This is a genomic window from bacterium (genome assembly GCA_030697795.1).
Lineage (GTDB): Bacteria > Patescibacteriota > Minisyncoccia > JACQLN01 > JACQLN01 > JACQLN01.
Window position 1 is genome coordinate 112,029 of sequence record JAUYOV010000007.1, and the last position, 42,157, is coordinate 154,185.

The 42,157-nt window shown below is 38.0% G+C and carries 42 protein-coding genes (1 of these 42 running past the window's edge); 32 read left to right on the forward strand and 10 right to left on the reverse strand.

From position 1 onward, the window contains the following. From Q8Q95_03790 to Q8Q95_03845, 12 genes are all read left to right on the forward strand, one after another. Positions 1–289: the end of a hypothetical protein gene (locus tag Q8Q95_03790; GenBank protein MDP3764713.1), read on the forward strand. It extends 497 nt beyond the left edge of the window; only the last 289 of its 786 coding nucleotides appear in the window; its start codon lies off the left edge, out of view; its stop codon occupies positions 287–289. A 3-nt stretch (positions 290–292) separates the two neighbouring features. After that, entirely contained in the window at positions 293–2,905 is a 2,613-nt protein-coding gene (locus Q8Q95_03795) for a hypothetical protein (protein ID MDP3764714.1), read from the forward strand. Continuing rightward, positions 2,905–5,172 carry a hypothetical protein gene (locus tag Q8Q95_03800; GenBank protein MDP3764715.1) on the forward strand — a complete coding sequence of 756 codons (2,268 nt, stop codon included), beginning with the start codon at positions 2,905–2,907 and terminating at the stop codon, positions 5,170–5,172. The genes Q8Q95_03795 and Q8Q95_03800 overlap by 1 nt, the downstream gene beginning before the upstream one ends. A 9-nt stretch (positions 5,173–5,181) precedes the next feature. Continuing rightward, positions 5,182–5,868, forward strand: coding sequence for a hypothetical protein (locus Q8Q95_03805; protein MDP3764716.1), 687 nt, complete (start codon positions 5,182–5,184; stop codon positions 5,866–5,868). Between the two features lie 72 nt (positions 5,869–5,940). Beyond that, entirely contained in the window at positions 5,941–6,300 is a 360-nt protein-coding gene (locus Q8Q95_03810; GenBank protein MDP3764717.1) for a four helix bundle protein, read from the forward strand. 72 nt (positions 6,301–6,372) lie between these two features. Then, entirely contained in the window at positions 6,373–6,651 is a 279-nt protein-coding gene (locus tag Q8Q95_03815) for a PrgI family protein (protein ID MDP3764718.1), read from the forward strand. Positions 6,652–6,772: 121 nt separating this feature from the next. Beyond that, positions 6,773–7,441 (forward strand): TraC family protein, encoded by a 669-nt coding sequence (locus Q8Q95_03820; GenBank protein ID MDP3764719.1) that lies wholly within the window; start codon positions 6,773–6,775, stop codon positions 7,439–7,441. A gap of 5 nt (positions 7,442–7,446) precedes the next feature. Next, on the forward strand, positions 7,447–9,207 hold the full coding sequence (locus tag Q8Q95_03825) for an ATP-binding protein (protein ID MDP3764720.1): 1,761 nt from the start codon (positions 7,447–7,449) through the stop codon (positions 9,205–9,207). Between the two features lie 113 nt (positions 9,208–9,320). Continuing rightward, positions 9,321–9,722: a hypothetical protein gene (locus Q8Q95_03830; GenBank protein ID MDP3764721.1), complete on the forward strand. Its 402-nt coding sequence runs from the start codon at positions 9,321–9,323 to the stop codon at positions 9,720–9,722. Between the two features lie 3 nt (positions 9,723–9,725). Beyond that, a complete protein-coding gene (locus tag Q8Q95_03835; protein ID MDP3764722.1) occupies positions 9,726–10,562 on the forward strand; it encodes a hypothetical protein in 837 nt (278 codons plus the stop codon). Continuing rightward, positions 10,559–11,503, forward strand: coding sequence for a pilin (locus tag Q8Q95_03840; protein ID MDP3764723.1), 945 nt, complete (start codon positions 10,559–10,561; stop codon positions 11,501–11,503). Before Q8Q95_03835 ends, Q8Q95_03840 begins: the two co-directional genes overlap by 4 nt. Beyond that, positions 11,504–12,640, forward strand: a complete 1,137-nt coding sequence (locus Q8Q95_03845) for a hypothetical protein (protein ID MDP3764724.1) — start codon at positions 11,504–11,506, stop codon at positions 12,638–12,640. A 131-nt stretch (positions 12,641–12,771) separates the two neighbouring features. Here Q8Q95_03845 and Q8Q95_03850 read toward each other — a convergent pair whose 3' ends face one another. The 5 genes from Q8Q95_03850 to rpmH form a co-directional block, all read right to left on the reverse strand. Next, positions 12,772–13,227, reverse strand: a complete 456-nt coding sequence (locus Q8Q95_03850) for a R3H domain-containing nucleic acid-binding protein (protein MDP3764725.1) — start codon at positions 13,225–13,227, stop codon at positions 12,772–12,774. A gap of 95 nt (positions 13,228–13,322) precedes the next feature. Beyond that, positions 13,323–14,030, reverse strand: a complete 708-nt coding sequence (locus Q8Q95_03855; GenBank protein MDP3764726.1) for a YidC/Oxa1 family membrane protein insertase — start codon at positions 14,028–14,030, stop codon at positions 13,323–13,325. Positions 14,031–14,136: 106 nt separating this feature from the next. Then, positions 14,137–14,367: a membrane protein insertion efficiency factor YidD gene (yidD, locus tag Q8Q95_03860; protein MDP3764727.1), complete on the reverse strand. Its 231-nt coding sequence runs from the start codon at positions 14,365–14,367 to the stop codon at positions 14,137–14,139. A 1-nt stretch (position 14,368) separates the two neighbouring features. Further along, complete coding sequence (gene rnpA / locus Q8Q95_03865) at positions 14,369–14,635, reverse strand: ribonuclease P protein component (protein MDP3764728.1); 267 nt, start codon at positions 14,633–14,635, stop codon at positions 14,369–14,371. A 12-nt stretch (positions 14,636–14,647) separates the two neighbouring features. Beyond that, a complete protein-coding gene (gene rpmH / locus Q8Q95_03870) occupies positions 14,648–14,791 on the reverse strand; it encodes a 50S ribosomal protein L34 (protein ID MDP3764729.1) in 144 nt (47 codons plus the stop codon). Between the two features lie 331 nt (positions 14,792–15,122). Between rpmH and dnaA the strand changes: the two genes are divergently transcribed. The 5 genes from dnaA (at position 15,123) to Q8Q95_03895 (ending at position 19,412) form a co-directional block, all read left to right on the forward strand. Beyond that, complete coding sequence (gene dnaA, locus Q8Q95_03875) at positions 15,123–16,496, forward strand: chromosomal replication initiator protein DnaA (protein ID MDP3764730.1); 1,374 nt, start codon at positions 15,123–15,125, stop codon at positions 16,494–16,496. Between the two features lie 254 nt (positions 16,497–16,750). Beyond that, the gene (gene dnaN, locus Q8Q95_03880) at positions 16,751–17,866 is read left to right on the forward strand and encodes a DNA polymerase III subunit beta (protein ID MDP3764731.1); all 1,116 of its coding nucleotides are present in this window, start codon (positions 16,751–16,753) and stop codon (positions 17,864–17,866) included. 111 nt (positions 17,867–17,977) lie between these two features. Continuing rightward, positions 17,978–18,526, forward strand: coding sequence for a YebC/PmpR family DNA-binding transcriptional regulator (locus Q8Q95_03885; protein ID MDP3764732.1), 549 nt, complete (start codon positions 17,978–17,980; stop codon positions 18,524–18,526). 113 nt (positions 18,527–18,639) lie between these two features. Continuing rightward, a complete protein-coding gene (ruvC, locus tag Q8Q95_03890; protein ID MDP3764733.1) occupies positions 18,640–19,113 on the forward strand; it encodes a crossover junction endodeoxyribonuclease RuvC in 474 nt (157 codons plus the stop codon). A 134-nt stretch (positions 19,114–19,247) separates the two neighbouring features. Further along, a complete protein-coding gene (locus Q8Q95_03895; GenBank protein ID MDP3764734.1) occupies positions 19,248–19,412 on the forward strand; it encodes a hypothetical protein in 165 nt (54 codons plus the stop codon). A gap of 35 nt (positions 19,413–19,447) precedes the next feature. On the opposite strand, the gene tyrS is transcribed toward Q8Q95_03895, so the two are convergent. Continuing rightward, positions 19,448–20,659 (reverse strand): tyrosine--tRNA ligase, encoded by a 1,212-nt coding sequence (tyrS, locus tag Q8Q95_03900; protein ID MDP3764735.1) that lies wholly within the window; start codon positions 20,657–20,659, stop codon positions 19,448–19,450. Positions 20,660–20,688: 29 nt separating this feature from the next. On the opposite strand from tyrS, the gene Q8Q95_03905 reads away from it, so the two are divergent. Together Q8Q95_03905 and Q8Q95_03910 are read left to right on the forward strand one after the other, a co-directional pair. Then, positions 20,689–22,869: a PBP1A family penicillin-binding protein gene (locus tag Q8Q95_03905; protein ID MDP3764736.1), complete on the forward strand. Its 2,181-nt coding sequence runs from the start codon at positions 20,689–20,691 to the stop codon at positions 22,867–22,869. Between the two features lie 148 nt (positions 22,870–23,017). After that, positions 23,018–25,678 carry a choice-of-anchor D domain-containing protein gene (locus tag Q8Q95_03910; GenBank protein MDP3764737.1) on the forward strand — a complete coding sequence of 887 codons (2,661 nt, stop codon included), beginning with the start codon at positions 23,018–23,020 and terminating at the stop codon, positions 25,676–25,678. 133 nt (positions 25,679–25,811) lie between these two features. Here the strand turns inward: Q8Q95_03910 and ruvB are convergent, their stop codons facing one another. Then, positions 25,812–26,819, reverse strand: coding sequence for a Holliday junction branch migration DNA helicase RuvB (gene ruvB, locus Q8Q95_03915; GenBank protein MDP3764738.1), 1,008 nt, complete (start codon positions 26,817–26,819; stop codon positions 25,812–25,814). Between the two features lie 384 nt (positions 26,820–27,203). After that, positions 27,204–28,868: a GspE/PulE family protein gene (locus tag Q8Q95_03920; GenBank protein MDP3764739.1), complete on the reverse strand. Its 1,665-nt coding sequence runs from the start codon at positions 28,866–28,868 to the stop codon at positions 27,204–27,206. A gap of 191 nt (positions 28,869–29,059) precedes the next feature. Here Q8Q95_03920 and Q8Q95_03925 point away from each other — a divergent pair, with 191 nt between their 5' ends. The 8 genes from Q8Q95_03925 to Q8Q95_03960 all read left to right on the forward strand — a co-directional run bounded on the left by Q8Q95_03925 (position 29,060) and on the right by Q8Q95_03960 (position 36,222). Beyond that, positions 29,060–29,695, forward strand: a complete 636-nt coding sequence (locus tag Q8Q95_03925) for a hypothetical protein (GenBank protein ID MDP3764740.1) — start codon at positions 29,060–29,062, stop codon at positions 29,693–29,695. A gap of 19 nt (positions 29,696–29,714) precedes the next feature. Then, positions 29,715–29,906 (forward strand): hypothetical protein, encoded by a 192-nt coding sequence (locus Q8Q95_03930; protein ID MDP3764741.1) that lies wholly within the window; start codon positions 29,715–29,717, stop codon positions 29,904–29,906. Positions 29,907–30,093: 187 nt separating this feature from the next. Next, the gene (tsaE, locus tag Q8Q95_03935) at positions 30,094–30,609 is read left to right on the forward strand and encodes a tRNA (adenosine(37)-N6)-threonylcarbamoyltransferase complex ATPase subunit type 1 TsaE (GenBank protein MDP3764742.1); all 516 of its coding nucleotides are present in this window, start codon (positions 30,094–30,096) and stop codon (positions 30,607–30,609) included. Positions 30,610–30,709: 100 nt separating this feature from the next. Next, entirely contained in the window at positions 30,710–32,926 is a 2,217-nt protein-coding gene (locus Q8Q95_03940; GenBank protein MDP3764743.1) for a DNA polymerase, read from the forward strand. Positions 32,927–32,951: 25 nt separating this feature from the next. Then, positions 32,952–33,287, forward strand: a complete 336-nt coding sequence (locus Q8Q95_03945) for a nucleoside triphosphate pyrophosphohydrolase family protein (GenBank protein ID MDP3764744.1) — start codon at positions 32,952–32,954, stop codon at positions 33,285–33,287. A 1-nt stretch (position 33,288) separates the two neighbouring features. Next, positions 33,289–34,119 carry a DNA-formamidopyrimidine glycosylase gene (gene mutM / locus Q8Q95_03950; protein ID MDP3764745.1) on the forward strand — a complete coding sequence of 277 codons (831 nt, stop codon included), beginning with the start codon at positions 33,289–33,291 and terminating at the stop codon, positions 34,117–34,119. Beyond that, positions 34,116–35,102, forward strand: coding sequence for a DNA polymerase III subunit delta (gene holA, locus Q8Q95_03955; protein MDP3764746.1), 987 nt, complete (start codon positions 34,116–34,118; stop codon positions 35,100–35,102). Before mutM ends, holA begins: the two co-directional genes overlap by 4 nt. A 112-nt stretch (positions 35,103–35,214) precedes the next feature. Further along, positions 35,215–36,222, forward strand: a complete 1,008-nt coding sequence (locus Q8Q95_03960) for a hypothetical protein (protein ID MDP3764747.1) — start codon at positions 35,215–35,217, stop codon at positions 36,220–36,222. Between the two features lie 56 nt (positions 36,223–36,278). On the opposite strand, the gene rpsT is transcribed toward Q8Q95_03960, so the two are convergent. Then, positions 36,279–36,542, reverse strand: coding sequence for a 30S ribosomal protein S20 (gene rpsT / locus Q8Q95_03965; GenBank protein ID MDP3764748.1), 264 nt, complete (start codon positions 36,540–36,542; stop codon positions 36,279–36,281). 99 nt (positions 36,543–36,641) lie between these two features. Here rpsT and Q8Q95_03970 point away from each other — a divergent pair, with 99 nt between their 5' ends. Beyond that, positions 36,642–36,902, forward strand: a complete 261-nt coding sequence (locus Q8Q95_03970; protein ID MDP3764749.1) for a hypothetical protein — start codon at positions 36,642–36,644, stop codon at positions 36,900–36,902. A gap of 119 nt (positions 36,903–37,021) precedes the next feature. Here Q8Q95_03970 and uvrB read toward each other — a convergent pair whose 3' ends face one another. Then, positions 37,022–38,938: an excinuclease ABC subunit UvrB gene (gene uvrB / locus Q8Q95_03975; protein MDP3764750.1), complete on the reverse strand. Its 1,917-nt coding sequence runs from the start codon at positions 38,936–38,938 to the stop codon at positions 37,022–37,024. Between the two features lie 88 nt (positions 38,939–39,026). Here uvrB and ruvA point away from each other — a divergent pair, with 88 nt between their 5' ends. From ruvA to Q8Q95_03995, 4 genes are read left to right on the forward strand one after another with little or no spacing between them, the layout of a single operon-like run. After that, positions 39,027–39,611, forward strand: coding sequence for a Holliday junction branch migration protein RuvA (gene ruvA, locus Q8Q95_03980; GenBank protein MDP3764751.1), 585 nt, complete (start codon positions 39,027–39,029; stop codon positions 39,609–39,611). Between the two features lie 4 nt (positions 39,612–39,615). Then, entirely contained in the window at positions 39,616–40,473 is an 858-nt protein-coding gene (gene dinD / locus Q8Q95_03985) for a DNA damage-inducible protein D (GenBank protein ID MDP3764752.1), read from the forward strand. Between the two features lie 2 nt (positions 40,474–40,475). After that, entirely contained in the window at positions 40,476–41,801 is a 1,326-nt protein-coding gene (locus tag Q8Q95_03990; GenBank protein MDP3764753.1) for a UDP-N-acetylmuramoyl-L-alanyl-D-glutamate--2,6-diaminopimelate ligase, read from the forward strand. A 17-nt stretch (positions 41,802–41,818) separates the two neighbouring features. Further along, positions 41,819–42,001 (forward strand): type II toxin-antitoxin system HicB family antitoxin, encoded by a 183-nt coding sequence (locus Q8Q95_03995; GenBank protein ID MDP3764754.1) that lies wholly within the window; start codon positions 41,819–41,821, stop codon positions 41,999–42,001. Positions 42,002–42,157: the final 156 nt, after the last annotated feature.

Sequence of the window (42,157 nt, forward strand, 5' to 3'; positions counted from 1 at the left end):
TTTAGAGAACATATCCGAAACGAAAGTTATAAATAATCTTACAACTTACTCCGAAACCTTAAGCATATCGTTTGGAAAACTTTCAGAAGTAAGTGTTCCTAAAAAATATACCGAACTTCACAAAAATATTTTGTTAAGTGCCATCTCTGCAAAAAAAATTGCGGAAGCAATGATTAACCGAGAAGAAGACCCTTTAAAAACCTTGATTGTTCTAAACCAATTCGACGAAGTTGTTTTGTTTTGGACAAAAACTTTTGGCGATTATCAAAAATATTTTTTGTTAAAGTAACTAATGGAAAATAATAAAAAACACAAAAAAATAATATTAGTTACTTTAATATTGTTTATGTTTTTTTCTCTATTAATACCTAAAAAAGTAGATGCTTTTGCTCCTTTTGGCGTTACCATAACTCTAAAAGACGTAGAAAGAAAAGCAGACGCATTTAAAAAAAAGCTTGGAAAATTTGGTGAAATTGCCTTTCAAGCTCTAAGAAAAAGAATGTTGATCCAGATCCAAAATGATTTGGTTAATTGGGCGCAAGGCAACGGAGATCCAAGATTTATAACAAATCCTGGAAAATTTATTAAAGAAAACGCTACGTTTGCAGCAGTATCAACTATAGATAAATTTTTTAGACAACACGGAACCGACATCTGTTCTCCATTTAAAGCTAACGTACAATTTTTAGTAAACAAAACCCAATTTTTAAGGGAAGAACAGCTACGTTGCAGCTGGACGGACGTTAAAGAAAATATGGAAAAGTTTGCTAATAATTTTGAGGATGGCGGCTGGACATCTTGGTTAAAACTTCACGAAACCAGAAACACATTACCCGGAGTCTACTTGGCCTCTACACAGCTTATAGGCCAGGAAGTTGCTCTTGCCGGAAATACAGCCCAAGCCAAGCTTTCAGCTGGCAAAGGTTTTTTGGATCAGAAAAAGTGCGCGGTATATACAATTCGTGCCGAATATACAATAAGTGGCGATGCCATAGACTCGGAAGGAAATTTAATAAGTCCAGACTCTCCACAATTTCAAGGTTTTACTGGTGTGGGGATATCGGATCCTGTAAAACCCCTAAAACCAATAGATATGGATAAACTACCGCCAAACGCAACATGTATCCAAGAAGAAACTGTAACACCAGGAAGTGTTGTTGGGGATTTTGTTACACAAGGATTATTAAAGGGAAGTTTAGACAGTATAGTAAATGCTACTGAACTTAGTCAAATAGTTAATGCTGTTTTAGATGCTTATATAAATAAAGTTGCCCGTGATGGTTTATCTAACGTAAAAACTGGCAATGGATCATGGACATCGGCAAGTAAAGCTAATGGTGGAACATATAGTAGTTTGGATACTATAAAAACAAGCCAATTAGGCTTTGAAAGTCCCGAGGTAATTTCTTTATTAAATAGACTGATAGGATTTCAAAATACAGCGGGCCAACTAATAAACCAAATAAATTCTTTGGTAAGAAGCGAAGAACAAGCTGAAAATTTTAAAGAGAAGCTGAAAAATGACATTACAGCAATCAAACTTTCTACTGTGGGTGTAAATTTGGGTGGCGAAACTGACGAAACAGATGATGTTATTGATAGGCTTTACCACAGAAAAAATTACAACGATGAACCAAAGAACCCTGGCCCATATGTGGCTAATCAAGTTTTTTATAATGTAATTGGTGGCTTATGGGAACAAATAGAAACTAAGCTAGAAGACATAGAAAATAAAAGCTGTTCAATTGCCAGTATCCCAGATATTCGAATCTACGCATCGCCTAAAAAAGAAGCACTGCCATTCACGGATGGTAATGGTAAAGTTTTTATTTGGCTCCCAGAAACCCTTACTTCTCCTACTGGAGCTCGTGCACCTTTTACATATCTTACATATGATGGAACGTTTACCCAAAATGTTGAAGATGTAGAACCAACAAAAATGACATCTTTTGATGCTTGGAAAAGCAGCTACTTAACGACTAACGGACTAATAGTGGCTGGGTCGGCAAAAAGTATAAATAAAACAACGGCTCAAGCATATGCAGAATCTATATCAAATTCAAAAAAGATTGCAGAAACCTTTCAAGAGGACTTAAAGGAGGTGTCGGAAGTAGTTGATGGCACAAGCAGGCTTACTTCTTTGCTTACAGATTACGACAAAGCGCTAAGAGAAACTAACACTATAAAAGCAATGCAAGACTACTTATCTGCCTTAGAATCTAGTGATGAAAACCAACTCAAAACCAAGCGATCTGTTCTATTAGAAAAACAGCTTGAAGCCAGAAATAAATGGCGTTTAGACCAAGAAACAATATTAAAAGACTCAAACATCTCTATAACAGAAAAAGATAAAGTTGCCGCTAAAATTAGAATAATAGAAATAGCTATAGACGCTATAGAAAGCTCTTTAAGAGGTTTGGCATCACTTGCCCCAGATTTAACGTCAAATTATATTTCTCTTAATACCGAAAATTTTTCGGAACTCTCAAAAGATGAAGTTATAGAACTGGAAGAAAACACCAGAATTTATATTCGTTCTAGGATACCTACACCAGAACTAATTAAAATAATAGCTGTTTTAGATTCAGTAGATTTTATTAAAAACGGAGAAAGCGTTTCTGATGCTGTAGCTAACGCTTTGAGTATAAATATTCCACAAATAGAAAAAATGCTGGAAGAAAAAGAAAGCAGAGCTAGTTCATATTCTACAGATGTAACTAATACAGTTGGTAATTTCCTAACAAAAGAAGACGAAAACGAGGTGGGTAACATAGCAGAAAAAAGAAAGGAATTGGGAGTTACTGGTGGAGAAAGCGAGTGGGAAAAATATTATAAAAATAGATTTCAGTTGGCTTATGCGGTCTTAATTGATGACTATTTTACAAATAAATTTCCCTGCAAATAATGCCTAAGCTAATAAATTTAATTACGAAAAATTATTTTAAACTCCTAACTTTTGTTGGCTTGTTTTTGTTTGTACCAAAAATGGCTTTTGCGCAGTGGACTTTAATGGGTCTGGCCATGGATTCATTTTGGGACATTGTGCTGGGTATAGTTTCCCTGGTTATAGATTTTTTTGGAATGTTATTAATAACCGCGGCGGGGTCTATAGTAAATTATGTTTTTAGTTTTCAATCTTTCGCCACTGTACCCGTGGTTCAAATCGGCTGGACCATCAGCCGAGACTTAGCCAATATGTTTTTTATATTAATAATGTTGCTTATAGCTTTTGGCACGGTTTTGCGTATGGAAACTTATAGCTGGAAAAAACTTATACCCAAACTGGTTATTGCCGCTTTAACCATTAACTTTAGCTTGATAATCTGCGCCGCCGTAATTGATTTTGGCAATTCTGTTTCTAAATTTTTTATTTCTGGCGGTAATACTAGCGAAGAACTGGACGTGAGCGCCTCTATTTTAAGTTCTTTGCGCGCCGGCACCATCGCCCAGTTAAGAAACAACGTCAGCGGCAATTCGCCTGTAACATCTTTAATAATGGCCTCCATCGGCCAGCTTATAATGTACGTGGTTATTGCTCTTATATTACTGGCTTACGCGGGAGTTATGATATCTAGGTTAATAAAATTGTGGATTTTAATTATAATCTCGCCTTTGGCTTGGGTAAGCTCGGCCTTGCCGGGAATTAAAGGCGTGCCGGGGCTTAGCAACCGCTTTAGCGAATGGTGGGGCAAATTTTTTAACCTGGCTGTATTTTTTCCTGTTTCTATAAGCTTTTTTTTGATGCTGGGCTTGATAGCTGGGTCTACATTTAATTCGCTGGAACAAAGCACTATAAATGATATTAGCGGTAGCAATTTTGACAGCCTAAGAGACGCCGGCGGATTTTGGGAAGTACTTTTTCCATCTACGGGTTTTTCGGTAATAATGCAGTTTATTCTGGTGATTGGCATTTTATGGTACGGCTTAGAGCAGGCCAAAGCCTCGGGCACTTACGGCGGTAAATTGGTGGTGGGCTGGGCCGAACAAGGCAGAAAATGGGCGGAAGGTAAGTTAAAAACCAGCCCACGATTGGTTGGCGGAACCGCCTTGAGAATGGCTGATCGGCTTGCGGGAACAGGAGCGGCCACCAGAGGTATAGCTAGAGGCTTAGAATATTTAGAAAAAAAGCCACTAATAGGCCGAGCTATTGGCGGAGCCGGCACAAGGTTTGCGGCTCAACAAAAGGCGCTTAATGATGCTGCGGGCAAAACTGCTAAGCTCCGTCCTAACGATATAGAAGTTAAATTAAAACAAGCAGCTTTTACGCCCGAAGGTTTAGCTGAACGCGCTGGTTTAATAAAGAATTTAATAGACAAGGGGCAATTTACTTTGGACCAAAAACCTGAATTTGAGAAGGAATGGCTTAGTATGCTTCAGACGTTTCAAAACTTTGGCGGAAGTGTAGTTGATCTTATAAAAAAACGTCCAGACTTAGCTTTAAACGAAAATGTTCAAAAAATGATTGGGCGCGATGTTAATGCTCCACCACCCGTACAGGCTAAATGGAACAAAATTTCAACCCTCGCAACACCAGAAGCTAAAGAAGCCGATATTCATAAAATACTTAATGAGGATATATTTAAAACATCTGCTGATATTGCAGGTATTCAAAAAGAAGCCTTTGATACAAAAGGAAAATTGGATCCAGTACAACTTACACAATACGATAGGATTGGTGGTGATATGAAAACAAGAAAAGAAACACATGAAACAGACATCGAAAGCAATAATAGAGAAATTAAAGAACTGGAAATTCAACTTGCAGCCGCAAGAAACCAAAATAACGCCGCTGACATTACCCGTCTTGAACATATAATAGAAGGACTAGCTTCGGCCGAAGAAAACCTAATGAGAAATTACACGGTAGAAATGAAAGATCTTATGACTCAACAAATCCAAGTATCTGGCCGAACGGGGCAAAAAATGTTGCTTGATTTTTTGGCTAAGGAGTCTGAAAAAGCGGGCACTATGACCCAGGGCAACTTAAATTCTTTAGCTTCCAAAAATAAGGCTGCTCATTTGGAACTTATGAAATATCTTAGCCTTGTGGCTCCTGGCATGAAAGGTAAATGGAAAGACAGTATTTATAAACAAGTCATAACCAACGAAACATTAAATACTATGCCTGATCCCTTAGCGGCAGCTCCACCACCACCTCCAGCAGGTCCATAAAATAAAAATATGAACAGCCAACAACTAACATTAGACCAAATAGAACAACTAAACCAAGTTTCGGACCCAGTGGCCCGAAGACGCTTTTCTGTTCTGTTTCAGTTGCCCCAAGACTTGCAAACTGCTTTTGAAAGCGAGCAAACCGAAAATAGCGTTTGGGATATTGCTAAGGTAAAATATGATTTAGTCGATAGCGACGTCAGCAAAGTTTCACGAATAATCGGCTTAATATTTTTGGGTGAACTGCCCATTAAAAACTTTATTGCCGAATTAAAAAATAAATTAAATGTAGATATTCAAAAAGCCCAAGCCATTGCTCAAGATATTAACCAAGCCATCTTCCAGCCGGTCAGAACAAGTTTGATGCAAGTGCATGGGATAACCTCTACCGAAAATCCGAAATCCTCCTCCTTCGCTAAAGCTACGAAGGACAAGCAAATACCCCTACTCCGCCCACCCTTCGCCAGAGGCTACGGCGTGGCACAGCAACCTGTTAAACTTACACCACCGGCCTATCAACCTAGTTACGATAATGCCCAAAAAAGAAGAGATGAGGTGTTAAGTAAAATTAGACAGCAACCCCCTCCAGCTAAGCCCGCCTCGTTTTATTTTTCTCGCAATATAAGACCAAATAACCTGAAGAAAAGTAAAATGACGAAGAGAGTTAATAATAAGTACGATGGATTTTTTAGTTAACACACTAATATATAAATGACAAATGAATCCAAAAACCCTAAATCATAAATCCGAAACTCTAAACAAACACTAATGAACCAAATTACAAACAAGAATAATTACGACCTAGAAGAAAGGACGTTAAAATTTGCCCAAAGAGTAAATGAATATGTCCGTAAGTTATCAAGGACAATAACTAACATAGAGAATGGCAAACAATTAGTGAGATCAGGTGGATCAGTAGGAGCAAACTATATAGAAGCTAACGAATCCCTTGGTAGAAAAGACTTTATGATGAGAATTAAGATATCCAAAAAAGAAACAAAAGAAAGTAGATACTGGCTAATACTAACAGAGCCGAATAAAGACAACCTACTTGAAAAAGAAAGTTTGATTAAGGAATCTACGGAGCTTATGAAAATATTTGGTTCAATCCTAGAAAAATCAAAATAGGTTATTGGTAAATTGTGATTTATAATTTGTTTAGGATTTAGATATTAGAATTTAGTATTTCACACACATATTATGCAATTTCAGGTTCCACAATTTATAGAAATGGAAGATAAAATAATCGGCCCGTTAACCCTAAAGCAGTTTGGCTTTGTGGCGGTGGCCGGTGTACTTTGTTTTATATTTTTTAGCACTCTTACCACCACTTTTGCGTTTATTCTTTCTTTCCCTGTGGCTTTAGCGGCTCTGGTTTTGGCTTTTGGCAAAATTAAGGGCCTACCAGCCTTAAAATATTTATCGTCGTTTATTAAATTTTCCTTAAAGCCACAATTATACTTGTGGAAGAAGAAATGATAAACAATCAAATTATAAATACTAAATCCGAAACTCTAAACAAACTCCAAATGCCAATTTACCAAATTAGAATTTGTGATTTAAATATTGTTTAGGATTTAGATATTAGAATTTAGAGATTATGGCAAATACTTCTTCAACCCACCAACTTATAGAAACCAAAGAAATTAAAGATGGTCTTGTTGTTTTAAAAAATGGGGGATTAAGAGCTATTTTGATGGTATCTTCCATAAACTTTGCTTTAAAATCCAGCGAAGAACAAGAAGCCATAATCGACCGCTTTCAGGGTTTTATAAATTCCATAGATTTTCCTGTTCAAATTTTGGTTCAATCCAGAAAACTGGATATTTCTGAATATTTAAAATTTCTAAACGAAAGAATCGGCATACAAACCAACGAGCTCTTAAAAATACAGACTTCTGAATATATTAATTTTATACAAGAATTAATTAAGCTAACCAATGTTATGTCTAAGTTCTTTTATGTGATAATTCCCCTAAGTACGGTGGCCGTTCTAGCAACAGGGTTTTTTTCTAAGTTTTTTTCTAAAAACAAAAAAGGCGTTCAAGATCAAAAAGACTTAAACTTTGAAACACAAAAAAATACAATTCAACAAAGAGTAGACCAAGTTACCAGTTTGTTAAGTTCTATGGGTTTAAAAGCGATACCCTTAGAAAAAGAAGCTTTAATCGAGCTTTTGTATACATCGTATAACCCCGGCAGCGAAGTTAAGCAAAAGAATATGGAGGCCTTAATTGCCACAGGGGATGAAGCTAAAAAATCAGGATAAAATATATGGAACCGAAAAACCAACAAATCGCCTCGGCCGGCACCCTAGAAGATCTTTTAGCCCCGCCGGCTTTACAGGTCAATCCTTCTAATTTGCAGATAGGCGAGAAATTTTCTAGAACAATATTTGTGGCTAATTACCCTAGATTTTTGAGCGTGGGCTGGTTTTCGCCTATTATTAACTTAGATAAAATTTTTGATGTTTCTTTATTTATTCAACCCTCCGAAACTGGTCCTGTTTTAAAAAAACTAACCAAAAAAACAGCGCAGATCGGCGCGCAGATGTCGGAAAAAGAAGAGGGGGGTTTTATACGCGATCCCATGCTAGAAACAGCTTACCAAGATTTAGAATCTTTGCGCGATAAACTGCAACAAGGCACTGAAAGGTTTTTTCGGGCCGGCTTATATCTTACTTTTTATGCTAGTTCCGTAAAAGAACTGGATGATGTTGAAAGCAGAGTAAATACGATATTAGAATCAAAATTAATATATTCTAAAGTTGCGGTGTTCCAGCAACAAGAAGGCTATACCTCTACCCTGCCTTTAAATTTAGATAAGCTTCAGGTTTATAATAGCTTAAACACTGGCCCGCTTTCTTCTTTCTTTCCTTTTGTTTCAGCCGATCTTACCTCCAACAAAGGTGTGCTTTATGGCATAAACAGGCACAATAACAGCCTTATACTTTTTGATAGATTCTCTTTAGAAAACGCCAACACGGTTGTTTTTGCTAAATCCGGTTCGGGCAAAAGCTATACTGTTAAATTAGAGGTTTTACGTTCCTTAATGCTAGGCACCGATGTAATAATTATAGACCCAGAAAGCGAGTATAAATACTTAAACGATGTAGTGGGCGGAACTTTTGTAAATATTTCTTTAACTTCTGCTAACCATATAAATCCGTTTGATTTAACTATACCCAGCGAAGATGAAAGCCCAGCCGAAGTTTTAAAAGCTAATATTATAGAGCTGACCGGCTTATTAAAAGTAATGTTGGGCCAGTTAACGCCCGAAGAAGATTCAATTATAGACAAAGCCTTAACCGAAACCTATGCTTCGCGCGATATCAGCATAAATTCGGATTGGCGGGGCAAACAGGTACCTTTAATGGGCGACCTGCATACCGTATTAAAAAACATGCAGGGCGCGGAAAAATTAGCCATTCGCATAGAAAAATATGTGACAGGCACATTCTCTGGCTTTTTAAATCAACCCACCAATGTGGCCTTAAACAATAACTTAGTTGTTTTTTCTATAAGAGATCTGGAACCAGAACTTCGCCCAGTGGCTATGTATATTTTATTGCACTATGTTTGGAACTTAATAAGAGCGCAAAGAAAGAAAAGAATAATGGTGGTGGACGAGGCCTGGTGGATGATGCAACATCAAGAAGCCGGCGCGTTTTTATTTAGCATTGCCAAAAGATGCCGTAAATATTATTTGGGGCTTACCACTATAACCCAAGACGTGGAAGATTTTATGAAATCGCAATACGGCAAGCCCATTGTAACCAATTCCGCCCTGCAAATATTGCTAAAGCAATCGCCGGCGGCCATAGACACGGTGGCTCAAACATTTAATTTAACCGATGAAGAAAAGTTTTTACTTTTAGAGTCCAGCGTGGGCGAAGGCATATTTTTAGCCGGTTTAAAGCGCGCGGCTATAAAAGTGGTGGCTTCTTATACCGAAGATCAAGTTATTACATCCGACCCAGCGCAATTATTGGAAATAGAAGCGGCTAAGAAAGAACTAGCCGAAGCACAGAAATGACAAATTCCTAATTTCTAATCAATTTCTAATGCTTAAATGCCTAATTTCAGAACTTAGCCATTAGACATTTTGGTTTGATTAGATATTAGAAATTAGATATTAGACATTTTAAAATGGATGAACAAAACGAATTAGAAGCCGAGGGCTTAACAGAAGAAGAAATTGAGGGCGTTAAAAACGGCGATATTAAAGAACCAGTGTTTCCAACTATGATTTTTGCCGCCGCTTTAACTAAAGATACTTTAGATATAATAGAGGCGTTGTGGGTTGTTACTTTTGGTATAATAGGCACAATAACAAATACATTTATGGTGCCTCTAGTTTATACTTATGTGAATACTAACTTAAACCTATCCAGAAGATATATTTATAAAAGACTCATCGGCAAAGCTATAGCGGAATTTGTGCCATATTTATCGGCTGTCTCGTTTTGGTCGTTGTTTGTTTGGAAAGCTCATCAAAGAGAAAAAAAGAAAATGGAAAAGGTGCTAAGCATTATGAATAAATCATCTTAGATAATGAAATTAAAACATACAAAACTATTTACGATTCTAGTTATAACTATTTCTATAATAACAGTGCCTATTTTTTCTTTGGCTCAAGAAAATCTAGATCAAGTTAGCGATACAGATATTGAGCAGGTAGAAAATTTAATAAACTCTACAATAGAAACAGCTCTTAAGGAAGAGCGAGCAGAAGGCAACGACTTTAATTTAGATATAGTTTGGAAAGCCAATACTTTATTGCCTTACGATTATAAAGGTAAAGCCTGGCCCAGCTCTTTATCGTCTATCGTTTTTTACGCTATGGCCGACGTGCCCAACCCCGATAGTTTAGTTTATACCTGGTTAATAGACGATATTTCTTCTAACAAAGAGGGTCCCGAACTTCAAGGCCGGGGTAAAAGCACCTTTAACTGGTTTACATTCCAAACTCCAGAGTTTACACACGAGTTAAGGGTTTTTGCCCAAGACAACGATGGGCGCAAGGGTAGTGCTTCTTTAAATATTAAAACAGTAAGCCCAGAAATTAATTTTAGTATAATCAACAACAATATTTTTAATAATTCAATTTTTGGTTCATTAAAACTCCAACCGGGTAGCAGTACTAATATATTGGTTCGCCCCTTTTACTTTAATTTATTTAATCTGGATGGTTTAGATTTTATATGGAAGTTAAACGGCAAAGCCGATAAAAATTCTGGCCCCAGAAAAGATATTCTGCCTTTGAACATTTCCTCTTCAGCCCTACCGGGCGCTTATTCTAATTTACGCCTAGAATTAAAAAATAATAAGCAAAAAAATAATATTTTTGACAGTGCTAATGCCACAATCAATATAAATATAATTAAATGATAAATAAATCCGAAGCACGAAATCCGAAGCACGAAACAAATCTCAAATTCAAAATTTTAAATTACAAATTTTGGGTATTAAGATTTGGATATTGGAATTTGTTTGTAATTTGTTGCTTGGGATTTGTAATTTTGTCGTCTTCGTCTTCGGCGCTGGAGGTTTCTTTTCCCACAGTTCAAGGCGCGGAAGTGGGCGACTCTATGGGGCCGGCTGAATGGATAAAATATATTTTTCTTTTGGCCCAAGCTCTGGTGGGCCTCGCCATAATATACGCCTTTGTTAGAGCGGGCTTATTATGGATGACGGGCGGCGACAATCAAACCAGAATAGGCGAGGCTAAAAAGTGGATCACCGGCGCTATAACAGGACTCGTTATACTTTTAGGCTCTTATTTATTTTTAAAAACTATAAACCCGCAACTGGTTAACATTAAAAACCCGGGCGTAAACTTTGGCACCGACGCACCCAGTGGTATATTAGATTTTTGGAATAAATTGTTTTTTAAAAAACATGGCGTGGGAGAATCTTGTGGGTCTAGTTTTGATTGCCAAGGCCTTCTTGAGTGCGTGAGAGACCCTAAAAACCCCAGAGCATCTAGTGGTGTATGCACCAACACAAGCGAGTTATTTTTAGGATATGAAGCTGGTCATGCATGCGGAAAAGATTCTGAATGTGGTGATGATTTAACTTGTGACGACGAAAAAAAAGTTTGTGTCGCTGGAACAAAAACAGCTGGGGGATCAATATGCGGACCAGGAAATCAGTGTTCTAGTGAACAAAGATGTTTTAAAACATCTTCTGGCGAATTAGCTGAAAACATACCTGGCGAGTGTAGTTCTTACAAAGCGCTAGGCGAAGATTGTAGAACAGATATCGCCAATGAATGCCGTGGTATTGGAACAGAATGCGACCTAACAACTAAAAAGTGTATAAAAAAATAAATGAGTCAAAAAGGTAAAAAACTTCTAATTATTTTATCGGTAATTTTAGGCTTAACTTTAATAAGTTTGGGTATATATTATTTTTTCTTTAAAAAAACCGTTGAAGCACCGGCAACTGTAACAGATGAAGAATTACTAGGCGGAGAAGTAACTCCGAGTGCCAAAGAAAGGTTAATTCCCATAACCGAAGAGGCTGTTTTAGGCGCGGGCTTAAACATAATCGACCAAGAAGCTGGGGTAAGTAAAATTGTTTACGCGGCTTGGGACGGCAGTATTAACCAAATAGATTTAAACGGCGCGGGTAAGAACAAAATTGGCCTAGTGGCTGTAGACAGAATCGGTGAGGTTAATGTTTCAGAATCCGGAGAGCTTTTGTCTTTTAAATATAGTTTAGCTTCGGGCGCCAATAGATTTATAATTTATAATGTAACCGACAAAACCCTAAAAACCCTGTCTCAAGAAACAGAGGATGTTTCTTTAAGTAATAGCAATAAAGAAGCAGTTATTGTTTATTCCGATAGAAATGGCAAAAAAATAGCTATAAGTTATGACGATTTTTCAAAAAATAGGGATATTATTCCAACCAAAATACCCGATATTAAAATAGATTGGTTTAACAGCGATAACATTGCCCTAACCACAAGACCGTCCGGCGTGGCCCAAGGCATTTTTTATGTGTTAAATATTAAAACTAAAAAAAACACCCGTGTATTGGGCGGGGAATACGGTTTAACTACTAATTTTTCACCCAGTGGTAAAAAAGTTTTAGTTTCCAGAACAAATTCCGATGGGCGCAATTTAAAACTTTCTAGTATTAACCTAGACAAAAAAACAGAAAGAAATATCAGCCTGTTTACACTGCCCGAAAAATGTTCGTGGGGCCAAGATGAAAGAATTCTATTTTGTTCTGTTTTTAAAGTTAACGACCCAGATATTTTTGTAATGCCCGACGATTATTACAAAAGACGCGTGCGCTCCAACGGCGAAGAAATTGTGAGAATAAACACCGAAACCGGCCAAATCCAAAAAGTTATAGACGGGTCTTTTGATGCTTCAAATTTGTTTTTAGTGCCAGACGAGAGCTACCTTTTCTTTATAAATAAGATAGATGGACGTCTATATCGTTTGACGCTCTAAAGAAAATTCAAAGCACGAAATACGAAATTCGAAACAAATTCCAATGTTCAAAATCCCAAATCCAAAACCGTTTAGAATTTATAATTTGGTATTTAGATATTGTTTCGGATTTCGATATTGGGATTTCGTATTTAAGCAGGTTTGATTACTACTCTCCTTTCCTCTCCTTCGCCCACACTTTCACTCTTAACCCCGTCAATCTGTTCTACTGTTAAGTGTATTATCTTTCTTTCCATGGCCGACATAATTCCCAGTTCTACAGCTTGGCCGGTTTCTAAAACTTTATGGGCGCTATTTTTGGCTAAAGCCACCAAATAATCTTCTTTTTCTTTTTGGTAGTTATTAATATCAAAAACAAAACTGGAGAATATAGAAAAATCTCCAGTTTTTTTAGCCACCAGTAAAGATATTATATACTGAAAAGATTTTAGATTCTCTCCGTCTCGGCCAATTAAAAACCCTGCTTCAGTAATAGAAACATTGGCTCTTATCCGTCCATTATTATTTTCTATAGTTAGCTCCGGTTCAATATTTAAAAAGCTAAATATTTTTAAAATAGTTTCCCGAATTATTTCTGCATTTTCCATGAGTTTTCGCCAATATGACTAATCTAAACTAATATACCAATAGATTTAATTAGCTATATTCGCGTCAATTCGTATATTAGCTTTTATTGGCTATATTAGCGATTACGCATAATAACATACTGCTGAAGTAGGGTAAACAAAGTTGTAACTACCCAATAAAGAGCAAGCCCCGAAGGCAGTTTCCAAGAAATTAATACAGTAAACACTGGCAAAAAGTATAGAGTTTGCTTGGTTATGGCTTGAGTTATGTATTCATCGGAGGCTTTGGGTGCGTTAGGCAATTTACTGTTTTTGGGCATCGTCATTTTAGCCTGAAAAAACTGGCTCACGCCGGCTAATATAGCCAAAACACTGTTCGGCAATGCTAAATTAACAAAACCAAAAAACATAGGATCAATAACATTTGGGTTATTAACAAAAGAATAAAGATCCGATAAACTATTTGGATCAAACCCCTTAAGAAAGACTTGATATAGAGCTATAAGAATAGGAATTTGGACCAACAAGGGCAAACAGCCAGACATGGGGTTAACCTTGTTCTCTTTATAGAACGCCATTAACTTTTTTGACTGCTCTTCTTTATTATCTTTATATTTTTCTTGAATTTCTTTGATTTTCGGCTGAATTTCTTGCAAAGCCCTTTGGGATTTAACAGCTTTGCCGGTCAGGGGCCAAAAAACAAGTTTAACAATCGCCGTTACAGCTATAATGGCAAGGCCAATGTCGGAACCGGGTATGGTGTTGTATAAAAAAACTAAAAGATTAAATAAGGGGCGATATAAAAATTCGTTGAAAATATTCACTTTAATATCTAATGTCTAATTACTAATATCTAATCAATTTCTAATGTCTAAATAGTCTTATCATTAGTCATTGGGATTTGATTAGAAATTAGATATTAGAAATTTGTTACTTACACCTAATTATTCTTTTAATAGCCAGCCGAAGACCCCTGCACACCCCGTGTTTATCAATAGACTCCACACTATATTGTGAACAAGTAGGTTTTTGCCTGCAACCAGAAGGTAGGCCTGAGTTTAAGTTAAACATAGGCGATAAATAAATAAAATTAAAAAACCCCGTGCTAGGCGATAGGGTTTTTTGATAAATTTTAATCAAAAATATGGCTAGTTTCTTCATCTTATAAATCGCTTAGTATTTCTGTCAGGCTTGTTTTAATATCGGAAAATTTAATATTAACAATACTGGGCAAAACAACAATCTTTAGACTCGCCGCCGATTTAGTTAAATCAATCCTTCTTACTATTTCCCTTATTTGTCTCTTTATCTTATTCCTTACAACAGCTTTTTTAGACACGTTAAGCCCTATAACAATATCAATCCGGCGATCCTCGTTGGATTCTTTCTTACTAGCATAAACAACAAAAAACTTGCCGGAACGCTTCATTTTATATAAAAACTAACGAGAAACAGTTAGCCTCTTCCTGCCTTTGGCTCTACGTCTTTTAACCGTATTACGTCCTGTATAGGTAGACATTCTATTCAAAAAACCGTGTGTTCTGGCTCTTTTTTTATTCTTTGGTCGATATTTAGTTATTTTCATTTAAAATAATCCTAATCTACGAATTTTATCCGAATTCTCCGAATAAATCTATTTGGAGCATTAGGATACATTCGGATTTTTTGGATTATGTCATTGTAGCAACAATGTAAAAGTTAGACAATATTTGGTTAAAGTATTCTCGCGTAAAATAACTTTACAAACTAGGCAAGATTTATTGCACAATTAATTAACAAGTTATCCACAGTTTGGTACAATTGCTTAACAAATTTTATTATTTGCTTGGCGTGATATAATTCCCAACGTTAAAAGCCTCCCGCACCTTTTCAAAGTAAAAATATCTATACCACAAAAAGGTGCGGGACAAAAAATAATGGACAAAGACGAACTTTGGCAGGCGGCTCTGGCCGAATTAGAACTTTCTCTTTCTAAACCTAATTTTATTACGTGGTTTAAAAATACTTCTATAGCTTCTAAAAAAGAGGGTATGGTTTTAGTCTCAACTCCCAGTGCTTTTATAAAAGAGTGGCTAGAAGATAAATATAATCTGCTAATACTAAAAACCCTTAGGGGACTATCTAACGATATTAAGGAAGTAAAGTTTTCAATTAAACCCCAGTTATCTGCGGAAGACAAAAAAAGTTTAAAAAAGAAGGATATACCAAACCAAATCTTACTAGACCATCAGTTAAACTTAGCTGAATCTGCGGTTTTAGATAAAGAAACCAATCTAAACCATAAATATACGTTTGATAGCTTTATAGTCGGCTCATCCAATCAACTGGCTCACGCGGCCGCCATCGCTGTTAGCAAAGACATGGGCACGACTTATAATCCGTTATTTATCTATGGTGGCGTAGGTTTAGGCAAAACCCATTTACTTCAAGCTATTGGTAACGAAATAGTTAAACAAAACCCCAAAAACAAGGTTCGCTATATGTCTTCGGAAAAATTTTTGGGCGATCTGATAAATTCCATAAGAAATAAAACTATAGATAAGTTTAAAGAGGAATACAAAAAAATTAACCTTTTAATTGTTGATGATATTCAATTTATTGCCGGCAAAGAAAAAACCCAAGAAGAATTTTTTCATATCTTTAACGAATTATACGCCAATAACAACCAAATAGTTTTGTCTTCGGATAGGCCACCTAAAGCTATTACCACGCTGGAGGAGCGCTTAAGGAGCCGGTTTGAGGGTGGTATGATAGCCGACATAACCCCGCCCGACTACGAAACCAGAATGGCTATTTTAAAGGCTAAGTTAATAGAAAAAAACCTTGGCGATTTAGACGACAGCATACTTGGTTTTATAGCTAATACGGTAACTAAAAATATAAGAGAGTTGGAAGGGTCTTTAAATAGGGTGGTTATGTCGTGTAAGGTAGCTAATTCAATTCCGACGTTAGACAAGGTTAAATCTATCCTAGCCACCACAAATTCGTTTAATAGTGCTAAAACCTCGCCTAAAGCCATAATTAAAATAGTATCCGAATTTTATGATATTAGAGAAGAAGAGTTAATTAATCAGTCCCGTAAAAGAGAAATTGTTTTACCCCGACAAATTTGTATGTATTTGATGCGGGAGGAATTAAAAAGCTCGTATCCTTTTATAGGCGACCGGTTTGGCGGTAGAGACCACACTACTGTTATGCACGCTTGCGATAAAATAAATAAAGAAATTCAAAGTAACGAAAATTTAGTTGAAGAATTAAGCATAATTAAAAATAGAATTTACGAAGCCTAGTAGCGTGGGAAAACTTGTGGAATAAATTGTTGATTATAAGTGTTAAAAGAAAAATAAACTTATTAGAAAAAATTTTAAACAGGTTATTCCACAAAAATAATAAATATTAACCTAAAATAATCCCACTATTTTCCACAATACTTTTTACCAAAAACATAAATAAAATCTGGCTATAATTTAACTTAATAAAATATGTGGATAGCTAATAGTTATAATAATTTAATTAAACATATAAAGAATAATTATAAGAACATATGGAAATAGTTTGTAATATAAATAAATTAAAAGAATCTTTAGGCTATACCGAAAGAGTTGTAACCCGTCATCTTACTTTACCTATTCTTAATAATGTTCTTATTAAGTCTGACAAGAATGGATTAAGAATTTCTTCTACTAACTTAGAAATAGGTGTTAATTCATGGTTTCCTTGTAAGGTTGTTCAAGCTGGAGAAATAACTGTTCCGGCAAAAATATTTCATAGTATTATTTCATCTTTAGTTTCAGATAAAGCCAGTTTAGAAGTAAAAGGAGATAATACTTTAAATATTACTTCAGAAGGATATAAGGCGTCTTTAAAAGGAGAAAGCGCAAAAGATTTTCCAATAATACCTAAGCTTAAAGATGATTTAGTTATTACGTTAAACTCTAGTATTTTTTGTAGGGCCTTGTCCCAACTGGTTGGTTTTGTTTCTAATTCGGAAACTAGGCCAGAAATAACCGGTGTTATGCTGTATAAAGATGCTGGAGAAAAATTTTTAACAGCCGTAGCCACCGACAGCTTTAGATTGGGCGAAAAGAAGATAGAGTTAAAAGAAGAGTATAAAGATGTCACTTTCTCGGTGATCGTGCCTGCCAGGACTATCACAGAGGTTGTACGAGTGTTTTCTGATAAGACCGAGGATATAAATATTATCTTAGAGAAAAATCAAATAGGCTTTGAATTAAATAAAACGGAAATAATTTCTAGATTAATAGAAGGTAATTATCCGGATTATAAAAGATTAATTCCTAATGAATTTAATACTGTGGTTAGATTGGACAAGGATAGATTTAGTAAAATAATAAAGCTGGTTGGTCTTTTTTCAAGCAAAGTTAATGATATTAAATTATCTTTTGTTAAAGAAAATGGACCCAAATTGGTTATTTATGCTGGAGATAGTGATTTAGGTGAAAACGATTCCGAATTTAAAATAGATATGTCGGGTGAGGCTTTAGAAGTTAAATTTAATTGGAGATATTTAGTTGAGGGTGTTTCCAGTATTAGCGGCAATACCGCGGTTTTTAATTTTATTGATGAACAAAAGCCTTGTTTAGTTAAATCTTTAGAAGATACCTCGTTTTTATATATAGTGATGCCCATAAGGGCTTAAGGAGTAATCACTAATATACGAATATTAAACGAATATACAAATAATAAAGAATTAGATTCGTTATGCCTATTCGTATATTGAAATAGATTTGTATATTCGCGATTACTAAATATGTCTGGTCACAGCAAGTGGTCTACCATCAAAAGAAAAAAAGAGGCAACTGATGCCAAAAAAGGTCAGTTGTTTTCCAAACTATCAAAATTAATAGAAATAACAGCAAAAAAGGGAGCTGACCCTAAAACCAACTTTTCTTTAAAAGCTGTAGTAGATAAAGCCAAAGCTTCTAATATGCCCGTGATTAATATAGAGAAAGCTATTAAAAAGGGCGCGGGTCTTGGGGCAAATGTGAGCAATTTAGAAGAGATTTTATACGAGGCCTACGGTCCGGGCGGAGTGGCTATTTTGATTACTGGTGTTACCGATAATAAAAACAGGACTACGGCCGAAATTAAACATATCCTTACCCAGCACGAAGCTAATTTGTCTGGAGTGGGTAGTGTTAAATGGCTTTTTGAATCCAAATACGAAGACGGCAACGCGGTTTGGGTTTCCAAACAAACTATAAAATTAAGCGATACAGATGAAAACAAATTGGAAGGTCTAATGGAAGAACTGGATGAACAAGAGGATGTGTCGGAGGTATACACCAATGCGGAATAATTTGTAGTGTTCGCCAATATAGCTAATCAAAGCTAATATAGCGAATCGCGTCTGACGCTACGAATGAATTCTTATTAGTATATTCGCGTCAATTCGTATATTAGCGAAAAGTAATGATTATCTTAGGCGTTGATCCCGGCACCAATAAAGCAGGTTATGGCCTAATTAAAAAAGATGGAGATAATATTTCTTTGTTAGATTATGGTTGTATAGAAATCAAAGCCAAGAGTGATCACAACAACGGGCTTCTTATCGTTCATAAGGCTTTTGGCAAAATTATTAAAAAATGGAAACCAGAAGTACTCGCCATAGAAAAACTTTTTTTCTTTAAGAATGCTAAAACCATAACCAAAGTCAGCGAAGCTAGGGGAGTTATTATTTTGGCTGGATTAAAATTAGGTTTGGCCATTAGAGAGTTTACCCCCTTAGAAGTAAAGCAAGCTGTTTCGGCTTACGGTAGAGCCGACAAAAAAGCTGTTCAAAAAATGGTTAGGCTTATACTATCTTTAAAAGAAGACCCTCAACCAGATGATGCAGCCGATGCCTTGGCTGTGGCTATTTGTTCGGCGAACACTAGGGTTTTCTAGTCACTACAGGGTGGGGACAAAAAGGTCTTGACCTATGTTTAAGCTAAGTGTATTCTGTATAAAAATAAATCTCACACCTTTTTAAGGTATACATTTTTACTCTGAAAAGGCGTGGGAAGTCATAAATAATAAATATGAAAAAAAATAAGCCTTACGGTGATGACTACATACCTAGCGATGACGCGGCCGATACTGTGGACGCACAAGAAGAAGAATTAGACGATGAAGACGGGGACGAAGAAGATGCGGATCTCGATGATTCAGATGAAGACGATGATGAAGAAGAGGAGTTAGAATAAGAAAAAGCACCTCCGACATAAGTCGGAGGTGCTTTTTAATCTTCAGGGATTATTTTTATAAATCTATGTTTGCCTATTTTTACAGTTATAGGTTTATCTACGGTTATTTTTTTATATGGAGAGGCAATAACTTCGCCGTCTTTGTCAGTGGCGCCGTCTTCTATTAAACGCCTGGATTCTGTTTTTGATTTTGTTAATCCAGATAAATTTATCACCTCAAGCCAAGTGTATTCTCCTTTTTTAATCTTCTTTTCTTCTATGTTGCTAGGAGTTTCTTTTTTAGAAAATGTTTTTTCGAAATTATCGGCAACTGCTCTCGCTTCTTTGGCGGAGTGAAAGAAGGAAACTATCTCTTGGCCTAATTTAATTTTTAAGTCACGCGGGTTAACAGAGTTTTTTTCTAAAGATTCAGATATTTCCTTAATATCAGCTAACGGCAGGCGCGTTAGCAGGGTAAAGTAATCTACCATTAAGCTATCTGGCAAAGACATTATTTTCCCAAATTTATCTGTGGCGGAATCATTTAAGGCAATATAGTTGTTCAAACTTTTAGACATTTTTTGATTACCATCCAACCCCGCTAAAATTTTAATAGCCACAATATCTTGGGGTTCATCGCCGTGTTTCTTTTGTAAGTCGCGGCCAAAACTTTCGTTAAAAACTTGGTCACTGCCTATGACGGTTAAATCGCTTTTTAACATTACAGAATCGTAACCCTGCAGTACTGGATAGATAAGTTCATGTAATTGAATGGCTTCTTTTCTTTTTTTTCTCTCTTGAAACATATCTCTTTCTAAAACTTGATCCACCGTAAAGTTAGACATTAACTTAAGCAGTTCTTCCGCATTCATTTTATCGTACCATTCGTTGTTGGTGCGCACCTCAAGCTTCTCTGGATCTAAAATACCACTTATTTGTTTAATATAATTTTTAGCAGCCTCTGTTGTTTCCTCTCTAGACTTTAAGGTTCTTGATTTTAGTTTTTGCGTGGGGTCGCCAAAACGCCCGGTAAAGCCACCTATTAAAAAGACTATAATATGGCCCATTTCTTGCAAATCGCGCAGTTTCAAGTAGACTGCTGCGTGCCCTAAATGCAAATCTTGGCCGGAAGGGTCAACACCGTGCTTAACCCTTAAAGGCTTGCCCGAAGACAATTTCTTTGTCACACTGTCACGGGTTATGATTTCGGAAACGCCCCGCTCTAGGAAGTCGGCTATCTTTTGTGGAGAAGTATCAATCTTATTCATCTATCTAATATATAATATAAAACAGAGCCATGCCAGTCAGACGATTTTATAACAGCAGAAGTTTTAGGTTTTTAAAACCGATTTTTTTAATATTCTTTTTTTCGGCGATTGTAATTTCTGCCCTGCTCCTGATTCTTTTTGTTGTTTTTGCTAGAAACTTACCCAATCCCTATAATTTAGAGGATAGAAATATTACGGAGTCTACAAAAATTTATGATCGTACTGGCAAAACTATTCTTTACGATATTCACGGCGAAGAAAGGCGCACGGTGGTGCCTTTTAACGAAATTCCTCAAGTGGTAAAAGATGCCACCATAGTTTCGGAGGATAGGAATTTTTATAAACATAAAGGCATAGATTTTGAGGCTATTATCAGAGCAGCTTGGCTAAGTTTAACCAGCGATTCTTTACAGGGCGGTTCAACTATCACCCAGCAGTTTATTAAAAAATCTATATTAACTTCCGAAAGGACTTTTAGCCGAAAAATAAAAGAAGCCATTTTAGCCTTAGAATTAGAAAGGAAATATTCCAAAGACGAAATTTTAAATTTTTATTTAAATCAAATTCCTTACGGTATTAATGCTTATGGTATTGAAGCGGCGGCCGAAACATATTTTTCTAAAAAAGCTACCGAATTAGATTTAGCCGAAGCCGCTCTTTTAGCTTCTTTAATAAGAGCGCCCAGCTATTTTTCGCCCTACGGCGATCACAAAGAAGAATTAATAAAGCGCCAACATTTAGTTTTAGATAGAATGCTAGAACTAGATTATATTTCTAAAAGCGACGCTACCAAAGCCAAAAAAGAGGTTTTAGAATTTTCCAAAATAAGAACAAGTATTTCGGCGCCCCACTTTGTTTTTTATGTTAAAGCTTTATTAGAAGAAAAATACGGCGAAGAATATATAGAAAAAGCCGGGTTAAGAATAATAACTACGCTGGATTGGGAGCTTCAAGCCCTGGCCGAAGAGGTGGTGGCTACGGGCGCTGAAAGAAACGATAAAGCTGGTGCCCGTAACGCTGCCCTTGTTGCTCTTGATCCAAAAACCGGGCAAATGTTGGCTATGGTGGGCTCCAGAGACTATTTTAAAGATCCTATTCCGGCAGGTTGTACGCCGGGTGTTAACTGCCAATTTGAAGGCAATGTAAATGTGGTAACCCGTATGCGCCAACCGGGCTCTTCTTTTAAGCCTTTTGTTTATGCCACGGCTTTTAAAGAAGGCTATACAGATAAAACAATTCTTTTTGATATACCCACGCAATTTGATACGGGTTGCAACCCTCAAGGCCAGCCCATAACGCTAGGCGCAAAATGTTATGCGCCCAGAAATTTTGATTTTAAATTTAGAGGCCCAGTTACTGTTAGGCAGGCTTTAGCTAATTCTTTAAACATTCCGGCGGTTCAAGTTCTTTATTTGGCTGGCGTGGATGATTCCATAAACACCGCCGAAGATATGGGTATCACCACATTAAAAGATAGATCTAGATTTGGTTTGTCTTTGGTTTTAGGCGGAGGAGAGGTTAAACTTTTGGAAATGGCTTCGGCCTACGGAGCTTTGGCTACAGAAGGCGTCAGGCATCCCTTCGCATCTATTTTACGCATAGAAGATAACAAGGGAAATATTTTAGAAGAATACAAAGATGAACCGGTGCAGGTTTTAGACACAGAGGTTTCTAGAATGGTAACTAATATTCTTTCCGATAATGTGGCCAGAACCCCAACTTTTGGCGCCAGAAGCCCGTTATTTTTTTCAGATAGGCCGGTAGCCGCCAAAACCGGTACTACTAACGAATTTAGAGACGGTTGGACAGTGGGTTACACGCCTTCTTTGGTGGCTGGCGTTTGGGTGGGCAACAATGACAATACTCCTATAAAACAAGAGCCGGGTGTTTATGTGGCAGCGCCCATTTGGCATGATTTTATGGTGCAAGCTTTTGATAAATTAAATTTAGCGCCGGAAAGTTTTACTCCGCCACATTTTCCAGAAGTTTCTAAGCCCATTTTAAATGGGCAGTATTTAATAAATGGAGAAATACATTCTACTTTATATTATGTAAATAAAGATGAGCCTACTGGGCCAGCGCCGGCTAATCCTAGCGCGGATCCGATGTTTAATAATTGGGAGACTGCAGTAAGAAGCTGGTTTGGGCCCGTGCCTGTGGTCAATAAAGAAACAGCTCCGCTGCAAACGGAAAATACGCCCCAACCATAGGCGTATCTTGAGGTACTCGTTGGACTTTACAAACAATTTTCGCAATGGTATAGTCTTTTTAATAGTTCCTTGTCAATTTTCTTAAATAATGTCATAAACACACATTATTTCAACCCTATACCTATCCTAAAAGGATAAGGAGGCAGTTATGAACAAGAATTTCGGCTGTTTTTTGGCCATTCTCGCGTTGGTTTGGGCGACGAGTTTGCGGGCCCAGACGGTGGAGTTGGGCGGCATCAACAATGATGGTGGCAGTTTCGTAAACTTTGGCATCGCTGACAGCTCTAATAACGAAAAGATAACGATGCCCTTGAGTCTTTCGGCTCCAGTGGCCATCAGCAAGGTAGTTATCCATTTGGCAAAAGTCGGCAACCCAACCGATAATGCCGTGATAGAAGTCAGACAGGGTTCTCCCGATGGGGCTGTGCTTGCCAGCGGTTCTATAGGTGGATCTTCCGTCGGCGCTACGGGGTCTCGACACGAATTAACAGTGTCAAGTTTCGTGGTTCCTTCAGGAACTATCCATGTGGTTTATTCTCGATCTGGCGCCTCTGACCCAAGGAATTTTTTCAAGGCAATTAGAGGCACCAGTGCGTCGGCTTACGGCATTGTGAGTTCCGGCGGATACATGTACCTAAAAACAGGCTACGGCTGGAATGGCACTGATTTTGCCAACAGTCCCATCGTTTCCCTTTGGGGAACACTTGTTTCTTTGGGTCAAGTGACTTTGTCGCCGGCCAGTCTTGATTTCGGTAATGTTAATGTTGGACAGACTGCCCAGCTCACACTCCGAATCAAAAATACCGGTACGGCGGCGCTGGCGCTAAATAGCGCTGTGTCCAATAATTCCACGATTACTTTTTCTCCGGCGATTCCGCCGAGTGCAAACGCGAATGCGGGAGACAGCACCGCTGTCGTTGTTAGCTTTATGCCAACTGCGGCAGGAAGTATTTCTGGAAATATCACGATCACCCACAATGGGGTCAATAGCCCCACGGTGGTTGCGGTAACTGGAAACGGTGTTGCGAGTGGTGGAGGAGGAAGCTCTGGTAGTGGCGGTTCTATTGTCACCGGTCCGATGACTTTTTCTAATACCAATCCCAACATTGGCGCAGTTAATGTTGGTGCAAGCGCATCGACCATTATTTATCTACGTAACCCGAGTTCGTCGGTAGTAGCTGTGGGGCTGGCCGTTCCTAATTCTGAGTTTGGAGTTAGTCCGGTGTCTACATCGGTGCCAGTCAACGACAGCGTGGCTGTTACTGTGAGTTTTATACCTTCGTCCGGAGGAACCAAGACCACTACTTTAGTTGCCAGTTACGGCTCCAACAATAGTGCGTCGGCTGTCCTCACTGGTACAGGAGTAGGATCGACAAGTCCTATACCTGTATTGACGGTGTCCAGCACCAATGTCTCGGTCGATAGCACAATCGTCAACCAGACAAGGGGATTTACAGTCTCTATGCAGAATACAGGGGCCTCAAATCTTTTCATAACCAATATGTATATTGGCGGGAATAATGTGTCGGCGTTTACGCTGACATCGGCTTCCGCTGTTACTGTTGGTTCCGGAGAGACTTACCCTGTTTCCATACTCTTCGGTCCTCGTGTTGCAGGCCTAAGAACTGCTGTCTTGAACATTAACCATAATGGTTCTGGTGGCAGTACGCAGATTTCTTTGAGCGGTGTCGGGAAAGAGTCTCCTCCGGAGGCAAAACCTGTCATTAACATCAAGGCCACGTCGCTTTCTGGTATGCCCCCGTATTCGATTACTTTTACGAATGAGAATACGGGCGGCAGTGTTACCAGAACAGAGTGGCAAGTAATACGGCTCAGGGATGATGCACTAGGTATTGGGATCAGAAGCACTGCCGAAGTTTTTCCTTGGTATCAAGAGAGCTACACATACAACTTCACCGAAGTGGGGCGATATGTGATAGAACTTGATCTAGAAGGACGAGGCGGCGGAGATCATCAGCCTATGAGGGATACGGTATGGATTTCTATTAAGGATCCGAAAATTTCCGTGTCCCAAGAGGTTGTCGCTTTGCCGGCGGTTGAGCTTGGTAAGGGTAGTAGTACTGCCAAGTTTTCTATCGCGAATGTTGGAGAATCGGGTTTAAACGTTATTCGATTTCAGATGTCCGGTTTGGACTCAACTGATTTTCGGGTGATCACACTTCCGGATTTCAGTGTTAGTCCAAATTCAACCAAGGATATAGAGGTAGAATTTAGGCCAATCAAGACGATTGGCGATAAACAAACCTATCTTTATATTCATTTCATAGGTCCGGATTCTCCAGCAAGGGTCAAGTTGTCTTCTACGGCAACAGATCCTCCATATGGGCCGGCTTCGATCATCGATTTCACTGCCAACAAAAGGCAGGGAATCGACAGCCTCGCTGTTCAGTTTTCCTATAGGTTGGAAGGGGTTCGATATTCGTCGCTTATGATGTATTTCGGCGACGGAGATTCGTCTTCTGTGTTTGATCCTGTCCATGTCTATATGACCAAGGGTAAGTTCTCTCCAAATTTGGTGGTCACACTCGCTAATGGCGAGAAGGTGACGCCAAAAGTAAAAGAAAACTACATCGAGGTTATTACTTTGCCGCCGTCACCAGATTTTAATGGCAGTGGTGGCAAGATCGATTTCGCCGATTTTTTTATGTTGGCGGAACAGATCAACAAAGCGAGCCATACCGTTGAGGAGGTTAAGAAATATGACCTCAACGTGGATGGTTTTATCAATATGGATGACTTCTTTGCCTTCAATGATGTTTACGGAAAGGAGGCACCAGTAGTTCCTTAAAGCCTAAATAAGGCGAACCCCCGACTGCAACAGCAGTTGGGGGTTTTCTTTACTCAACACTTGATGTTGAGTAAAGACTCTGAGCGAGTCCGCGAGTCGAAGAGTATACCTTAAAATAAAATCATTCTACAATCTAAATCAGATTTCTAGTTTGAGGCGGAGATTTTATTTTTAAATGACTATAAGCTGCCGAGGTAACTTCACGTCCCCGGGGCGTGCGGTTTATAAAACCAAGCTGTAATAAATAGGGTTCGTAAACTTCTAAAATAGTATTTTCTTCTTCGCCGGCCGAGGCCGCCAGAGCTTGAAGGCCGACTGGCCCGCCCTTAAATTTTTTAATTATAGTTTCCAAAATTTTTCTATCGGAGTTTTCCAAACCCAATTCATCTACGGCCAACATGGCCAAAGCTTTGGCCGCAATATTTTTTTTAATAATGCCATCGGCTCTTACTTCCACATAATCGCGCACTCTTTTTAATAAGCGGTTAGCCACTCGCGGTGTTTGTCGGCTGCGCGAAGCTATTAAATTTATGCCTTCAGCGTCCGATTTAACTTTTAATATTCTGGCAGATCTTTTTAATATTTTTTCTATATCCGAATTTTCATAAAATTCTAGTTTATAAGTAGCGCCGAACCTGCTTCTAAAAGCCGAAGTTAAATTACCAATACTTGTTGTTGCACCGATTAAAGTAAAGTGCGGAAGTTTAAGCTGTATGGTTTTAGCCGATGGACCTTTGCCGATAATAATATCAAAAACAAAATCTTCCATCGCCGGATAAAGCATTTCTTCCACAACCTTATTCAACCGATGAATTTCATCTATAAACAAAACATCGCCTTCTTTAAGATTGGTTAAGATGGCGCCTAGGTCGCCAGATTTTTCTAAGGCCGGCCCCGAAGTTGTTTTTATATTTTTACTTAATTCGCCGGCAATTATGTAGGCCAGCGTAGTTTTACCAAGTCCAGCTGGGCCATAAAGCAAAATATGTTCCAAAACCTCGCCTCTTTTTTTAGCAGCTTCTAAAAATATGCCAAGGTTCTGCTTTATTTGTTCTTGCCCCACATATTCAGAGAGGGTAGATGGGCGCAGGGTTTGATCCAAGTTATTGTCTTCGGGTTGATTTTTGGGAACTGTCAGCATAATAGTTAAAGATTACCACAATAAAAACGCCTTAAACAGCTTTAAAAAGCCTTATTTTACAGACTTTCCACAGGTTTTCCACATAAGTACTGTATATGTTGTCCCAAATGTTGGCTTGACATAACACGTTTTAAGAATTAAAATAGGGGTATAGTTGCTTCGTTTAAAAGGCCTGTAGGCAAAGGGGACTTGGCTTAGTTTAGGACGGATTGGTTTTACGGTCTTGTATCGTAGGGCTGAACCTATCCTCAGCGAGATTCTCTCCCTGTGTTTCCCAAGATTCGGGGGTTACCCCGAAGGCGTTTACGCCCTAGGGGTTTGCCTGCAGACCTTTCAAATAGAAACATAAAAAAATACCCCGAGCAGGATCGAGGGGTATTTTTTTTATACATTCGAAGATGTCACTCTAGCTATTTCTTCCAGTGTTGTTTCTCCTACCAAGACCCGCATCAAGCCATCTTGGTACATAGTTATAAATCCATTTTTTTTGGCTTCGGCTAAAATATCTTGGTGGGACGGGTTTGTGCCTACTAATTCTTCCAAAGAGTCGCTCACAAAAACTATTTCATAAACACCAATCCTGCCTTTATAACCCGAGTGGCCACATTTGGCACAGCCAACATTTTTAAATACAGAAATTTCTTTAGGTAAAATATTTTCGGGTACGCCGGCTAAATCTTTTTTAATTTTTTCTATATCAACTCCTGTGGCGGGCGTTTTACAGCTTAAGCACAGTTTTCTAACCAGCCTTTGGCCAATAACCGCGTTTAAAGCCGAAGCTAAAATTTTCGGCTTGGCGTTTAAATCTAAAAATCTGGGAATAGCGCCGATGGCATCGTTGGTGTGTAAAGTTGAAAATACTAAATGTCCAGTCAGAGCAGCGTGTAAAGCCACATCCGCAGTTTCTTCGTCGCGAATTTCACCCACCAGTATAATATTGGGGTCTTGGCGCAAAATAGATCGCAAACCTTGGGCAAAAGTGTAACCTTTTTCGGGCGCAACTTGAGATTGATCTATACCCTGCAGGTGGTATTCTATCGGGTCTTCCAGTGTAACAATTTTAATACCAGGTTGATTTAAATGCTTTAAAAAAGCATAAAGCGTGGTGGTTTTGCCCGAACCGGTAGGGCCGGTTACCAAAATTATGCCGCTCGGCTTTTTTATTTCTGGTTCTAATTTTTGCCACAAATAATCTCTAAAGCCTAAATCTTTAATGTCTAATTTTATGGTATTAGGATTTAAAATTCTTAAAACAATATATTCGCCATAAGCGCCGGGGAGTATAGAAACTCTAACCTCAACCTCTACCCCTTTTTCACCCATTTCCCCCATTTGTTTTATTGTAAATCGGCCGTCTTGAGGCACGTTTTGGACGTTTAATCTTAGACCGGAAAGAAGTTTTGTTCTGGAAAGAACCGATTCATAAACAGTTTTTATAATTACTCCAGCATCTTGCAAAACACCATCCAATCTAAAACGTATTTGGGTTTGGTTGGCTTGAGGTTCAATATGAATATCGGAAACTTCTAGAGTTAAAGCGGCGCTTAAGAATATTTCTAAAAGAGCGCTGGTATTGGCTTGATCTATTTGAGTTAACTTGGTTTTGAGATCCGCAAAAGTTGCTAGTTCCTTTTTTAAACTTTCTATTTTTTCTAAAGATATTTCGCCAGAAGTAGATGCGCCCTTAAGCTGTGAAGGTATAAATTTAAATTCGTCTAAAGCCTTTTTAAAAGAGGAGAGCGAGATCATAAAAACATCTATATTAAAACCCTGCGATTTTAACATGGCTATTATTTGTTTAGTTTCTTCGTTAGCGGGATCCACTGCGCCAATTTTCAAAACCTGTCCCTTTTTTTGAATCACAACAGTCCGTGTTCGTTCTGCGTCAGTCTGCGGTATAAAATGCAAACTATCGCGCTCCACGGGCACGTGCGCGAGGTTAATATAATTTAAACCAAGTTTTTGAGCTTGCCTCTCGCAAGCGCTTTCTTCCTCTTGGCGATGGATATCGCTTAGTTTATCGTCGCGTTGTTGAGTTAGTTCGTCCATGGATTTTATACCAATCTACGAATGCATACGAATTATACTAATGACTTCACGAATATTTGTAACCTATTCGTATTATTCGCATAAATTTGTATATTAGTATATACATTGTACCATATTTGACAAAGATATTATTTACGTGTAGTATATAAAAAGTACATAAATCATAAAAACACGCATAAAGGAGGTACGTTATGCTCTTTAAAAGTTTAGTTTTTTTAGCGGTAATCGTGCTAAACAGCTGTGCGATTCATACCTACGAAATGCCTGTGGTTCAAAATCCACAAGTAGTACCAGTAAAAGATCGCGGTAGAGAGCGTTTGCGCCAAGGGAATGTTCTTTTTGTGAACAGATCGCCTGTTTGGCGAGAAAATCTGGTTTTCTCTGGACACCACTATCTAGACGACCTCTTGGTTTACGATGATAATGGCTATCCGGCTTTAGCTGTTAGCCCCGTTGCCGTTTTTAAGATGGGTCCGGCCGATAGACCGAATGACCCATATCCACAGTATACGACGAAGCTGATGGGTGGGTTTTACCCCGGCCAAGAGTATACAATTCTGGTAATATCCAAGGATATGGTGGGTATGATGCTTGGCAAGCCTCAAGTTTGCACTGGGGAGGTGGCTACGGAACCTGCAAGTGATTATTACACCTACACACCTTTTCTTGGTACAAACGCCGGAAATCGTGTTCGGGAGGTAGTAAATGATGTTGTTTACCTACCCAACAGAAATCCCCACGAGCATCGTGGAACCAATACTTTGAATATGAGCATTGATGTAAACCTGTTGCTCCAGCGCGGCATACACAAAATCAGAAACCCATAACCTCAAAGGAGGAACCCATATGACAGCTCCTGTAGTAATAATGCTCTTGGGATTATTAGGTGTTGTTGGCGGAACAAAAGGTTCTTTAGATAGCAATGAGAGTCTCCAGCTCCTTGTTACTGGTCTCTTCCTGATTACGATAGGAACTATGATCGGTCTCACTAGAAAGATACTAAACGAGTTAAAAGAACTAAAAAATAAAACCCCATAATTTCCAAGGCTCGGCCTTGGAAATTGCAGGAGCGTCTAAACGACGCTCCTTTTTATTTTTTCGTTTGCGAAAAAATACCCTGAACGAGTCCGCGAGTTGAAGGGTTTCCATATAAAAACATCTCATTCAAAAAGCGACGAGGGATTACCTTTGGAAGTTAGCTATTGGGTCTGCTACTATAACTCCAATGGAAGTTGCATTAAAAAACTTATCCAGTAACGCATACGAATGTACGTTACTGGGCTTAAAAGACACCCAAAAACTGGCTGTTAAATTATCTAAGGAAATTTATCGGAAGGGCGGTCCTTCCATAGTGGCGCTGTATGGCGATTTGGGTTCGGGTAAAACTACGTTTACTCAATTTTTGGCTAAGGCTTTGGGAGTAAAAGAAAAAATATTAAGCCCGACTTTCGTCATAATTAAGACTTTTAGTCTTAATTCGTGGATTTACGTAGATCAGGCGCGGATGGGCGCGGATATAAAATACAAAAGATTGGTTCATATAGATACTTATCGTTTAAAATCGGCTAAAGATTTAATAGCTCTGGGTTTAAAAGATTTATTAAAAGACAAAGAAAATATTGTGGTTATAGAATGGCCCGAGAAAATAGAAAAGCTTTTACCTAAAAATACTGTTAGAATTTACTTTAGTGTTGTTTCCGAAAAAGAAAGAAAAGTAACCATTAAAATTCCTAATTACTAATACCTAATTTCTAATCAAAATCTAATGCCCAATGACAAAACCCTTTAGACATTTAATGATTAGGCATTGATTAGAAATTAGTAATTGTAAATTTCATGTTATGGAGAAATTAGTCATCATAGACAGCCACGCTTTAATCCATCGCGCTTACCACGCCTTGCCGGTTTTAACTGCGCCCGATGGCCGGCCGGTGCAGGCGGTTTACGGCTTTGCCAGTGTTTTAATGCGCGTTATTAAAGAATTAAAGCCAGAATATATTGTGGCGGCTTTTGATATGGCTGGCCCAACTTTTCGGGAAAAAGAATATAAAGAATATAAAGCGCATCGGCCAGCCACGGACGACGCTTTAATAAATCAATTCTCGTTAGTTAAAGAATTGGTAGAAGCTTTTAAAATTCCGGTTTTACAACTTCAAAGTTATGAAGCCGATGATATTATTGGCACTGTGGTGGAAAAATTAAAAAACAAAAAAGAACTTAAAAAAATAATAGTAACGGGCGACTTGGATTGTTTGCAGTTAATAGACGATGAAAATATTTTAGTTTACACACTTAAAAAGGGTGTAAACGATACCGTAATTTATAACGAAGACATGGTTAAAGAAAGATACGAAGGCTTGGGTCCAAGCCAAGTAACCGATCTTAAGGGCTTAAAAGGCGATGCTTCCGACAATATTCCTGGAGTACCAGGAATTGGCGAAAAAACTGCCATAAATTTATTAAATGAATACGGCAGTTTAGAAAATATATATAAAAATTTAGAAAAAATTAAAGCCAAAAGCGCCAAGCTTTTCGAAAAACTTTCGGTAAATAAAGAAAATGCTTTTTTAAGTAAAAAGTTGGCCACCATAAAAAGAGATGTACCGATAGATTTTGATTTTATAAAATCTGCTTTTAATTTGGTAGAAAACGAAGAAATTAAAAAACTTTTCTTTAGATTTGGTTTTAAAAGTTTAATTAATCGATTAAATGGTCTTAAAGGTGTGGATGTCGCGTCAAACCTGCCTACCGGTCAGACAGGCGCGATCGAAGAACAAGGACAATTAATTGGTGATGAGCTAGATGAATATTATAAAAAAGGAATCTTTTCGGAAAAAATATACAAACTAGAAAAGGCTGTCCGACCGGTTTTAAGAAAAATGGAAAAAACCGGAGTTCTTTTGGATATTAAATTATTAAAAAATTTAGGCGGGAAGTTTGGAAAAGAGCTGGTTGAAATCAGAAGTAAAATAATAGAATTTGCCGGCGAAGAATTTAATATCAATTCTACACAAGAACTTGGGCGCATACTTTTCGAAAAACTAAATTTAGGTGGACCTAAAATTAAAAAAACAAAAAAGAGTGGAGCTTATTCCACTGCTTTTGATCAATTAGATAAATTAAAAAATTCTCACCCAATTTTCCCGTTAATTTTACGTTGGCGCGAACTTTCAAAGTTAAAATCTACATATGTAGATGCTTTGCCAAGATTGGTTGGTACAGATGGCAGGTTACATACCACTTACAAACAGCTAGGCGCGGTTACGGGCAGATTATCTTCGGAAAATCCTAATTTACAAAATATTCCAACTAAAGGCGAGTATGGTTTAGCCATTAGACGTGCTTTTACGGCGCCGGAGGGTTGGTTAATTTTGGCGGCTGATTATTCACAAATAGAACTTCGGGTGGCGGCCGCTTTGTCGGGCGATAAGAAAATGATAGAGACATTTAAAAAAGGCGAAGATATTCATACTAGAACCGCGGCCGAAATTTTTAATGTGGCTTTAGAAAAAGTTACCAAAGATATGCGCCGTGAAGCTAAAACTTTAAATTTCGGTGTGCTTTATGGTATGGGTCCTAGAGCTTTTAGTCAATCGGCCGGAGTTAGCTTAAGCGAAGCTCAAGAATTTATTCACCAATACGAAGTGGGTTTTTCTGGTTTGGCTAAATTTATGCGCGATATAAAAAGTAAAGCACGTGCGCAAGGTTATGTTGAAACATTATGGGGCAGAAAACGTTTTATAGATTTAAATTCGCCCAATCCTATGATGCGGGCGGCTGCCGAAAGAGAAGCTGTAAATATGCCCATACAAGGCACGGCCACAGGTGATATGGTGAAAGCGGCTATGGTTAATTTAGACAAAGAGTTTGGCTCTAAAAGGGATATAAAAATGATTTTACAGGTGCACGATGAATTAGTTTTTGAGGTTAAAGAAGATGTTGCCGAAAAATATTCTAAAATTGTTAGAAATATTATGGAAAATGTGGCGGATATTGGCGTGCCTTTGGTGGCAGAGATTGAAGTTGGTAAAAATTGGGGAGAGTTGGGTAAGGTATAGGGCTTATTAGTCCTATTGGACTTATATGACATTTAACGAATATCAAAAAAAATCTAGAAAAACGGCAGTTTATCCTAAATCTAAATATTGTGATGGTATTTTTTATCCAACACTAGGTTTGGTGGGCGAGGCGGGTGAAGTGGCCGAGAAAGTTAAAAAGGTTTTGCGAGATGATAATGGTATTATTACCAAAGAGAAAAAAGAAGAACTTAAAAAAGAATTAGGAGATGTGCTATGGTATATAGCGCAAATTGCCACCGATTTAAAATTGTCTTTGGAAGATATAGCTAGCGATAATCTGACCAAGTTAGCTTCTAGGCACAAACGAGGCAAGATTAAAGGCAGTGGAGATAATCGCTAATATGCCCGAATTACCCGAGGTTGAAACAATAGTCCAAGATTTAAAAAAACGTTTAGCAGGTTTTATTTTTGTTAGTGTTTGGAGTGATTGGCCAAAATATTTTTCTTTAAGCGGAAGTTTGACCAGTGTTCAGCGTTCTATTAAAAATAAGAAAATAAACAAAATAGAGCGCAGGGGTAAAAATATTCTTTTTTATCTCTCGGGTGGCTATATGTTAGCGGTTCATTTAAAAATGACAGGGCACTTTCTATTTAATGAACCCGAAAGAAAAAGTTTTGTTCATTTAATTTTTAACATTAAAAAAGGCAAAAAACATTCTAAACTATATTTTTCCGATGTTAGAAAATTTGGAAGAATTATTTATGGTGAAAAAAATAAAGTGTTAGCTCGGCCCGAAATTAAAAAACTTGGGCCAGATCCATTAGAAATTACCACCAGAGATTTTTTACAGCTAATCGCCAAACGCCAAGGAAAAATTAAAACAGTTTTATTAAATCAAGAATTTTTGGCGGGCGTAGGCAATATTTATTCCGACGAGGCTTTGTATTTGGCCAAAATTCACCCGTTAAGCCTGACCGAAAAAATACCCCACGGCAAATTAAAAATACTGTTTATTAAGCTGGTTTCTGTTTTAGAGCGGTCAATAAAATTGCGTGGCACCACGCGCCAAGATTATCGCGACACTTCGGGCAAGAAAGGCGATTATTTTAACCAGCGCTTGGTTTACGCCCGCAGGGGTGAAAAATGCGCGTGCGGTGGCCGTATCAAAACTGTTAAAATCGGTGCTCGCACAGCTCACTTTTGCCCAAAATGCCAAAGATTATATAAATGATCTATATATATTACGGTGAAAATTCGTTTTTGATTCAGGAAAAGCTGACCAGGATCAAAGAGACTTATTTGATCAAGTACTCAAGTGGGCTCAACTTTTTTAAATTTGACTTAGAAGAAAACTGCGACGATCTAAAATCTGCTTTAGAAAGCCAGTCTATGTTTAGCGAAAAGAAACTGGTTTTTTTACGCGGGGTTCTTTCTGTTACCGAAGTTAAATTTGAAGAAGTTAAAGAAATTATAAATAAAAATAAATTTTTAAATAAATCCGAAGATATAATATTAGTGCTATACGATATGTTGTCCTCCTCCGCTCCTCCTCCGCACAAGGCTTCGGGAGGACATGGCAAGGCTACGGAGGATAGGCTCAAGTATTTAAAAACCTTAGGCGAGGTTAAGGAATTTAAAAACCTAGATAAGCCTAAATTAATAGATTGGTGCTTAAAGAAAAGCCAAGAAGAAAATATTAAAATTTCTCGCGCCGATCTAGCTTTTTTAATAGACGGCGTGGGTTGCGATACTAATAGAGTTTGGAACGAGCTAGCTAAATTATCGGCTTATAGCGGCGGAATGATCCAAAAAAAAGATATAGAAAATTTAATCACGTTTGACCTGACGGCTAGTAGCTTTAAAGTTACCGAGGCTTTGGCTCAAAAAAAGGCGGCATTGGCTCTAGAGGGTTTAGAAGAACTTTGGCAGAAAAACGAAGAACCGATAATGGTTTTAGGAGCTTTAGTCTGGCAGTTTAGAAATATGTTGAAATTGGCCGATGTTACCGCGTCAAACGCGGCTCAGGTTGCGCAAAAATTTAAACTAAACCCATGGGTGGCTCAAAAAACGTTAAATGCTTTAAAGAATTTTTCCCAGCCCGAATTAAAAAATATCTACCAAAATTTGGCAGATGCTGATTTAGCCATTAAAACCGGCGAGAAAGATGGCCGCGAGGCTTTAAACGATTTTGTCTGTGGTTTTTTAAATAAATAGCGCTAAGTTTTTCCTTGACTCTTTTGTTTCACTAATGTATATATTATGGTAATGGTGGTCAAGAATTGCTCTTTCCTAACTTAAATCCCAAAAACATGAAAGGAGAATTAGTATGCCACTCAATTTGGAGCTTGTTCCAATAGGGATGAATGTAATCAAAGAGGTTACCAGCCATTGCTTTATCAATGGCAATGGGCAGGTAGTTTTTTTAAGAAAAAAGAATGGCGAGACAGGTGTTGTGGTTTTAAATACCATTTATGATGCTATATCCCAGTGTTTCCACATACTGGATCGTACCTTGGGGGAAGTGGTTGATTTTTATAAAAGACAGCCGGAAGTGTATGGCCAGGGTGAGCTCGCCGATATCAGGGAAATCATGCTGGAGCTACAACATGTGCTCCAGCTTGTTACTTTGCCAGGTGTGGTGCCGTATGAGGATACGCTGGTAGCCCAACGTAGGCTCAACCAGATACCCCGCCGGCTGGGCCAAGTGCGTAATCGGCATAAAGTTCTGCTGGTGGCGCACCTAAACAGAATTTCAGAATTAAGAAATGGCGAGGGTATGCGGTCTGTTGGGGCTGTTTTAGAGCCGGTTCAGGCACACCTGGCAGCGGTAAGAAGGTTTGATGAGCTTGATGGCATTATTCAAGGTGTGATGATTCAGGCGCGCAAACTTATAGAGATGACCGCAAATGCCGAAGATCGTATCCGCTCTGTTTATGATAATCTGGGTGTTTATGAGCATAAAGCCTTGGCTTTGGCGCAACAAATGGAAAAACGTGAAGAGGCCGAGGGTGTTCAGCCGGTAGCGGAGTATATTGAAAAATTCAGAACCATTGCCAATGCCGTGGCTGGAGGCAAAGTTAATAAAGTGGTTTATGCGCTAAGAGCGATTGTGCTGGTGGAGCCGTTCAAGTCTCGTCTGGAGTCGCCTAACGTGAAATGTCTGGAGAAGCTACATAGTTATTTGGAGGATTGGGAAAAGGGCAATATCAAAGCACTCCAGACTTTTTTACATGCTTTCGGCCGAGCCCGCTCTAAATTAAAAAGAGTAGTGCGTGAACGGAAAGCTAGTGCCCAGGAACGTACGTTGGAGCGTGAGTATGTGGCTCGACGCTAAAATAAAGCCCCGGCTAAAAAACAGCCGAGGCTTTTTATAATTGGTCCTAGAAAATATTAAATGATTTTGTTTATGGTTTTTTGCAGGCGTGATTTTTTTCGGGCGGCGGTGTTGCGGTTGATAATATTATTTTTGACGGCTTTATCCCAAGCTTGAACCAAATTGGATACGTTGGATTTTACGTTAGCCATATTTTTAGCCGTTATTTCTTTAACCAGTTTCCTCTCCAAATCTTTTATATTGTCTTTAACGGCTTGGTTAACTTTGGTTCTTTTTTCGGTTTGTCTTAGGGCCTTTTTGGCTGATTTTTTGATTGGCATTTTAGATGTGTTTGCATTTAATAAGTAGGTTTGATAATATCAGAATCATTCAGTTTAGGCAAGTTTTATAAATTGTTCTTTTAAATAGAAAAGAGGTTTATGATGACAGGAACTGTGTTATTGAATGACTACTACGAATTAGTTTGTGCTCTTTCCGTAGATTTTCAACGGCAATTTCTCGAAGCACTCAACACCACGAAACTGCAAAGAGTGATAAAAAGGTCTGTCAATGAAGAACATCTTCCAATCACTCTAACTATGCAGGGTTTACAGTTCGTAGTGGCGTCAATGGCCGATCTCGAGCATTTAAGGGAAACGATTGAAAGAGAACTCGAAGCGACAGTTGAATTAAAGGTTTAGTTATTTATTTAGTGATTCATGTTCCAAGCAGGTCAAAACGGCCTGCTTTTTTATTACGCAACACATACAACATCCTTACAAACTTGCTTGCCCGCCTCTGGAGGGAGAATGTGAGTATGTTATTTTAAAGTTTTTAAGTAGTCGCGCAGTAAAATAGCTTTTTCAAAGTCCCATTCAGCAATGGCGGTTTTGAGTTCGCGTTCCAGTTCTTTTTTGGTTTTAGATTCTAACCAAATTTTTTCGGGCTCGGGTATAACAGGCGTAAGCTTAATATCTTTTTTAATAGATATAGGGGTAAATCCATTTTCTTTATTATATTTTTCTTGCGCGGCGCGGCGGCGCGAAGTTTCTTTAATGGCCGCTTTCATAGAACCCGTTATTTTATCGGCATACATAATTACCTTGCCCTCTATGTGCCGCGCGGCGCGGCCGATGGTTTGTACCATAGTTGTCTCATTTCTTAAAAAACCTTCTTTGTCGGCGTCAAAAATTAAAATTAAAGAAACTTCGGGCAAGTCCAAGCCTTCACGCAATAAGTTTACGCCAACCAAAGCATCTATTTTGCCGCTACGTAAATCGTTCAATATCTCGGGGCGGTTCATAGTTTTAATTTCGGAATGTAAATAGGCCGATTTTATGCCGGCTTTAGCCAAATGCTCTGCCAAGTCCTCGGCTAATCTTTTGGTAATAACTGTAATCAAAACCCTTTCACCGCGTTTGACGCGGTTGCCGATCTCTTTAATTGCATCGGTTATTTGCCCTTCGGTCGGCCTAACCTCAACCATAGGATCCAAAATATGAGTCGGCCTTATCAGCTGTTCAGCTAGATACAGCTTGTGATTTTCTTTAGATTGGTCTAGCTCGTAATCATTAGGTGTGGCCGAAGAAAAAATAATTTGGTTGGTTCTGTTTTCCCATTCTTTAAACATCATTGGGCGATTGTCCAAAGCCGAAGGCAGGCGAAAGCCGTGTTCAACCAAGGTCAATTTGCGAGCGCGATCGCCATTATACATGCCTCTTATTTGAGGAATCGTCATATGTGATTCGTCCACTATAAGCAGGGCGTTCTTTGGAAAGAAATCTAAAAGCGTATAGGGCGATTCGCCAGCTTTTCTAAAAGCTAGATGCCGCGAATAATTTTCTATACCCGAACAATAACCGGCTTCAGCGAGCATTTCCATATCGTAATGGGTGCGTTGTTCCAAACGCGCGGCTTCTAAAACTTTATTTTCTTTTCGCAGTTCTTTTAGACGCTCATCCAGCTCTGTTTCAATGTTGGCTAACGCAATTTTTAATTTATTTTCCGAAGTAATAAAGTGTTTGGCGGGATAAAGTGTATATTCATTTAAAATACCTAGTTTAGAACTCCATATTTTTTCTATTTCGCTTCCAAAAAAGTTTACACGTATAATTTCGTCTCCAGTGGGCAAATTAATTTCCATAGTTTCGCCTTTGGTTCTGAATGTTCCGGGCAACGGCGCAATATTATTGCGAGAAAATTGCATCAGCACTAGTCTTTTTAAAAAATCTTTTCTAGAAATACTGATACCTGTTTTTAAAACCATAGCCGCGTTTTGATATTCGTTAGGATCGCCAATGTTATAAATACAAGAAACCGAAGCCACTATTATAGTATCTGGGTTCGAAAGTACTGCTTGAGTAGCGGCGTGCCGAAGTTTGTCTATTTCTTGGTTTATTTTGGCGTCTTTTTCTATGTAAGTATCGGAATGGGGAATATAGGCTTCGGGTTGGTAGTAATCGTAATAGGAAACAAAATAATGGACTTCGTTTTCGGGAAAGAAATCTTTAAATTCTTGATACAGTTGCCAAGCTAAAGTTTTGTTGTGCGAAACTACCAGCGTAGATTTTTGAACATTAGCTATAACATTAGCCAACGTGAATGTTTTGCCAGAACCCGTAACACCAAGCAATGTTTGGGCTTTGGCGCCAGCTAAAACCCCCGCAGTCAATTTTTCTATGGCTTGAGGTTGATCGCCTGTAGGGCTAAATTTTGATACTAGTTTGAATTTAGACATTTAGAGGGTAGAATGTTGAATGTAGAAGGTAGTGACTTTTTCTTATTTTCTGCCTAATAACTACTTTTTACTCACTATTAACTAAAATATGATTGGCTACTTGGAAGGTGAATTAATAAAGAAATACGACCGTCGCTGCATACTTAAATGCGGTTCTTTGGGCTACCGTATTTTTATGACCAATAGCGCACTTGGAAAAATACAAGAAAATGGCGAACTTGTAAAGGTTTTTACGCATCCATATCAGCGCGAAGATACACAAGAATTATACGGTTTTTTAAGCCCAGCAGAGCTAGATATTTTTGAAATGTTAATAACAGTTTCTGGGGTGGGTCCGCGTAGTGCTATGGCTATGGTGGACGAAGTGCCTTTTGAGATGCTTATTGCGGCTATAACCAAAGGTGAAGAAGGTGTTTTAAAACGAGTCTCGGGTATAGGCGCAAAAACAGCGCAGAAAATAATAATAGATTTAAAATCTAAAGCCATGGCTTTGGTTACGTTAGCCACTAGTGCCGCTTCTCAAACTATTTCCGAAGATGCCGATATTCTGGAAGCTTTGCAAAGTTTGGGTTATACCAGTTATCAAGCGCGCGATGTTATTAAAAAAGTTCTGCCAGAAGTTAAAGGAGTAGAACGCCGTATAGAAGAAGCTCTAAAATTATTATCTAAATAAATTTATGGATACAAATGTAATATCCCAAGGTCCTCATAAGGATTTTGAAAATATAAAACATATAGATGAGAACGGAATTGAATATTGGCTGGCAAGAGACTTGATGTTGTTGCTTGGCTATCCGCATTGGCAAAAGGCGGAAGAGGTAATTGGCAGAGCAGCTAGAGCCTGTGTTAATAGTGGTCAGAATGTGGATAACCATTTTAACCGAACGGTTAAAATGGTTAAAATCGGCTCAAATACACCAAAAAAGACAAGAGATTACAAACTAGATCGTTATGCTTGTTATCTTATAGCTCAAAATGGAGATTCTAATAAACCGGAAATATCCTTAGCTCAAACATATTTTGCTTTACAAACACGCAGACAAGAGATTTTTGAAAATCTATCTGAAGTTGAAAAAAGACTTCGAGTTAGAAATCAGGTTAAAACGCAAAATAAAAAATTGTCTGGTACAGCTAAAGATGCAGGAGTTACTAAATTTGGTTTATTTTATGATGCTGGTTATAGAGGTTTGTATGATATGCCGTTAGCAGGTATTAAAAAGAAAAAAGGAATCCAAAAAGGAGATTTATTAGATATGATTGGGACTACAGAATTAGCAGCGAATTTATTTCGGATTACTCAGACGGAAGAAATATTAAAGAAAAATAAGAATAAGGTTTATGGGGATTATCCTGCCAGTCGAGTACATAATACAGTTGGTAGAGAGGTGAGACAAACTATTCAGAAAATAGGCGGTGTATTGCCCGAAAACTTATTAGCAGAAAAACATATTAAGGAAGCAGAAAAAGAGCTGAAAGGATTTAAAAAGACTTTAATTTCTGGTAAAAAGCCGAAGAATAAGTTATTGAATATTTAACAATGATTTCGGAAATTAAAGAAATAATTAAAAAAGTTTTGCCAAAAAGGTTTTGGGATTATTTTCATTGGTGCGTTTCTTTGATTGGCGCCATAAAAAATAGATTTCCTGCGCGCGAGCTTACGGTTATCGGTGTAACGGGTACAAATGGCAAATCTACAGTTGTTCAATTGCTCCACGAAATCTTTACAAGTTTTGGCCTAAATGTAGCCTCTACTTCTACCATAAGGTTCCGCATAAAAGATAAATACGAAGATAATAAACTTAAAATGACTATGCCGGGTCGTTTTGCTTTGCAAGATTTTATGCGTAAAGCCGCTAAGGCCGGTTGCCAGTATGTGATTGTAGAAGTTACTTCGGAGGGTTTAAAGCAGAATCGCGCCGCTTTTATAAATTTTGATACAGCGGTTTTAACCAATGTTCGGCCGGAACACATAGAAAGCCATGGTTCTTTTGAAAAATATAAAAAGGCTAAAGGTATACTTTTTGATTCTTTAAAGAAAAAAAATATAGATAAGTTTTTAATATTTAAGAAAAACAAAAAGATAAGTGTAATAAATTTAGATGATCCTTCGGCTTATTATTACGCTTCTTTTTCGGCCGATGAAAAATTTGGCTACGGCTTATTAAAAGAAAATATTCGCGCCAATGTTAAAAATAATTTTATTCCAGAAAACATAAAATTCTCGGCGAGCGGCGTAGAGTTTATTTTAGAGGAAGAAAAATATTCGAGCCCGCTTTTGGGCGATTTTAATTTATACAATACTTTGGCCGCCATTGCGACGGCTCGGGCTTACGAAATTCCACATAAACACATTAAAAAAGCTATAGAGAATTTTAAGGGTGCACCAGGTAGGTTGGAAATTTTACAAGAAAAACCGTTTTTAGTGGTTATAGACTACGCTCACACGCCCGATGCTTTAGAAGCTGTGTATCGTGTAGCCAAATCGTTCTGGGTTAAGAATAGCTATAAGTTAATTGGTGTTTTGGGGGCGGCTGGTGGCGGGCGCGATAAATGGAAAAGATCGCACATGGGTTCAATTGCCGAGAGTTTTTGCGATGAAATATTTTTAACCGATGAAGATCCTTATACCGAAGATCCCGAAAAAATAGTTAATGAGGTAGCCATGGGAATCAAACATAAAGAATATAGAAAAATTATGGATAGGCGCTTAGCCATCCGCGAAGCTTTAGAAACGGCAAAGCATGGCGATGTGGTTTTAATAACAGGTAAGGGAGCCGAAAAAACTATGATGACCAAATTTGGCGCTATGGCTTGGGATGAAAAAGAGGTGGTTTTGGAAGAATTGGCAAAATTGAAAAAATAAGCTAGAATCAAAGAAATATGTCAAAGATTAGTGCTAAAACTAAGCGATTAGGATCTAAATTGCCGTTACTCATGGAAAAAGATGAGGACGGTTTTTATGTGGTGGAATGCCCTGTTTTTGAAGGATGCTATAGCCAAGGCAAAACAAAAAATGAAGCTCTAAAAAATATTCGGAAGGTGATTGGTTTGGTTAATTTATAAAATAAAAATATGAATAAAGTCCAACAAATAGTCTCATTTGAAGCCGTTTTGCCTGTTCGTGTAGTTGTTAATGTGGAAAATACGGATGAAGGGCTTTGGGCTAAAATATCTACGCCAGATGGCAAACTTTCTAACTGTTATACTCAAGCTACTAAT

Bases quoted from the DNA above. Each gene is read 5' to 3' on its own strand.
- Q8Q95_03795 (MDP3764714.1), top strand. From the start codon at position 293: ATGGAAAATAATAAAAAACACAAAAAAATAATATTAGTTACTTTAATA.
- Q8Q95_03800 (MDP3764715.1), top strand. From the start codon at position 2,905: ATGCCTAAGCTAATAAATTTAATTACGAAAAATTATTTTAAACTCCTA.
- Q8Q95_03805 (MDP3764716.1), top strand. From the start codon at position 5,182: ATGAACAGCCAACAACTAACATTAGACCAAATAGAACAACTAAACCAA.
- Q8Q95_03810 (MDP3764717.1), top strand. From the start codon at position 5,941: ATGAACCAAATTACAAACAAGAATAATTACGACCTAGAAGAAAGGACG.
- Q8Q95_03815 (MDP3764718.1), top strand. From the start codon at position 6,373: ATGCAATTTCAGGTTCCACAATTTATAGAAATGGAAGATAAAATAATC.
- Q8Q95_03820 (MDP3764719.1), top strand. From the start codon at position 6,773: ATGGCAAATACTTCTTCAACCCACCAACTTATAGAAACCAAAGAAATT.
- Q8Q95_03825 (MDP3764720.1), top strand. From the start codon at position 7,447: ATGGAACCGAAAAACCAACAAATCGCCTCGGCCGGCACCCTAGAAGAT.
- Q8Q95_03830 (MDP3764721.1), top strand. From the start codon at position 9,321: ATGGATGAACAAAACGAATTAGAAGCCGAGGGCTTAACAGAAGAAGAA.
- Q8Q95_03835 (MDP3764722.1), top strand. From the start codon at position 9,726: ATGAAATTAAAACATACAAAACTATTTACGATTCTAGTTATAACTATT.
- Q8Q95_03840 (MDP3764723.1), top strand. From the start codon at position 10,559: ATGATAAATAAATCCGAAGCACGAAATCCGAAGCACGAAACAAATCTC.
- Q8Q95_03845 (MDP3764724.1), top strand. From the start codon at position 11,504: ATGAGTCAAAAAGGTAAAAAACTTCTAATTATTTTATCGGTAATTTTA.
- Q8Q95_03850 (MDP3764725.1), bottom strand. From the start codon at position 13,227: ATGGAAAATGCAGAAATAATTCGGGAAACTATTTTAAAAATATTTAGC.
- yidD (MDP3764727.1), bottom strand. From the start codon at position 14,367: ATGAAGAAACTAGCCATATTTTTGATTAAAATTTATCAAAAAACCCTA.
- rnpA (MDP3764728.1), bottom strand. From the start codon at position 14,635: ATGAAGCGTTCCGGCAAGTTTTTTGTTGTTTATGCTAGTAAGAAAGAA.
- rpmH (MDP3764729.1), bottom strand. From the start codon at position 14,791: ATGAAAATAACTAAATATCGACCAAAGAATAAAAAAAGAGCCAGAACA.
- dnaA (MDP3764730.1), top strand. From the start codon at position 15,123: ATGGACAAAGACGAACTTTGGCAGGCGGCTCTGGCCGAATTAGAACTT.
- dnaN (MDP3764731.1), top strand. From the start codon at position 16,751: ATGGAAATAGTTTGTAATATAAATAAATTAAAAGAATCTTTAGGCTAT.
- Q8Q95_03885 (MDP3764732.1), top strand. From the start codon at position 17,978: ATGTCTGGTCACAGCAAGTGGTCTACCATCAAAAGAAAAAAAGAGGCA.
- ruvC (MDP3764733.1), top strand. From the start codon at position 18,640: ATGATTATCTTAGGCGTTGATCCCGGCACCAATAAAGCAGGTTATGGC.
- Q8Q95_03895 (MDP3764734.1), top strand. From the start codon at position 19,248: ATGAAAAAAAATAAGCCTTACGGTGATGACTACATACCTAGCGATGAC.
- tyrS (MDP3764735.1), bottom strand. From the start codon at position 20,659: ATGAATAAGATTGATACTTCTCCACAAAAGATAGCCGACTTCCTAGAG.
- Q8Q95_03905 (MDP3764736.1), top strand. From the start codon at position 20,689: ATGCCAGTCAGACGATTTTATAACAGCAGAAGTTTTAGGTTTTTAAAA.
- Q8Q95_03910 (MDP3764737.1), top strand. From the start codon at position 23,018: ATGAACAAGAATTTCGGCTGTTTTTTGGCCATTCTCGCGTTGGTTTGG.
- ruvB (MDP3764738.1), bottom strand. From the start codon at position 26,819: ATGCTGACAGTTCCCAAAAATCAACCCGAAGACAATAACTTGGATCAA.
- Q8Q95_03920 (MDP3764739.1), bottom strand. From the start codon at position 28,868: ATGGACGAACTAACTCAACAACGCGACGATAAACTAAGCGATATCCAT.
- Q8Q95_03925 (MDP3764740.1), top strand. From the start codon at position 29,060: ATGCTCTTTAAAAGTTTAGTTTTTTTAGCGGTAATCGTGCTAAACAGC.
- Q8Q95_03930 (MDP3764741.1), top strand. From the start codon at position 29,715: ATGACAGCTCCTGTAGTAATAATGCTCTTGGGATTATTAGGTGTTGTT.
- tsaE (MDP3764742.1), top strand. From the start codon at position 30,094: ATGGAAGTTGCATTAAAAAACTTATCCAGTAACGCATACGAATGTACG.
- Q8Q95_03940 (MDP3764743.1), top strand. From the start codon at position 30,710: ATGGAGAAATTAGTCATCATAGACAGCCACGCTTTAATCCATCGCGCT.
- Q8Q95_03945 (MDP3764744.1), top strand. From the start codon at position 32,952: ATGACATTTAACGAATATCAAAAAAAATCTAGAAAAACGGCAGTTTAT.
- mutM (MDP3764745.1), top strand. From the start codon at position 33,289: ATGCCCGAATTACCCGAGGTTGAAACAATAGTCCAAGATTTAAAAAAA.
- holA (MDP3764746.1), top strand. From the start codon at position 34,116: ATGATCTATATATATTACGGTGAAAATTCGTTTTTGATTCAGGAAAAG.
- Q8Q95_03960 (MDP3764747.1), top strand. From the start codon at position 35,215: ATGCCACTCAATTTGGAGCTTGTTCCAATAGGGATGAATGTAATCAAA.
- rpsT (MDP3764748.1), bottom strand. From the start codon at position 36,542: ATGCCAATCAAAAAATCAGCCAAAAAGGCCCTAAGACAAACCGAAAAA.
- Q8Q95_03970 (MDP3764749.1), top strand. From the start codon at position 36,642: ATGATGACAGGAACTGTGTTATTGAATGACTACTACGAATTAGTTTGT.
- uvrB (MDP3764750.1), bottom strand. From the start codon at position 38,938: ATGTCTAAATTCAAACTAGTATCAAAATTTAGCCCTACAGGCGATCAA.
- ruvA (MDP3764751.1), top strand. From the start codon at position 39,027: ATGATTGGCTACTTGGAAGGTGAATTAATAAAGAAATACGACCGTCGC.
- dinD (MDP3764752.1), top strand. From the start codon at position 39,616: ATGGATACAAATGTAATATCCCAAGGTCCTCATAAGGATTTTGAAAAT.
- Q8Q95_03990 (MDP3764753.1), top strand. From the start codon at position 40,476: ATGATTTCGGAAATTAAAGAAATAATTAAAAAAGTTTTGCCAAAAAGG.
- Q8Q95_03995 (MDP3764754.1), top strand. From the start codon at position 41,819: ATGTCAAAGATTAGTGCTAAAACTAAGCGATTAGGATCTAAATTGCCG.